Raw genomic sequence first — 55074 nt, 5'->3', positions numbered from 1 at the left:
CAGTTCCGCGAGCGCCAGAGCGGCGGCGTTGCGCAGGCGGTGCGAACCGGTCCGATCGAGAAGGCGCGCGATCTCCGCTGCCGTCAGGGCCGGCGGCAGGCTCCCGACGTCGCGCAGCCACGCGATCATCTGCTCCTCGTCGACGGAGCCCGGAGATTCCCAATCCTGTAGCGCGACGGCCATGCTCAAGACCCTACACGATTCCGGCCCGATTTGATCCACGCCTCGTATTCCGCAAGCGCCTGCTCCCGGCTCTCCAGATCGCGTCCCCCGGACTCCTCCTTGCCGACGCGATGCCACCAGCGCCGAAAGGCTTCGAAGTCAGGCTGCTGGTCGAGGCCGAACCAACGGTCGCGCCGGGTCTGCGATCCGCCCCGAAAGCGGCCGCTCGGCTCCTTCGACATCGCATCGCATCCCCCGACTCACCGGTTCACGACATAAAGGATCGGGAAGGCCAGGATCCACACGAGGTCGATGAAGTGCCAGTACAGGCCGTAGACCTCGATCCAGTTCTGGTGGCGGGACAGGAAGCCGGCCTTGGCGGCCATCCAGGTCATGCCGAGCAGGAGCGCGATACCGGTGAACAGGTGGGCCGCGTGCAGGATCGTGGCGACGTAGTAGAGGTTCACGAACAGCCGCGCCGGCGGCGTCTCGGCCAGGGCGAAGGGCCGGCTGCTCAGAAACGGCATCATGTGCTCGTCCCAGTCGGCGTAGTATTCATAGCCCTTGAGCACCAGGAACAGGCCGCCAAGCGCCGCGGTCGCGAGCATCGCCCGGACCATGGCGCGCTGCCAGCCGATCCGCGAGAATTCGATCGCCATCGACATGGTCAAGCTGGAGCAGATCAGCACCACGGTGTTGGTGGCGCCGATCCAGAACTTGAGGTGCTTGACCGCCGCGACCGTCGCCTCGGGGTGCAGGATCCGGGTGATCAGCGCCACCAGGAACAGGGCCGAGAACAGCAGCAGCTCGGTGATCAGCCAGGCCCAGATGCCCAGCGTCGCGGCGGCCCGCTGCTGGCCCACCGTCTCGAAATGCCCGGCGCGGGCAACACCGACGCCGTCTGCCAGCCCCTCGCTCATCCGTGCTGGTCCTGGGATTCCTGCGCCTGGATCGGGTAGTCGTAGGGGATGCGCGGCACTTCGGGCGGGCTGAGGAAATTGTGCTTGGGCGGCGGCGAGCCGGTCTCCCATTCGAGCCCCTTGGCGTTCCACGGGTTGGCGGGCGCCTTGCGGCCGAACCACAGGGAATAGACCAGGTAGAGCATCGGGAAGATGTAGCCCGCGGCCAGGATCGTGGCGCCGGCCGAGGACAGCACGTTCAGCAGTTGGAACTCGACCGGATAGGTCGCGTAGCGGCGAGGCATCCCGAGATAGCCGAGGATGAACTGCGGGAAGAAGGTCACGTTGAAGCCGAGGAAGATCAGCACCGCCGAGACCCGGCCCCAGGGTTCGCTGTACATCCGGCCGGTGAATTTCGGCCACCAGAAGTGCAGGCCGCCCAGGAAGGCCAGCACCGTGCCGCCGACCATGATGTAGTGGAAATGCGCGACCACGAAGTAGGTCGCGTGGATATGCTGGTTGATCGCCAGCGTCGCCAGATAGAGGCCGGTGAGCCCGCCGAGCACGAACAGCCCGATATAGCCCATGGCGTAGAGCATCGGCGTGTCGAGCCGTAAGCTTCCCTTATGGATCGTGGCGGTCCAGTTGTAGACCTTGACCGCCGAGGGCACCGCCACCGCGAAGGACAGGGCCGAGAACACCAGGGAGGCCAGGTCGCTCTGGCCGTTGACGAACATGTGGTGGCCCCAGACGAAGAAGGTCACCGAGGCCAGCCCGATCGACGCGTAGGCGACGAACCGGTAGCCGAACAGCTTCTTCTGCGCGAAGGCCGGGACGATCTCCGAGATCACCCCCATGCCGGGCAGGACCATGATGTACACGGCTGGGTGCGAGTAGAACCAGAACAGGTGCTGGAACAGCACCGGGTCGCCGCCATAGGCCGGGTCGAACACGCCGATATGGAAGCCCCGCTCCATGATCAGCAGGATCAGCGCGGTGGTGATCACCGGCGTGGCGAGCAAGAAAATCAGGCTGGTGGCGTAGTGCGCCCAGACGAAGATCGGCAGCTTGAACCACGTCATGCCGGGCGCCCGCATGGTGTGGATCGTGACCACGAAGTTGAGGCCGGTGAGGATCGACGAGAAGCCCACGATGGTCACGCCGATCAGGGCCGGCAGGACCCAGGTGTTCGAGAAGGCGGTGGAGAGCGGCGCGTAGAAGGTCCAGCCGGTATCGACGCCGCCCAGCACCAGCGAGACCAGGGTGAAGAACGCCCCGGCCATGAACACGTACCAGCTCGTCAGGTTGAGCTTGGGGAAGGCCAGGTCCTTGGCCCCGATCATCAGGGGGATCAGGAAATTGCCGAAGGTCGCCGGGATCGACGGGATCAGGAAGAACCACACCATCACCACGCCGTGGATGGTGAAGGCCTTGTTGTAGGTGTCGTTGGTCATGATCGCGCCGTTCGGCACGATCAGCGCCAGCCGGACGACGCCGGCGGCCACCGCCCCGATCACGAAGAAACCGGTGATCGAGGTCAGGTACAGGATCGCGATGCGCTTGTGGTCTGTGGTGAGGAACCACGAGCGCAGGGTCGAATCCGCGTGGAGATAGTCCGCCTTGCGCCCGAGGGTGGCCTCCGGCGCGTGCGGCTCGCGGCGGGCCGTGCCGCCGACGCTGCCCGTTGCGCTCATGATGTCGCCTTCATGGAATGGCCTGCGCGGCCTTGCCGGAGGTCGGCGCCGTGTAGGATTTCAGAAAATCGATGAGGCGGCCGAGCTCGTCCTCCGGGATCCGCCCGGCGAAGCTCGGCATGACCTGCTTGTAGCCCTCGGCGAGCCGGTCGCCGTTGGGGTTCAGGATCTTTTCGCGCAGCCAGGTCTCGTCGGCCGTCACCGTGCGGCCGTCGGCGAGCTTCACCGGGCTGCCGTAGAGGCCAGCGAGGCTCGGGGCCTTCACGGCCGAGCCGGGATCGTGGCAGCCGGCGCAGCCATAGGCCTCGTAGAGGGTGCGGCCGGCCGCGACCTTGCTCTGCTGGGCGCCGGCATGGGTCAGCCAATCCTGGTAGTCGCCGGGGTTCATGAAGGTGACCTCGCCGCCCATCACGGAATGGTCGGTGCCGCAATATTCCGAGCAGTAGAGGTGATAGGTGCCGATCTTGTTGGCCTTGAACCACAGGTCGGTGTAGCGGTCGGGCAGGGCGGCGACCTGCAGGCGCACCGCCGGCAGGTAGAGGGCGTGGATCACATCCTGGCTGATGATGTGCAGGCGGATCGGCTGCCCGATCGGCAGGTGCAGGTCGTTGATCTCGGCCTGGCCGGTGGGATGCTGGAACTTCCACATCCATTGCCGGCCGATCGCCTCGATCACCATCGCGTCGGGCGGCGCGTTGCGCGAGGCCACGTACAGCCGCGCCCCCCAGACGAAGAAGATCAGCGTCAGCAGGAACGGGATCAGCATCCAGCTGATCTCGATCAGGTTGGAGCGGATGCCGGACGGGTGCCGATCCGCCTCCGAGCCCTCCCGGTAACGCAGGGCGAAATAGGTGATCGCCACGAAGACCGGCACGGTCAGCAGCAGGGTCAGGACCGTGAAGGCCAGGATCAGCAGGTCCGTCTCGGACGCGGTGGCCGAGACCGCGGCGGGCCAGAGTTCGAGGGCAGCGTGGTTCGGCGTCATCCTGCTACCGGTCCGGCGCGTCGAGGGGGCGGCCGACGATCAGGTCCATGGCCCGGTCGATCGGGATGCGGGCCCGGGTGCGGGCCGGGTCGCTGTAGCCGTAGCCGGCGAGCCGGGCCGCGGCCTCGGCCCGCTGGCGGTCGAGGTCGGCATAGGGGTCCGCCTGAAGGTTCGGGGGCGGCGGCGTCAGCGGCGCGGTCTGCTGGCGGGTCAGGGTCGGCAGGGTCCGGCGCTGGCTGGCGCTGAAGGCGCCCATCAGCCAGACCATGGTGCCGATGACCGTCAGGACCGCGAGCGCGAGGCCGGCCATCACCAGCGCGGTGTTGCGGACGCCGACATCGCGCGTCTCGTAGCCGGGACCGTCGGGATCGCGCGGGGCATTGGCCGGCGTGCCGCGGGGCGGGCGGCCGTTCAGCAGGCCGCTGCCGCGCAGGGTCAGCCCGGCCAGGATCGCCGGGATCAGGCCGGGACCGGGGGTGCCGCCGACGCTCATGCGACCCTCCCGGCGCGTCGGACAGCCGGCGCCGCGCGCCCGCGCAGCAGGAGATGGAGCGCGGCGGCGAGACACGCCACGGCCAGGGCCGCAAGCGCATCGGCCGGACGGATCACGAACCGGTCGCGCAGGGCCGGGGTGACCAGCCAGAACATCTCGAGGGCGTGCACCGCGAGCGCCGCGCCGGCCAGGATCCGGGTGGTCGGGCGGCCCGGCCGCAGGGTCGCAAGACCGGCCAGCACCACGACGATCCCGGCCGCGATCGACAGGCCGCGCCCGAGTCCGCCGCCGCGGGCGAAGTACCAGGCGACCTCCGGGGGGAGATTGGCCGACCAGACGATCAGGAACTGCACGAAGTGCAGGAACGCCCAGAGCCCGAGGAGCACCACCAGGGGAACCAGCCGGCCGCGCCCGGGCGCTGTGCGCCCGCGGCCCACCGGCTCCGGCTCCTCCCAGGCGAGCAGGATCGCGGCCGCGAAGGCCAGCCCGCTCCAGGCGGTCATCACCAGCAGGCCGAGCAGCGTGGAATCCAGCCGCGGATCGAGGGAGGCGATCACGTCGGTGGTGAACAGGGTGCCGACCACCGCGTGGAGCCCCACCGCCGGCACGGTGCGGCCCTCGCCCGGCTCGTCGAAGGGCCGCGCGAAGCGGAAGGCCAGCCAGATCCAGGCCGCGAGATACACGATCACCCGGGCCATGAAGAACGGCGTGGTGAACCAGAGCGCGGCCAGCGGCGTGCGCGGCACCGCCCCGACCCAGGGGTAGAGCACCGGCACCGCGGCGAGCAGCGGCAGCCCCAGCATCGCGGCCACCGGCATCAGCGCCATCAGCCGGCGCAGGCCCGCCAGCATCTCGACGCCGCCGCGCTCGCGCACGCGCTTGCCGAAACGCTCGGCCACGATCGTCACCGGCAGGGCGCCGACAGGCAGCGCCAGGAGGACGAGCCAGGCCGCGAGATACGCGCACGCCGCCCCGCGCCAGCCGCCCGCGAGAAAGCAGCAGGCCAGCAGGCCGAGCCCGAGGAGGCCGAGGAGGAGAGGGCGGCTCACTGGGTCGCCTCCAGGCGGGTCCGGTCGTCCGGCGACAGGCTCGCGACGGGCGCGTCCTGGCTGAGCTGGAGCGCCCGGACATAGGCGACGATCGCCCAGCGGTCGGCGGACGGGATCATCTGCGCCATGCCGAACATGGCGCGCCGGCCGTTGCCGATGGCGTCGTAGATCTCGGCGGCCGGGGCCTTGCGCAGGGGCTCGGCGGTGAGGTCGCCGGCATGCGGGAAGCCGCGCTGCACGACGATGCCCCGGCCGCGCCCGTCCTGGCCGTGGCAGGGGGTGCAGAACACCGCGTAGCGCTGCCGGCCGCGCTCGACCAGGTCCTGGCTGATCGTCTGCGGCTGGGGCGCCTCCCGGGCCGGGTCGGTCCGCGGCACGGTCCCGGAGACCGGCTGGCGCATGGTGATCTGGCGGGGGAAGAACGGGTTCCGGTCCCAGGTCTTGGCCCGGGCCTGGTCGTCCATGTTGGCCTCGCCGCAGGCCGAGAGGGCCGGCAGCGCCGCGAGCAGGATGAGGCCGGCGGTGCGCCTCATCGCGGGATCCTGCGGATCTCGAGGGGACGCCCGGCCTCGACCGGCAGGCTGGTGAGCCGGCGCTCGAACCGCGCCGCGTCGAAGCGGTCGCTGCGCGCCTCCGCGGAGAGGAAGAACCGGTCGTCCGAGGCGCGCAGGAAGCCCGGGATGTTGAAGGCCGGGTGGTTCAGCCGCGGCAGGCGGTTGAGCACGAGCAGCGCGAGGTGGATCGCGATGCAGCCGGTCATCATCGCGAAGGAGATGCTCGGCACCACGAAGGACGGCCAGGACAGGCGCGGACGCCCACCGATCAGGAACACGTAATCGTAGGCCGTGGCGTAGACGCACATGGCGTAGAAGCCCGCGCCGCCGAGCAACGCGCCGACCAGCGCGTAGGGCAGGATCGAGCGGCCCTCCAGGCCGAGCGCCCGCAGGGTCCGGGGCATCGGCACCGGCCCGTGCCCGTCGAGATGGACATGGTCCGGCGGGCTGATCCCCGACACCGCCTGCAGGGCGGCGGCGAGGTCGGACTGGCTGGCGAAGGTGGCGGACACGCCCCAGAGCGGCGCCGGCCCGGGATTCTCCTCCGGGCGCAGGGTGGCGCGGGACGCGGCCTCCCGGGCGGCGGCCTCGGTGCCCGGCGCCCGGGCCAGGGCCAAGCGGCGGCTCTCGATGATCGAGACCGCCGGCAGGTAGCGCAGGAACAAGAGCAGCAGGGTCAGGAACAGCCCGAGCGAGCCCGCGAAGGTGGCGATGCCCCAGGGATCCGGCCCGTAGGGCAGCCGCGAGGAGGGCAGGAAATCCTGGGTCAGGGTGACGACCAGCACCATGACGTGGTCCGCATAGGCGCCGGCCGCGACCAGGAGCCCGACCACGGCGATCGCGAGGGGCGCCGTCCGGGCGCGGGCCGACCACAGCACCTGCGCCGGCAGGACCAGGCCGAGGATCGCCGTCCACGAGACCAGGGCGTGGTCGCCGGTCATGCGCCGCACCAGCACGGCCCGCGCTTGCGCGTCGCCGTTGAGGAACGTGTCGAAATACTCGGCGGCATAGCAATAGGCGCTGGCGCAGCCGAGGCCGAGCAGCAGGCGGCCGAGCAGGTCGAGGTGGCGCGCGGTGACCAGGCTGTCGAGGCCGTAGACGACGCGGATCAGCACGACGATCGCCGCGGTGATGCCGACGCCGGAATAGACCGCGTTCACCAGGAAGCTCACCGGCAGCAGGGTGCTGTGCCAGCCCGGCATCAGCGAGCCGGCCAGCATCACCGAGGCGCCGGTCTGGACCGAGACCACCAGCAGCACGCCGAGCAGGGCCACCGTCCGGTAGGCCTGGACCCAGATCTGCCAATGGGCCGCCGAGCCGCGCCAGCCCGAGGCGACGATGCCGTAGACCTGCGCGCGCAGCAGCGCGCGCTTGCGGGTGCGGGCCTTGGCGTCGATCTGGCGCATCGCCTCCACGAAGGCGCGGTCGCGCAGGGTCGCCAGATCCGGCAGCAGGCCGATGAACCAGAGGCTCACGCAGATCACCAGGAAGGCGACGATGTCGATCGCGTCCCACAGGAGCGGCGAGCGGAATTGCGGCCAGAGGTCGTAGGTGTTGGGGTAGGGCAGGTTCCAGAAGAAGAACCACGGCCGCCCGAGATGGATGATCGGGTAGAGCCCGGCGGATGCGGTGGCGAGCAGCGCCAGGGTCTCGGCGATGCGGTTCACCGCCCCGCGCCACTCCGCCCCAAGCAGCAGCAGCACCGCCGAGACCAGCAGGCTGCCCGACGCGACGCCGATCCACCAATCGTAGCTCGCGATGTCGAGGGCCCAGACAACGGCGTTGTTGTTCGCCCAGACCCCCGGCCCCGCATAGAGCAGGGTGCCCAGGGTGAAGCCGAAGACGCCGAGCAGCGCCACCGCCCCCGCGAAGGCGATCCACCAGCGGCGGTTGCGCGGATGCGTCAACGGGATCGCGGTGACCGTGCCGCCGATGCCCTGAAGGGTTTCGTCCGGCCGGATCAGAGGACCGCCTGCGAGAGCGCCGGACATGCTCAGCCCTCCCGTCCGGTGGGATCGGCGGCGGGCGCGAGCCCGGCGAGATAGGTGGTGCGCGGGCGCGTGTTCAAGTGGCCGAGCAGCGCGTATTCCCGCGGATCCTTGCGGGCGGCCGAGACCCGGCTCGTCGGGTCGGCGACGTTGCCGAAGGTGATCGCCCGGGTCGGGCAGGCGCCCTGGCAGGCGGTCTCGACGGCGCCGTCCTGGATCGGGGCGTGCGCGTCCTTGGCCGAGGTGACCCGGGCCGCCGCGATGCGCTGGATGCAGTAGGTGCACTTCTCCATCACGCCGCGGGCGCGGACCGTGACCTCGGGATTGCGCTGCTGCTGCTGCACCGGGGTCATGCCACCGGTATAATCCAGATAGTTGAAGCGGCGGACCTTGTAGGGGCAGTAGCTCTGGCAGGTCCGGGTGCCGACGCAGCGATTGTAGACCTGCAGGTTCAGGCCCTCGCTGTCGTGCAGGGTCGCCTCCACGGGGCAGCCGACCTCGCAGGGCGCCTGCTCGCAATGCATGCACGGCACCGGCTGGAAATGCGTCGTCGGCGCGTCGAGTCCGCCCGCGTAGTAGCGGTCCACCCGCAGCCAGCCCATCCAGCGCCCGAGCGCGACCTCCTCGCGCCCGACCACCGGGATGTTGTTCTCCGCCTGGCAGGCGGTGATGCAGGCGTTGCAGCCGGTGCAGGCATCGAGGTCGATCGCCATGCCCCATTGCGCCGCCGCGCCGGTCAATTGGGTTTCCGGGGCCGGGTAGAACGAGGCCGGGGGCGGCGCGCCCTTGGGATTGCCCACCGGGGCGGCGCCCAGAGCCTGGACGCGGACGATGTCCTCGCCCTCCATCGTGCCGAGGTTCTGGGTGGTCGCCGGCATCCGGCGGCGGCCGGTCTTGGTCAGCCGCGCCCCGGTGAGCCGCCAGGGCGTCGCGACGGGGCGCAGGGTGGCGGCGTCGTAGCCGAGGCCGTTCGAGAGGTGGTCCGGCACGGTGCGGCCGTAGCCGAGGCTCAGGGTCACGGTCTCGGCGGCCTGGCCGGGCAGGATCCAGGCGGCGCCCTCGACGGCGCGCCCCGCCGCCTCGACCCGCACGATGTCGCCGGTGGCGACGCCCTCGCGCTCGGCGAGATGGGGGCTGAGGGCGATGACGTTCTCCCAGACGATCTTGGTCAGGGGCTTCGGCAGTTCCTGCAGCCAGGCGAGGTCGGCATGGGTGCCGTCCCAGATCGTGGAATCGGGTCGGAACACCACCTCGATCCCGTCCGCGGCCGGCGCCGGAGGGGAGGGCGGCGCCTCCTGGGTGAGGGCGACATCCTCGGTCGCGCCCGCGCTGTCGGGCCAGAAACCCCGGCGCAGGGCGTCGGCGAAGCGGGCCTCGAACGCCGTCGCATCCTCGCCATCGGTGCGCCAGCGCGCCTTGAGCAGGCCGAGCGCGTCCTCGCCGCCCTCGCTCCCGCGCCCGTCGGTCAGGAAGGCCAGCATGTCCGGGAGGGTGCGGCCGTTGTAGAGCGGCGCCACCGTCGGCTGGATCAGCCCGACCGTGCCGTCGAGGGAGCGCACGTCGCCCCAGGATTCCAGCGGATGCGCGATGGGCAGGTGCCAGTCGGCATGGGCGCCGGTCTCGTCGTCATAGAGCCCGGCATGGATCTTGAGCGGCACACGCTCCATCCGGGCAGCGAAGTCGAGGGCGGCCGGCGCGTCGTAGACCGGGTTGGCGCCGAGCACGATCAGCACCTTGACCGCGCCGCGCTCCATCGCCTCGGCCAGCTCTGCCAGGGTGCCCGCGCCTGTCTCGACCGCGGGCGCCGTGTGCCGCAGGGTCACCCCGGTATTGCCCAGCGCGCCGTTGAGGCGGTGGACCAGTTCGTGCAGGTCCGGGCTCGCGGCGAGGCCGGTGGTGACGAGGCCGGCGCCCCGCGCCTCGATCAGGGCCTCGGCGGCGCGTCTCGTCCAGCGCGACACCGGATCGTCGCCGGACGGCGCTGCACCGCCTGCGGCCAACGCCAAGAAATCCCGGGCTACGGCTTCGAGTCGGGCTGAGGCGAGGGGGGTCGAGAAGTCCGCCTTGGCGCTGGTCAGCGTCGGGGTCGGGGCCGCGGCGTGCAGGGTGAGCAAGCGTCCCTCGGCATAGGCCGCCCGGCGGGCCGCGCTCCAACGACCCGACAGGCCGACCTGGCCGGGGCCGAGATCGAGGAAGTCGCCGTCCAGGGACACGATGGTGCGCGCCCGGCCGAAATCGGGCAGCGTTTCCAGTGGCTTCCCATAGGCGCGGCGGGCGCCCTCGTAGATCGCCTCGCGGCCGACGCCGGCGCCGGCGAACCAGCGCGCGGCCGGATAGGCCGCCCGCATCCGGGCGATCTGCGCCGCCACGGTGGGCGAGGTCACCGGCCCGGTCACCAGCGCCACGCCCTCGCCCCCGGCTTCGTGCCAGGCCGGCATCTGCGCCTGGAGGGCCGCCCGGAACGCCGCCCAGGAACTCGGGCGGCCGAGATGCTGCACCGCCTGGGAGCGGAACGGGTCGTAGAGGCCGAGCACGGAGGCCTGGGCCAGCACGTCGGTGCCGCCGCAGCTCCAGGGATGCTCAGGATTGCCCTCGATCTTCAGCGGCCGGCCGTTGCGGGTGGTGACCAGGATGCCGTTGCCGAACCCGTCGAACACAGCCGAGGAGGCGTAGGACAGGTCCGTGCCCGGCACGATCCGCTCGGGCTGGTTGACGTAGGGCACCTCATAATCCCGGCTCCCGCCACCGCAGGCGGTGAGGCCGCCGAGCGCGAAGGAGGCGGCCATCAGCTTGAGGAAGCCGCGCCGCTCCGGGGACGCGGCGAGCCGGGCCGCGGAGGGGAACTCGGCCGCGAGGTAGTCGCGGAATTCCGGGCTGTCGGCGACGGCGTCGAGGCTGCGCCAGAAGCGCGGGCCGTCGCCGCCGGCGAGTTTTTGGCGCAGGGCCGCGATGTCGGATCCGCTGGTCATCGGTGGCAGATCCCGCACTCGGTCAGCCGCGAGCCGCCGCGGATATGGTACTCGGCCACGAGCTTCGGCCCGAGCGTCGCCTGGTCGGCCGGCGGCTTCCAGGTCATGTTCCAGACCTCGTCGGGCGTGCGGACGTATTTCTCAGGCGCCCGGTGGCAATCGAGGCAGAACTGCATCTCGAAGGCGTTGGCCCGGTAGGTCATCTGCATCGCAGTGACCTCGCCGTGGCAGGTCGAGCAGCCGATGCCCTTCGTCACATGCACCGAGTGGTTGTAGTAGACGTATTGCGGCAACTTGTTCAGCCGCACCCATTCCAGGGGCTTGTCCTGGGCGTAGCTGTCGCGCACCGGCTTGAGCATGTCCGAGCCGGTCCAGATCTGCGAGTGGCAGGTCATGCAGGTATGCGTCGGCGGGATCCCGGCCGAGGCGACCTTGTCGACGGTCGTGTGGCAGTAGCGGCAATCGATGCCGAGCTCGCCCGAATGGTGCTTGTGGCTGAACGGCACCGGCTGGGCCGGGGCGATGCCGACCCCGGTGACGTAGTTCGAGCGCACGATCCCGGCCGCCAGCACCGGCAGGCCGACCAGGCAGGCCACGCCGGTCATCAGGGCGAGCCGGTAGATCGCGTCCGCGCCAGGCGTGAACAGCTGCGCCATCAGGCACGCCCGCGGGGCGGCACGATCCGGTCTTCGGGTTCGATCTGCTCAGCCTCGCGCCGCAAGCGTCGCCCCACCGTTGGTCCCGGGTTGGACAGTGCAGCGCAGCGGAACGCCGATGCAATGCGACCAAAACGGCCGGGCGCCTGGGCGGCCCGCCGCGACCGTCCGAGTGTGGAACCTAGAGCTTTTCCAGACGAGAGCTAGAACATGGATCATCAAACCGGCCGCTTCCGGCATCGAGCGCTCGACACTTCCCGCCGGCGGCGCAAGACCTCCCGCCAGCAGCGCAAAATCTCCCGCCAGCGGCGCAAGACTTCCCGCCGGCGGCGCGAGGGCCTATGCGCTGCCTGACCGGGGCATGGCGGCCCGATCCCGCCGCCGCCCCATCCCGGACTCGCCTCGGACCCCTATGGATTCCGATCCCATCGTCCTGACCTGGCGCGCCGCCCGGCGCCTGCACGTCACCGCCGTCGCCCTCGTGGTCGGGCTCGGCGCCCCGCTCTGCGCGCTGGCCCTGCTGTGCCTGCGCGATCTGGTCGCGGTGCTGCCCCGCGACGAGGCGCCGGCCCTGCCGTTCCTGCGGGTCGCCCTGTCGCTGCCCGGCCGCGAGATCGTGCTGGCGCACGGATTCCCGATGCGTCCCGCCGAGCTGGAGCTCGCCGCCTTCCTGTGCATCGCCGGCTGCGCGCTGGCCCTGGCGGGAATCGGCTGGGTCGTGGCGCGCCTGTGCTTCAAGGCCCAGAACCAGGCAGCGGACGCCGTCCGGGAAAGCGTCCTGCGGGCGATCCTCGACGCGCCGGCCGGGGGCCGGGACGAGGCGCGCAGCCTCGCCCGCCTGGTCGGCGAGGTGCTGGGGCGGGGCGACCGGCTGCTCGCCGCCGGCATCGTCGTGCCGGCCATGACCCTGGCGGCGCTGCTCTTCGCCCTCGGCTTCGCGGGGCTTGCCGCCCCCCGCCTGATCCCGACCGCGGCGATCGGGCTGGCGGCGATCGGGCTGGCCTACGGGCTGGTCCTGGAACGCGCCCGGGACCGGCAGGACCTGCGCCTGCGCTCGAGCACCCGGGCCGAGACCAACCTGAACGACCTCGTGCGGCGGCTGCCGGCGGTGCGGGTCCACGGCGCCGCAGCCCTGGAGCGCAAGCGCATCGCGGCCCGGGTCGCGGCGATGCGCACCAAGGTCGCCCGGGCCGAGGCGCGGCTGGCCTATGCGCGGGCGCCGGCGCTCGCCCTGGCGGTGATCCTCCCGGCCATCGCCATCGGCACGGCCCTGTGGCGCTCCACGGCGCCGGGCGCACCGCCGGCACCGCCGGTCGATCCGGCCGCGCTGCTCGCCGCCACCGGGGCCTTCGGCCTCGCCGGCTGGCTCGCCGCGACCTGCGCCCGGCTCTGGACGGTGCGGAGATCCGTCCGCCCGCGCTTCCGCGACCTGGCGCGGCTCATCGCGATGCTCCAGGGGCGGCAGGCGAAGGCCACCCGGACCGGGCTCGCCCCGCCGCTCCCCCGGTCCGGCATCCTGGCGACGCAGGGGGTCGGCGCCTTCGACCCGGCCAGCGGCGAGCGGCTGACCGGCGTCGACGTCACCGTCACGATGCCGAGCCATGTCGCGATCACCGGCAGCCGGGGCAGCGGCGCCCGGGTGCTGGCGGCCGTGCTCGCCGGCCAGATCGAGCCGACCGCCGGGGCCGTCACCTATGCGGGCTCGGACCTGCGCGGCTTCGACGCCGCGGAGCGCGCCCGCCGCATCGCCTTCGCGGCCGGGGAGGCGATCCTGATGGAGGGCTCGCTCCGGCAGAACCTGCTCTACGGCACCGAGCCGGCCAACGCCCCCGACGACATCGCGCTGATCGGGATCAGTCGGCTCACCGGCCTCGACGGCTTCGTCTACGCCCGCGGCCTGACCGGTCGCCTGGACCCGGCGACCCAGCCCCGGCTGGCGGCGGCGATCGTCGCGGCCCGCCGGACCATGCGGGCGGCGCTCGCCGCCAAGGGGGCCGAGCGCCTGGTCGAGCCGTTCGACCCGGAGCGCTACAACCATCAGGCGAGCATCGGCGAGAACATCCTGTTCGGCGAGCCGGTGGGCGGCGCCTTCGCGCCCCTGCGGTTCGCCCGCCACCCCTACCTGCGGGCGGTGCTGGAGGCCGAGGAGCTGGTGCGCCCGCTCACCGAGATCGGCCTGTCGGTCGCCCGCAGCACGGTGGAGATCTTCGCCGACCTGCCCAACGACCATCCGCTCTTCGACAATTATTCGCTGTTCCAGGCCTCGGAGCGGGGATATTTCGAAGACCTCGTGGTCCGCCTGCCCAATGCCGCGAGTTTGCGCCGGGGACCGGCCGGCCAGCGCGACCGGACCCGGCTGATCGGCCTCGCCCTGCGCTACAGCGAGTCCCGGCACCGCTTCGGGCTGATCGATGCCGCCTTCGAGCAGCGGCTGGTCCAGGCGCGCCGCTCCTTCGCCCGGATGCTGCCGCCCCACCTCGCCGGCGCGGTGGAGTTCCATGATCCCGGCCGGGTCAATCCGGCGGCCAGCCTCGAGGAGAACCTGCTGTTCGGCCGGATCAGCCTCGGCGAGGCCAATGCCGAGCCGCGGGTGCGGGCGCTGGTGCAGCGGATCCTGGCCGACGAGGGGCTCGAAGCCTCGGTCTACAGCCTCGGCCTCGACAGCAAGGTCGAGATCCAGCCCAGCACCGGCGCGCTGGCGGACGGCGCCATCAACGCCCGGGAGCGCGTGGCGATCGAGCTGGCCCGCTGCCTCGCCCGGGAGCCCGACATCCTGGTGGTCGCGGTGGCGCTCGAAGACCGCACGGTCGAGGGCGTGCGCGATCGCCTCGCCCGGCTCCGCCAGGCCCGGGCCGGACGCGGCGTCATCGTCTGCCTGCCCGAATCGGGCGTGCCCGACGGGATCGAGCCGTTCGACGCGGTGATCGCCGTGGAGAACAGCGCGGTGGTCGCGCCGCAGGCTGCCGAGGTCCCGGAGCCGGAGCCGGCCCTCGCCTGAGGGCTACGGCCTCACGACGGCCGCAATGGCCGGTCAGGTCGGGACGCCGTGCCTGCCCGGCCTCAATTCCCCCTCGCCCGGCCGATCCAGCGCGGACGGTTCATGCCTCTCCCGATACCGAGATCCCTCGCCGCCGGCCTCGTGCTCCTGACCGTCTGCGGTCCGAGCGGGGCGCAGGCCGGAAAGGCCGACGCGCCGATCCCGGCCGCGACGCTTGCCGTCATGGCGCAGAAGGGCACCACGGCCGCCGCCCCGGTGCTGTTCCGGGCTTATAAGAAAGAATCCGAGATCGAGGTCTGGAAGAAGGGCCCGGCCGGGTACGTCCACATCAAGACCTTCCCGATCTGCCGCTGGTCCGGCCAGCTCGGCCCCAAGCGCATGAGCGGCGACCGGCAGACCCCGGAGGGGTTCTACACGGTGCCCCGGCGCCAGATGAACCCGAACTCGCACTATTACCTGTCCTTCGACGTCGGCTATCCCAACGCCTACGACCGCGCCCATGGCGGCACCGGCTCGGCCGTGATGGTCCACGGCATCTGCTCGTCGATGGGCTGCTTCGCCATGACCGACGGCACGGTCGGCGAGATCTACGCCATCGCCCGGGAGGCCCTGAACGGCGGCCAGGCGGCCTTCCAGTTCCAGTCCTATCCGTTCCGGATGAGTGCCGAGAACATGGCCCGCCACCGGACCGACCCTAACATCGCGTTCTGGCGCGAGCTCAAGGCCGGGTCCGACCGGTTCGAGGCGAGCCGGGAGGAGCTTCAGGTCTCGGTGGTCGCCGGCCGCTACGCCTTCGCGCCGTCCCGGGACCCCGCCCGGGAGGCTGCGGTGGCGACCTACCGCGCCATCGAGGAGGCGCGGATGGCAACGCTCGCCGAATCCGGCGAGCCCGCCGTGCGCACCACCTATTCCGACGGCGGCCAGCACGCGTTCTGGGCGGCCTATACCGCCCGGGGCGGCGCGGTCGGCGACATCAGCCGGCCGGAGGCCTTGGCCTTCGCCGGCCAGGAGGTGGTGGTCGTGCCAGGCCACCGAGCGCCGCGGCCGGTGCCGGAATCCGTCTGGGCCGCCTGGGGCGGGCCCGGGTCCGGGCTCGCGCTGCGGCAGATGGCCGGCTTCGTACCGGTCTACGAGCGGGCCCCCGATCCGTTCGGGGCGCTGGCGGGCCGCCTCCCGGCGCGCTACGGCGACGGCCTGCCATCCCTGCTGGCGGCGGCGCTCGTCGAATCCTCCGGCTCGGCCGCCGGACACCCGATTCGGGCGGGCTCGGGCGCCGGCCTGATCGCCTCCGCCGAGCGCCTCTAGGCATGCACCGGACCCCGAAAGCGGCCCATCCGTGTGCGCGGCCGCACATCACGACGGCGTGCGGACCCCCAATTCATTGTACGGCAGGGGATGAGCGGTACTCCTGTCCCGTCGGCCTGCCGTATTCAGCGCTACCTTCCCGGAACGGCGACGGGGTTTCGATCGTAACGGATCGGGACCGACTGTCCGCAGATTCGTGATCGCCATGTCCAAGTATCCCGAGCCGACCATCTGCGCGGCCGATCAGGGCCTCGTCCTCCGATTCTGGGGCGTGCGCGGCTCGACGCCGGTCAGCGGCCCGCAATATGCCGAATTCGGCGGCAGCACGCCCTGCATCGAGGTGCGCTGCGGCGAGCGGATGTTCGTGGTCGACGCCGGCTCAGGGATCTACAACCTCGGCCAGGGCCACCGCACCGATCTCCCGCGGGATGTCGACCTGCTGTTCACCCACCTGCATCTCGACCACACCGCGGGACTTCCCTTCTTCAAGCCGGCGGTCCTCGACGCCGATCGGGTGATCAACACCTATTGCGGCAATCTCGGCGGCGAATCAGCCGGCCCGACCCTCGATCGCCTGTTCGCGCCGCCGCTCTTCCCGGTTACCCTCGACAGGCTGTGCTGCACCTTCAACCACCACGGGTTCGAGGCCGGCCAGACCCTGACCTTCCCGGACGGCTCGCGGGTCGACACGATCCTGCTGAACCACCCGCAGGGCTCGGTGGGCTACCGGTTCGAGCATGGCGGCCGGCGCCTATGCCTGATCAGCGACATCGAGCACAGCGACCCGTGGCCGGATCCCGAGCTGGCCAAGTTCGTCGCGGGGGCCGACCTGATGGTCTATGACGGCATGTTCACCGACGGCGAGTATCCAACCTGCCGGGGCTGGGGGCACTCGACCTGGCAGAAGGGCGTCGAGCTGGCGCGGATGGCCGGCGTCAAGGCCCTGGCGATCATCCACCTGCATCCGGCCCATTCCGACACGGCGCTGCGCGACATGGAGGCCGACCTCCAGGCGGAGATGCCCACCGCCTTCATCGCCCGGGAGAGCCAGAGCATCACGGTCGGCGCCCCGCGCTCGGTGAGCGGCCGGGCCGGCAACCGCCCCACGGTGGCGCGCGAGGTCCGGCGCCGGATCAAGGTCGCCTGATCGTCTCGGTCAGAAGGGGCGCCCGCTCCGGGGCCGGCTGAACCGGCGATAGGCGAACAGCACGAACAGCGCGACGCCGATGGTCAGGATGCTCCAGCCGTAGTTGCTGATGAGCTGCGCATCGATCGGGTGGCCGATCAGGCCCAGCGCGACGAGCAGTCCGAAGACGGCGATCACCGCCGAGACGAGCATCCCTAGAATCATCGTGGTCCCCGGCGGCCCCGGCCGGCGCAGCCGCCCGGCGAATTCGTCCGTGGAAATGCATGGGGGCGGTGCCCGTTCCCGGTCGCGTCCGGCGCCGCGAGGCGCTAATCGCGCCCTGGCGCGCATGGGCGGCTCCCAAGGCGCCGAACTTAGGCTAAGTAGGCGCGCACGACGGCGCCCCGGGGCGCGCGAGGAGCCCGAGACCACGGCGATGACCGGCCCACAGAACACGCCTCAGGACAGCATGCCCGCATCCACCGCCGCCACGGGCCCGCTGCGCCCGCAATCCCAGCTCGTGACGATCTTCGGCGGCTCCGGCTTCCTGGGGCGCCACGTGGTGCGGGCCCTCGCCAAGCGCGGCTACCGGATCCGCGTCGCGGTACGCCGGCCGGACCTGGCGCTGTTCCTGCAGCCGCTGGGCAAGGTCAACCAGATCGTGGCCGTCCAGGCCAACCTGCGCTACCCCGAATCGGTGGCCCGCGCGGCCGAGCGCTCGGACGTGGTGATCAACCTCGTCGGCATCCTGCAGGAGACCGGCTCGCAGAGCTTCGCGCGCCTGCAGGTCGACGGAGCCGCCGAGATCGCCCGCGCCGCCGCCCGGCAGGGCGCCCGGATGATCCACGTCTCCGCGATCGGGGCGGATCCGGCCTCGCCGTCGCGCTATGCCCGCACCAAGGCCGAGGGCGAGGCCCGGGTCTTCGCCGCCTGCCCGGACGCGGTGGTGTTCCGGCCGTCGCTGGTCTTCGGGCCGGGCGACAGCTTCTTCAACCGCTTCGCCGGTCTCGCCCGGGCGCTGCCGGTGCTGCCCCTGGCGGGCGGCCAGTCACGCTTCCAGCCGGTCTTCGTCGGCGACGTCGCCGAGGCGATCGCCCGGGCGGTCGACGGCGCCGTGCAGGGCGGCAAGGTCTACGAGCTCGGCGGACCGGAGGTCGCCACCCTCGAGCACCTCGTGCGCTACATGCTGAAGACGATCCAGCGTAAGCGCGCCGTGGTCGACCTGCCGCTGCCGGTGGCTAAGCTCCAGGCCCGGCTCCTGGAGGTCGCCGACACCCTGACCTTCGGCGTGCTGCCCGACAGCCTGAAGCTCACCCGCGACCAGGTGATCCTGCTCCAGAACGACAATGTCGTGTCCGAGGCCGCGAAGGCCGAGGGCCGCACCATCGAGGCGCTCGGGATCACCCCGACCGCCGCCGAGGCGGTGGTGCCGGGCTATCTCTGGCCGTTCCGCAAGGCCGGCCAGTTCGCCACCGACCGGGACGAGGAATACCTGGCGGAGGTGCCCGACTCGATCGCACCGACGCCCATGGGTCCCGGCTCCCAGCACAGGCCGCAGACCGCGTCCGGGCCGGCGATCGGCGCCGACGCCGGCAGTTCCCCGGGAAGCGCCCAAAGCCGCATGGGCACCCGCTGGGGCACCCGGACGATGAGCTGAAGGGTCAGGGCTCCGCCCCGATACCCCGCCAAAGGGCCTCGGGCCCTTTGGAAACCCATTTCCTTGCCGATGCGCGGGTTTATATCCCCGCGTTCTCCTCGAAGGAGGCAGTGCCTGACCTCGTCCGGGACCACACGATGATCGCTACCCCGTGGAACGGATCGGCAGGCTTGGCGTGAGACGCATCCTCGTCACCGGCGCGGCGGGCTTCGTCGGCGGCCACGTCCTGCCGCTCCTGGCCGCGTCGGGCGCCCGCGTGGTCGGGATCGGCCGCGGGGCGCCCCGGGACCTGCCTGCGGGCGTCGATTACGAGCGCATCGACCTCCTCGACGAGGCCGCCTTGAGCGGCTTCATGGCGCGCTTCCGGCCGACCGAGATCCTCCACCTCGCCGGCCTCGCCTCAGTGGGTGAGTCGGCCACCGGGCCGGGCCAGACCTGGCGGGTGAACGTCAACGGCCTGATGAACCTCGTGGCGGCGGTCGAAGCGGTGCCGGGCTGCACGCTGTTCTTCGTCAGCTCGGGCGAGGTCTACGGCGGCGCGTTCCTGGCGGGCCACGCCCTCTCCGAGGAGGCCGAGCCCCTGCCGCGCAACACCTACGCCCGCTCGAAATGGGTCGGCGAGCAGCTGCTGCGCGACCTGCTGCCCCGGATCGGCGTGAAGCTCGTGGTGCTGCGGCCGTTCAACCATATCGGCCCCGGCCAGGACGAACGCTTCGTCGTCGCCTCCTTCGCCGGGCAGATCGCCCGGATCGAGGCCGGCCGCGCGCCGCCGCTCCTCGAAGTCGGCAACCTCTCCTCGTACCGCGACTTCCTCGACGTCGCCGACGTGGCGGGCGCCTATGTCGACCTGATCGGCCGGGCGGAATCCCTGGCGGACGGGAGCGTGTTCAACATCAGCTCCGGTGTGCCCCGCACCATCGCCAGCGTCCTCGACGGCCTGCGCGCCCGCGCCCGGGTGCCGTTCGAGATCCGCGTCGCCCCCGAGCGGGTGCGTCCGAGCGAGATCCCGCTGGCCGCGGGCGACGCGACCCGCCTGCGCGAAGCCACCGGCTGGCAGCCCCGGGTCGCCTGGGACGACGCCCTGGCCCGGGTGCTGGACGATGCCCGCGCCCGGCTCGCGCCGGAAGAGGGCTGAGCGCGCCCTACCGGACCACGCCCTTCGCCACCAGCGCGTCCCGCGCCTCCGCCGAGACATCCAGCCGCTCGGCCAGGATCTCCTGGCTCGACTCCCCGAGGCCCGGCGGCATGCGGCGTACGGGCAAGCGGCGCCCATCGAGGCGGTAGGGCGGGGCGATGACGTGGGCGTTGCCGGCGCCCTCGACCACGAGCCCGGCCTCCTGCGCGCGGTCGCAGGTCAGCGCCTCGCGCAGGCCCATCACCTCGCCGCAGGGAATGCCCGCCCCGCGCAGGCGCGCGATCAGGGGCGCCCGCTCCCACTTGGAGAGCTCGGCCTCCAGGATCGGGATGAACACGGCGCGGTTCTTCGAGCGGTCGAGATTGGTGGCGAAGCGCGGGTCTGCGCACAGGTCCGGGCGCTCCAGCACCTGCTCGCAGAAGCGGCGGTACTGGGCGTTGTTGCCCACCGTGATCACGACCGGCCCGTCGCCGGCCTCGAACACCCCGTAGGGCACGATCGAGGGGTGGGCGTTGCCGTAGCGCGGCGGGTCGATACCCCGGGCCAGCGCCTCCAGCCCGTAATAGGAGGTCAGCGCCACGCCGCAATCGAACAGGGCGAGGTCGATGGTCCGGCCGCGCCCGGTGCGCGCGCGCTGGAACAGGGCCGCCAGCACGGCCTGGGCGGCGTATTGCCCGGTGAACAGGTCCACCGCCGCGACCCCGAACTTCAGGGGCGGCCCACCGGCCTCGCCGTTGAGCGCCATCACGCCGGACTCGCCCTGCACCACGAGGTCGTAGCCGGGCCGGGTCGCCTCCGAGCCGTCCGAACTGTAGCCGGCAATCGAGCAGTAGATCAGCCCCGGGTTCTCGGCCGAGAGCGCCGCGTAGCCCAGGCCGAGCTTGTCGGCGCCGCCGGTCTTGAAGTTCTGGACCAGCACGTCGCTCTCGCGGGCCAGCGCCTTGACGATCGCCAGCCCCTCCGGCGTGGCGAGGTCGACCCCGATCGAGCGCTTGTTGCGGTTCACGCTGTCGAAATACGAGGTGTTGCCGGGGGTGGTGGAGACGCCCCAGTCCCGGGTGTCGTCGCCGCGCTCCGGGTGCTCGACTTTGATCACATCGGCGCCGAGATCACCCAGCACCTGCGCACACCACGGCCCCGCCAGGACCCGGGACAGGTCGAGGACGCGGATCCCGGCGAGGGGGAGGTCCGATGACGGGTCAGAGTCCATCGCAAAGATCCTCAGAGCGCGCATCACACCGTGAAAAGTCCTGGTTCATCAGGGCTCCGCCCTGACAACCCGCCAAAGGGCTCGCCCTTTGGAAACCCGATCCCATGGGTCCTCAAGCGCCCATCACGCCGTCGAGGCTGCGCACGGCCGCGACGAGTTTCGGGCGGACCACGTCCATCAGGAACCGGGCATCGGTGATGACGGTCGGGCCGCCGCAATTGACCGACATGGGCGGCAGGCCGCCGCCGGGGTGGAATCCCACCGCGATGGCGCAGACCGTCTCCTGCCAGTCGCCGAACGAGGTGCAGCAGCCGATCTCGCGATGCTCGGCCACCGCCCGGTCGAGGCCGGCGCGCAGGGCGGGCCAGGCCACCGGGTCGAGCGCCTTCAGGTCCTCGTAGATGCTCTCACGCTCGCGCTCGGGGCAGACCGCCACGTAGGCGCGGCCCATGGCGCTGCGGGCGAGCGAGATCCGCGAGCCGGTATCGAGGTTCAGCGAGATCGCGGCCGGGCCGCGCTGGCAATCGACGTAGCGCATGCTGAGCCGGTCGCGCACGCCCAGACCCACCGAGGCATTGGCCGCCTCGGCCACCGCCCGCAGGGCCGGCCGGGCGATGCCGCGCACGTCGAGCCCGCCGAGCGCCGCCGCGCTGAGGGCGATGGTCGCCGTGCCGAGCCGGTAGCGGCCGGTCTCGGCGGCGTGGTGCAGGTAGCCGAGCTTGGTCAGCGTGTAGGTCAGCCGCGACACGGTGGAGCGCGGCAGGCCGCAGGCGGCCGCGAGGTCGTGGTTGGCGAGGCTGGTCCGGCCCGGGCCGAAGCAGGCGAGCACCGCGAGGCCCCGGGCCAGCGCCGTGACGAAGTGGCGATCCTCCTTGGCGCCGTCCTCCTTGGCGCCGTCGCCCGGCGCGGCATCGCGATCGGCCAGCAGGTCCTGATCGGCGGTCCTCATCGGCGCAGGAACGCCGCGAAGGCCGCCTGCGCCTCCGGGCCCCGACGAAGCGCGTGAAACACCTCCGCCTCCTCGGCCAGGGTGCGGGCGACGGTCTCGTCCTGGCCTCGGCGCAGGGCCCGCTTGGTCGCCGCGATCGAGGCCGGGGGCAGGGCGGCCAGGGCGCGGGCCCGGGCGAGGGCGGTCTCTAGGGCCGTGCCCTCCGGGACGGCGGCGTTGACGAGGCCGGCCGCCACCGCCTCCGCGGCGCCGAAGGGCTCGCCGAGCATCAGCAACTCGGCCGCCCGCTTGGTGCCGGCGATGAGCGGCAGCAGGTAGCTCGACCCGCCCTCCGGGCTGAGGCCGAGCGCCGTGAACGGCAGGCGGAAGCGGGCGCCGTCCCCGGCATAGGCGAGGTCGCAATGCAGCAGCAGCGTCGTGCCGATGCCGACCGCGTGCCCCTCCACCGCCGCGACGACGGGCTTCGGGCAGCCGCGCAGGGCCTTCAGGAAGGTCAGGCCCGGGCTGTCGCCCGCGCCCTCGACATCCTGGAAATCCTTGAGATCGTTGCCGGCGGTGAAGCAGCCGCCCGCACCGGTGAGCACCACGACGCGCACGGTCTCGTCGGCGCCGGCCCCGGCAAAGGCGGCGGCGAGGCCCGCATAGGTCGCCCGGTCGAGGGCGTTGCGCCGCTCCGGCCGGTCGATGGTGATCAACCGGATCCCGGGCTCCGGATCGAAGAGGCGGACACTCAAGAGACAGCCTCGCCGGCATAATCCGCGGCAACGCCCGCGAGCCCGGCCCGGGCGGCGGCGTATTCCCGGGTGAGCCGGGCCACGAGGTCGGCGGTGGCCGGGGCGTCCGCGATGGTGCCGACCCCCTGGCCGGCGCCCCAGACGTCCCGCCACGCCTTCGCGCTGGCGCTGCCGAAGTTCATCGCGGTCTTGTCGCGGACTGGCAGCGCCTCGGGGTCGAGCCCGGCGGCGCGGATGCTGGGCGTCAGGTAGTTGCCCGGCACGCCGGTGAAGTAGGGGGTGTACAGGATGTCGGCGGCGGCGCTGCCGGCGATCATGTCCTTGTAGCCCGACGCCGCGTTGGCCTCCCGGGTGGCGATGAACCGGGTGCCCATATAGGCGAGGTCGGCGCCCATGGCCTGGGCCGCCAGGATTGCCGAGCCGGTGGTGATCGCCCCCGACAGGATCAGCGGCCCGTCGTAGAAGCGCCGGATCTCGCCGATGAGGGCGAAGGGGCTCAGCGTGCCGGCATGGCCCCCGGCGCCGGCGCAGACCAGGATCAGCCCGTCGACCCCGGCCTCCAGGGCCTTCTCGGCGTGGCGGACATTGGTAACGTCGTGGAACACCACGCCGCCATAGGCATGGACCGGGCGGATCACCGCGTCCGGGGCCCGCAGCGAGGTGATGATGATCGGCACCCGATGCCGGACGCAGGCCTCGACATCCTGCGCCAGGCGGTCGTTCGAGGCGTGGACGATCTGATTGACGGCGAAGGGTGCGATTTTTCGGGCCGGATCCTTCGCGCGCTCTTCAGCCAGAGTCCGCGTGATCGTCGAAAGCCATTCGTCGAGCAATTCGGCCGGCCGTGCGTTGAGCGCCGGGAACGCGCCGACCACGCCAGCCAGGCATTGCGCGATCACCAGCTCCGGTCCCGAGACGATGAACATCGGCGCGCAGATCACCGGCAGGGCGAGCCGGCCGCGCAGGACGTCCGGGAGGCGGCTAGCCGGAAGCTGTTCGGGGCCGTCGCTCATCGGAGGCTGCCGGGCTGTTGGCCGATACCGCGCAAAGCGACCTCCCTGATCGGTCGGGCGGCCCGGCCCTTGGAACCCGCCGGTGCGGGTTCGAGCCTGAATCGCGCCCGGGGCGGGTCTGAATGGCATGGCGTCCGGCACCGGTCAAACCGCTCCGCTCGGCGGCGTCCGCGATGCGGAACAGAATGACGGGACCGGTCTTTGAAACCAGCGTCTCCTTGACGTCCCGGTCCTCACGGACCAACATCCTCGCCAATTGCGAACGATAATTCTGCACTGCAGAACAAGGGAGAGCGCCGCTTTGGTTCGTTACGAGGTCGATGGCGGCGTGGCCGTGCTCACGCTCGCCAACCCGCCGGTCAACGCGCTGGGCGCCGCGCTGCGGGCTGCCCTCGACGATGCCCTGGCGCGGGCGGAAGCCGACGCATCGGTCCGGGCGATCGTGCTGGCGGCCGAGGGCAAGGTGTTCGTCGGCGGCGCCGACATCTCGGAATTCGGCAAGCCGCCCCAGGCCCCGAGCCTGCCGGACGTGCTGGAGCGGCTCGATGGCTGCCCGAAGCCCGTCGTCGCGGCGATCGGCGGCGTGGCGCTCGGCGGCGGGCTGGAGCTGGCGATGGCCTGCCATGGCCGGGTCGCGGCGCCTGCGGCCAAGCTCGGCCTGCCGGAGATCAAGCTCGGGATCATCCCGGGGGCCGGGGGCACGCAGCGCCTGCCGCGCCTGGTCGGGCCGGACGCCGCCTTCACGATGATGCTCACCGGCGAGCCGGTCTCGGCCGAGACGGCCGCCAAGCTCGGGATCGTCGATGCCGTAGTGCTGGGCGATCTCGTCCCAGCCGCCCGCACCCGGGCCCTGGAACTCGCCGATTCCGGCGCCCTGCCGCGGGTGCGCGACCGGGCGGACCGGCTGACCCCGGAGGCCCGCCAAGCCTTCGAGGCGAAGGCCGCGGAGGCGGTCAAGCGCGATTCCGAAGCGACCAACGTCCACGCCCTGGCCCGGGCCGTGCGCGCCGGCCTGGACCCGAGCGCGTTCGACGCGGCGGTCGCCGTCGAGCGGGCCGAGTTCCGCAAGCTGGTGGAGGATCCGCGCTCCAAGGCCCTGCGCTACGCCTTCTTCGCCGAGCGCGAAGCCGCCCGGGTGCCCGGCCTGTCGAAGGACACGCCCCGCCGCCCCATCGAGACCGCCGCGGTGATCGGCGCCGGCACCATGGGCGGCGGCATCGCGATGTGCTTCGCCAATGCCGGCATCCCGGTCACCGTGATCGAGACCGAGGCCGGCGCCCTGGAGCGCGGCCTGGACCGGGTGAAGGGCCTCTATGCCGGCTCGGCCAAGCGCGGCTCGATCACCGAGGCCCAGCGCGACGCGCGGATCGGCCGGATCACCGGGGCGATCGGCCTGGAGAACGCCGGGCAGGCCGACATCGTCATCGAGGCGGCCTTCGAGGACATGGCGGTCAAGCGCGAGATTTTTTCCAAGCTCGACGGCATCGCTAAGGAAGGCGCGATCCTGGCGAGCAACACCTCCTATCTCGATGTCGACGCCATCGCGGCGGTGACCGGCCGGCCGCAGGACGTGCTCGGCCTGCATTTCTTCAGCCCGGCCAACGTCATGCGGCTCGTCGAGGTGGTCCGGGCCGGGAAGACCGCGCCCGACGTGCTCGCCACCGCGCTGGATCTGGCTAAGCGCCTCAACAAGCTGCCGGTGACGGTGGGCGTCTGCTTCGGCTTCGTCGGCAACCGCATCCTGGAGCGCCGCAGCCGGGCCGCCGAGCGCCTGCTGCTCGAAGGCGCGCTGCCGCACGAGGTCGACGCCGCCGTCACCGCCTTCGGCTTCCGGATGGGTCCCTTCGCCATGAGCGACCTCGCCGGCCTCGATATTGGCTGGCGCTCCCGCAAGGATTTCGGCGGCCGGGCCCCGGTCGCCGACGCGCTGGCCGAGATGGGCCGGTTCGGCCAGAAGACCGGCCGCGGTTTTTTTGTTTATTCGGACGGCGCTCGGACTGGGACCCGCGATCCCGAAGTGGACGCGCTCATCGAGAAGACCGCCGCCGAGCATGGCATCGCACGCCGCACGTTCAGCCCCGATGAGATCGTGGCGCGGCTGATGTACCCGATGGTCAACGAAGGCGCGCGGATCCTTGAAGAGGGGATCGCGGCGCGGCCCGGCGACATCGATACGATCTGGATCAACGGCTACAACTGGCCGGCCTGGCGCGGCGGCCCGATGCACTGGGCCGACACGGTCGGGCTCAAGAGTGTCGCCGAGGCGCTGACGCGCTTCGCCCGGGAGACCGGCGACGACAGCCAGGAACCGGCGCCGCTGCTGCGCAAGCTGGCGGATGAAGGTGGACGCTTCGCCACTTGGAAGGCGACGGCCTGATGGCCTGCCGGCCCGAACGGGCTTCGTCCCGGTTTCGAGAGGTCCGCTGCGTCGGGGCGTTGCCCCGACACCCCATCAAAGGGCGTGACGCCCTTTGGGATCCCCAACCCGCCTGCATCAGGCGCCGTCGCTCCTGCAGCCCGCGCCGCGCCCCCTCTCCCGTGCGGGAGAGGGTTGGGGTGAGGGACCAGGGTCTTCCGGACAGGTCGCACCCCTCACCCTGTCCCTCTCCCGCACGGGAGAGGGGACCCGCACCACATCCGGCCGATGCTGCGCCAGCATCCGACCTGCACATCCGTTCGGAACCCCAGAGGAGCCCGGCATGACCGACGCGGTGATCGTCTCGACCGCCCGCACGCCGATCGGGAAGGCCCATCGCGGCGCGCTGAACCTCACCCGCGGCGCCGACCTCGCGGCCCACGCGATCCGGGGGGCCCTGGACCGGGCCCGCCTGGAGCCGGACTCGGTGGAGGAGGTGGTGCTGGGCTGCGGCTATCCCGAGAACGCCACCGGCGGCAACGTCGCCCGCCACGCCGCCCTGGTGGCGGGAAACCCGGTAGAGTCTGCGGGCGTCACGGTCTCGCGCTTCTGTGCCTCGGGGCTCGAGGCGATCGCCAGCGCCGCCCGGCGGATCATCCTCGACGGCGTTCCGGTGGCGGTCGCGGGCGGGGTCGAGTCGATCAGCCTGGTCCAGCCGAAGGTGCAGCGGGAGCTGACCCGCAACGCCTGGCTGGAGGCGCACCTGCCGGCGATCTACATGCCGATGATCGAGACCGCCGATATCGTCGCCGAGCGCTATGGCATCTCCCGGGAGGCGCAGGACGCGTTCGCGCTGGAGAGCCAGCGCCGCACCGCCACCGCGCAGGCGCAAGGCCTGTTCGACGACGAGATCGTCCCGATGAGCGCCGTGATGGCGGTGACCGACAAGGCCACCGGCGAGACCCTGGAGGTCGAGACAAGGCTCGCCAAGGACGAGGGCAACCGGCCCGACACGACGCTCGAAGGCTTGGCGAAGCTCAAGCCCGTGCGCGGGGAGGGCGCCTTCATCACGGCGGGCAATGCCAGCCAGCTCTCGGACGGCGCCGCCGCCAGCGTGCTGATGTCGGCTACCGAGGCCGCCCGGCGCGGCCTGACGCCGCTCGGCACCTTCCGGGGCTTCGCCTCGGCCGGCTGCGGGCCGGACGAGATGGGCATCGGCCCGGTCTTCGCGGTGCCGCGCCTGCTGAAGCGGCAGGGACTCACGGTCGCCGACATCGACCTCTGGGAGCTGAACGAGGCCTTCGCCTCCCAGTCGGTCTATTGCCGGGACAGGCTCGGGATCGATCCGGACAAGGTCAACGTCAACGGCGGCGCCATCGCGGTCGGCCATCCGTTCGGCATGTCGGGGGCGCGGCTTGTGGGCCACGCCCTTCTGGAAGGCCGCCGCCGCGGGGCGCGCTACGCCGTGGTGACGATGTGCGTGGCCGGCGGCCAGGGCTGTGCCGGCCTGTTCGAGATCGGGGGCTGACCATGGATCTGCGCTTTACGCCGGACGAGATCGCGTTCCGCGACGAGGTCCGCAGCTTCTGCCGGACGGAGATCCCGGCTGACATACGAAAGAAGGTGTCGGAGGGGCGCAGCCTCGCCAAGGACGACATCGTCGCCAGCCAGCGGATCCTCAACGCCAAGGGCTGGGCGGTGCCGCACTGGCCGGCCGAATGGGGCGGCCGGGATTGGACCCCGATCCAGCGCTACATCTACACCGAGGAGTTGTTCCAGGCGGCGGTGCCGCTGCCGCAGCAATTCAACTGCTACATGTTCGGCCCCGTGCTCGCGACCTTCGGCCGGCAGGACCAGAAGGCGCGCTTCCTGCCGCGTGCGGCCAATCTCGACGATTGGTGGTGCCAGGGCTTCTCCGAGCCCGGCGCCGGCTCGGACCTCGCCTCCCTGAAGACCAAGGCTGTGCGCGACGGCGACCACTACATCGTGGACGGCCAGAAAACCTGGACGACGCTGGGCCAGCACGCCGACTGGATCTTTTGTCTCGTCCGCACCGACTTCGATGCCAAGAAGCAGCGCGGCATCTCCTTCCTGCTGATCGACATGAAGACGCCCGGCATCACCGTGCGGCCGATCCTGACCCTGGAGGGCCGGCACGAGGTCAACGAGGTTTTTTTTGATTCCGTCCGCGTTCCGGTCGAGAACCTCGTCGGCGAAGAGAACCGGGGCTGGGACTACGCAAAATTCCTGCTCGCCAACGAGCGCACCGGCATCGCCCGGATCGGCCTGACCAAGGAACGCATTCAGCGGATCAAGCGCCTCGCCAAGGAGATGCCGGCGGGCTCCGGGACCATGTGGGACGACCGCGACTTCCGCGGCCGGGTCGCGGAGGTGGAGGTCGAGCTGAAGGCGCTGGAAATCACCCAGATGCGGGTGGCGGCCAAGCAGGGCAGGGCGGATTCGGTCGAGCCCGACCCCGCCTCCTCGCTCCTCAAGATCCGCGGCTCGCAGCTCCAGCAGGCGGCGACCGAATTGCTGGTCGAGCTCGCCGGCCCGTTCGCCCTGGCGGCGCCGTCACGCGGAGCCGGGGCCAACAACCTGCCCGGCGGCTTCGACTGGGTCGATGCGGCGGCGCCGAGCTACTTCAACAACCGCAAGGTCTCGATCTACGGCGGCTCCAACGAGATCCAGCACAACGTCATCGCCAAGGGGATCTTGGGGTTGTGAGGACAGGCGGGCCGCCACCGCCGATCCCACCCAACCCCCTCATCCTGAGGTGCGGCGAAGCCGCCTCGAAGGAGGGCTCCAGGGATCGCGGGGCCGGCTGGAGGGCTCCTTCGAGGCCTCCGCTGCGCTCCGGCACCTCAGGATGAGGGCGCGGGCGGGAAGGATCAGGTGACGGGGCGATGCGAGTCAGCGAGGCAAGGAACGCGACATGGATTTCGACCTGAACGAGGACCAGTCGCTCCTGCGCGACAGCGTCGAGCGGCTGGCGGCGGACCTATACCCGTCGCTGGAGAGCCGGCAGGCGCGGCTGAAGGCGCCGCTCGGCTTCCCCGAGGAAGGCTGGACGGCCTTTGCCGAACTCGGCGTCACCGGCCTGCCCTTCTCGGAAGCCGAGGGCGGGCTCGCAGGCGGACCGGTGGAGACCATGCTGGTCATGGAGGCGGTGGGGCGCAACCTCGTGGTCGAGCCGCTGTTCGCGAGCCTGGTGCTCGGCGCGACGGCGCTCCGGCTCGGCGGCAGCCCGGCACAGACGGAGACGATCCTGCCCGGCGTGATCGACGGCAGCCTGCGGCTCACCCTGGCCCATACCGAGCGCCAGTCCCGCTACGACCTCTACGACGTGGCGACCACGGCCCGGCGCTCGGGCGACGGGTTCGTGCTGAGCGGGGCCAAGAGCGTCGTGCCCAATGCCGACGCGGCCGGGCTGATGGTGATCTCAGCGCGGGTCTCCGGGGAGCGGCGCGACCCGCACGGGATCGGGCTGTTCCTGGTGCCGGCGGACGCCCCGGGGGTGGCGATCGAGGCCTACCCGACCCAGGATGGCGGGCGCGCCGCCGAGGTGTCGTTCTCTGACGTTACGCTGCCGGCCGACGCGGTGCTGGGCGATCCCGAGGCCGGGCTGCCGCTCTTGGAACGGGTGGTGGAGCACGGCATCGCGGCCCTCGCCGCCGAGGCGGTCGGCTCGATGGACGCGCTCCACAAGCTGACGGTGGCGTATCTCAAGACCCGCACGCAGTTCGGGGTCAGCGTCGGCTCGTTTCAGGCCCTGCAGCACCGGGCGGTGGACATGCTGATCCAGCTGGAGCAGGCGCGCTCGATGGCGCTCTACGCCGCCATGATGGTGGAGGCGGAGGATCCGGCGGCGCGGGCGGCGGCACTGGCGGCCGTGAAGGTGCAGATCAACAAGGCCTGCCGGTTCGTCGGCCAGGAGGCGGTGCAGCTCCACGGCGGCATCGGCATGACGCTGGAATATATCGGCGCCCACCACTTCAAGCGGCTCGCCATGATCGAGTACCAGCTCGGCGACACCGCCCACCACCTGCGCCGGATCACGCAAGGGGAGAACGGGCTGCTGGCGGCGTAAGGGCCTTTTTTGGCCTCACCCTATCCCGCCCAAACCCCCTCATCCTGAGGTGCGGCGCAGCCGCCTCGAAGGAGCCCTCCAGGGATCGCGCGGCTGGCTGGAGGCCTCCTTCGAGGCCTCCGCTTCGCTCCGTCGCCTCAGGATGAGGGGGATGGGTGGGATGAACCAGGCAGAAAAAATCAGTTGAACAGCGAACCCACGCCGCCCTGCACGCGGCCGAGGCCGGCGCGGGCGACGGCGTTGTTGGGTTCGATCACGGCGGCGCGCTGGTAGTTCTCGAGCGCCTCCTTGCGCTGGCCCGACTTCTCGTAGGCCAGGCCCCGATAGGCCCAGGAGGTGGCGTCCTTGTTGTTGACGTTGAGCGCCGCGTTGTAGTCCTCGATCGCCTTCGGGTACTGGTTGGTGGCGATCAGGCTCTGGCCTCGGGCCGCGTAGGGCGCGGACACGAACGGGTTGCGGTCGATCGCGGCGTCGAAGTCGGCGATCGCCTGGGTATCCTGACCCTGCTTCTGCTTCACCAGACCGCGGGCATGGTAGGCCTCGGCCGATTCGGGCATCAGCCGGATCGCGACGTTGAGGTCGGCGAGCGCCTGGTCGACGTTGCCCTGGGCGCGCTCGACATTGGCGCGGCCGATATAGGCCGGGCCGTAATTCGGGTCGATGCCGATCGCCTTGGTGAAGTCCTGCAGCGCGGCGGCGTCGCGGCCGACCTGGCGCTCGGCCAGCGCGCGGTTGTTGTAGGCCGAGCCGGAATTCGGATCGATCTGGATCGCCTTGGTGAAGTCCGCGATGGCGTCGTTGAACTGGCCGGCGCGGGCATAGGCGGCGCCGCGGGTGTTGTAGGCGGCGGCGTCGTTCGGGTTGCGCTGGATCACCTCGGTCAGCGAGGCGATGTTGACGTTGGTGGCGCCCGTGGTGTCGGTCTCCACCACCGCGTATTGCCGCGGGCCGGCGGCGCTTCCGACGGTCTCGCAGCCCGCAAGCGCCGCGGCCGAGAGCGTGGCCGCGCCGATCAGCGCGATCTTGTGTGCCAGCCCGTTGCGTACGATCATCGCCCCACTCTCCCCGGGGCACGGCCCGCCCCGCGTGCCCACCCCGCCCCCGAATCTTGTCTGTCGCCCGGCTTACGCCGCGTCCCGCATCTCCGGGGCACCGTCGCGCATCGCGGTGAATGCCGGCTTAAGGATACGCGGTCCCGCGACCGGTCACGCCGTGGTGGAAGCTTTGGGATGTGGCGAAGGTATGGCTCGCGGACGCGCGCAGGCCGTGTCGCGGCCTCCGGCGCGCGCGCGGCCGGTCCGGTGTGTTCCCGAAGCCGCAGAACCGGGCCCGGTCAGGCTTCCGGGATGCGCCCGAGCCGGGTGACGTGGCCCATCTTGCGGCCGGGCCGGGCCTCGCCCTTGCCGTAGAGGTGCAGGTGGGCGCCGGGCTCGGCGAGCAGGGCGGACCAGTCGTCCGCCTGGGCGCCGATCAGGTTGCGCATCTCCACCGGCAGCCCGCCGACCCGGGCTGAATCGCCGAGCGGCCAGCCGGACACCGCCCGGACGTGCTGGGCGAATTGCGAGGTCGTCGCCCCCTCGATGGTCCAGTGCCCGGAATTGTGCACCCGCGGCGCGATCTCGTTGACCACGAGCCGCTCCACCCCGTCCTCGCGCACCAGAAACATCTCGACGGCGAGCACGCCGACATAGTCCAGGGCGTCGGCGATGCGCTTGGCGATGTCGAGGGCGGCGCGGGCGGTCTCGGGGGTGAGGCCCGGGGCCGGCACCCGGGTCAGCGCCAGGATGTGGTCGCGGTGCTCGTTCTCGCACAGGTCGAAGGCCGCAAAGCCGCCGTCGCGGCCGCGGGCGGCCACCACCGAGACCTCGCGCTCGAACGGCACGAACCCTTCCAGGATCAGCGGCGCGCCGCCGAACTCGGCAAACAGCGCGTTGCGGTCGCCCTCGGCGCGCTCGCGCAGGATGCGCTGGCCCTTGCCGTCGTAGCCGAACCGGCGGGTCTTGAGCACCGCCGGCAGGCCGAGCGCCGCGATCGCCCGGTCGAGGTCGTCGGGCGTGTCCACCGCCTGGAACGGCGCGGTCGGGATGCCGAGCCGGTTAATGAAGTCTTTCTCGGTGAGGCGGTCCTGGGTGGTCGACAACGCCTCCGCGTTCGGATGCAAGGCGGCGTGCCGGGCCAGGATGTCGGCGGTGGCGCGCGGGATGTTCTCGAACTCGTAGGTCACCGCGTCCACGCTCCGCGCGAAGGCGGCGAGCGCCTCGGCATCGTCGTAGGCCGCGCAGGTGGTGAGGGCGCAGACGTCGAAGGCGGGGCTGTCCCGGTCGGGCGCGTAGACATGCACCTTCAGCCCGTAATTGGCCGCCGCGAGCGCGATCATGCGCCCGAGCTGTCCGCCGCCGACGATGCCGAGGGTGGAGCCGGGCTTCAAAGCTGTGTCGGTCACGAAAGCGTTTCCGTCTCCGGCCGTTCGGCCACCGACGCGGTCTGGGCCGCGCGCCACGCATCGAGGCGTTCCGCCAGGGCAGGATCGGTGAGCGCCAGAACCGCGGCGGCGAGCAGCGCCGCGTTGACAGCCCCGGCCCGGCCGATCGCCAAGGTCCCCACCGGGATGCCGGCCGGCATCTGCACGATCGAGAGCAGGCTGTCCTGGCCGGACAGGGCCTTGGATTCCACCGGCACGCCGAAGACCGGCAGGCGGGTCATCGCGGCGGCCATGCCGGGCAGATGGGCGGCCCCGCCGGCGCCCGCGATCACCACCTTGAACCCGGCCGCGACGGCGCCCTTGGCGAAGGCCACGAGCCGGTCGGGGGTACGGTGGGCCGAGACGATGCGCGCGTCGTACGGCACCCCGAGCGCGTCGAGCGTCTCGGCGGCGTGCCGCATGGTCGCCCAATCGGACTGACTGCCCATGATGATCGCGACCGGAGGCGACGCCATCGTTTGTCCCGGCAAAAGAGGGCGCTTACAGGCGGGGCGGCCCGGCGGCAAGGCGCCGCGCCGGCGCGTCCACTGACATCAGGCGATGATGTCCGGGGTGAGGGCGTCCTCGATATGGTAGATCCGGTCGCGCAGGGTCAGCTTGCGCTTCTTCAGGCGCTGGATCTGTAGCTGATCCCCGGCGACGCTGCGCTCCAGGGCCTCGATGGCGCCGTCGAGCCCCCGGTGTTCCTCGCGCAGCCGATTCAGCTCGGCTTCGAGATCCGCCGGCTGCACGTTTTCGTTCGACTCGTCCGCCATCGTCACCCGCGGTATCGAAGACCGTTCCGTGTCGAAGAGCATGCGTTACACCCCGCCGCGGGACAAGCCGGCCCGGCAAGCATTCGTCAGGCTTGACCGGAGAAAAGGCTTCGACAGGTGCGGCATCCTGTGCCAGTCTCCATGTGTCGGAACAATGACAGGAGATTCGACTCATGTCGCTGCAGACGCATTTGAGCCAACTCGCCCGGAAGCACGAAGCCCTCGAGCGTGAGATTCACGAGGCGATCCACAGGCCTTCTGCGAACGACCTCCATATTGCCGAACTGAAGCGACGGAAACTTCTTCTCAAGGACGAGATCAACAGGCTGCAAGCCGGCAACGATACGCTGCACTGAGCCGCGCCTGACTGTCCCACGGTTAGACATCCAAGACGAGAACCGCCGCATCGGTCCGCCCGGTGCGGCGGCTTCTTTTGGGGGTGATGACCGCGTTCACCCGGCCACGGTCCTCAGCTTGGGGAGCCCGCCAGACGCCACTGCGATCCCTGGAGGGCTCCTTCGAGGCCGGTGCGCGGCGCCTCAGGATGAGGGAGAGGGTAGGGGAAGCGGCATGATGCGCTAGGCTCGGCATCCCGCCGCGGGATGAGTCGGATCGTGAGCGCGTTCGTGTACATGCTGCGATGCTCGGACGGCAGCTACTATGTCGGCTCCGCGCGTGGGTCGTCCCTCGACAAGCGTCTCAGCGAGCATGAGGCCGGCACCTACCCCGGCTATACGAGCCGGAGGCGGCCGGTCACACTGGTCTACGCGGAGCAGTTCGAGCGCATTGCGGACGCGGTTGCGGCCGAGCGGCGCATCAAGGGCTGGAGCCAGGCCAAGAAAGAGGCGCTGATCCGCGACGATTGGGATGAGGTGCACATGCTGGCCAAGCGCCCGGCTGCGCAACGCTCATCCAAACCATCCCCCTCATCCTGAGGTGCCGAAGCGCAGCGGAGGCCTCGAAGGAGCCCTCCAGAAGGCGCACGATCCCTGGAGCCCTCCTTCGAGGCCGCTGCGCAGCACCTCAGGATGAGGGGGTTGGATGGGAGAAGCGGATTCTTCGTCAGGCCGTGTCTCCAAACGATCCGTCTGCTCACATCATCCTCACCGCCCGCCATCGCGCGCAAAAAACAAGAATCAGCTACGCTGCCCGTGATGCCGCCGGAGAGCGGCCCCCGAGGACACGCCGCGCCGATGACCACCGCCAGCCTGCCGGGCCGCTATCCCGAGATCTACGACGCGGCGCGCCGCGACCCGGAGACGTTCTGGCTGGAAGCGGCCGGGGCGCTCGACTGGGCGCAGAAGCCGGCGCGGTCCTTCGCGCCGGAATCCGGCCCCTACGGCCGCTGGTTCCCGGACGGGACGCTCAACGCCTGCCACAACGCGGTGGACCGCCACGCCGACGGGGCGCGGGCCGAGCAGGCGGCGATCCTGTACGATTCGCCCGTCACCGGGACCAAGCGCAGCATCAGCTATCGGGAGCTGCGCGATTCGGTGGCGGCGCTCGCCGCGGTGCTGGCCGAGCTCGGCGTCGGCAAGGGCGACCGGGTCGTGCTGTACATGCCGATGGTGCCCGAGGCCCTGTTCGGCATGCTGGCCTGCGCCCGGCTCGGGGCCGTGCACTCGGTGGTGTTCGGCGGCTTCGCGGCGAACGAATTGGCCGTGCGGATCGAGGATGCCACCCCGAAGGTGGTGCTGGCCGCCTCCTGCGGACTCGAGCCGAACCGGGTGGTCGCCTACAAGCCGCTGCTGGACCTCGCGATCGCCACCTCCCGGCACAAGCCGGAGGCCTGCCTGATCCTGCAGCGTCCCCAATGCGCCGCGACCCTCGTCGCGGGGCGCGACCGCGACTGGGCCGAGACCGTCGCGGCCGCCCGGGCGGCGGGCAAGCACGCCGCCTGCGTGCCGGTGGCCGCCACCGACCCGCTCTACGTCCTCTACACCTCCGGCACGACCGGCAAGCCGAAGGGCGTGGTCCGGGATACCGGCGGCTACCTCGTGGCGCTCGCCTGGTCGATGCCAAACCTCTACGGCGTCCAGCCCGGCGAGACCTATTTCTGCGCCTCCGATATCGGCTGGGTGGTCGGCCATTCCTACATCGTCTACGCGCCGCTCCTGCACGGCTGCACCACGGTGCTGTACGAGGGCAAGCCGGTGGGCACGCCGGATGCCGGGGCGTTCTGGCGGGTGGTCGCCGAGCACGGCGTCGTCTGCCTGTTCACGGCGCCGACGGCCCTGCGCGCCATCAAGAAGGAGGATCCGGCCGGGTCCCTGATCGGCGCCTACGACCTGTCCGCCTTCCGCAGCCTGTTCCTGGCCGGGGAGCGGGCCGACCCGGATTCGGTTGCCTGGGCCGAGCGGGTGCTGGGCCGCCCGGTGATCGACCATTGGTGGCAGACCGAGACCGGCTGGCCGATCGCCGGCAATCCGCTGGGCCTCGGCTTCCTGCCGGTGAAGCACGGCAGCACCTGCGTGCCGATGCCGGGCTACCGGGTCGAGGTCCTGGACGAGGGCGGTAAGCCGGTCCCGCCCGGCACGATGGGCACCATCGCGATCCGCCTGCCCCTGCCGCCCGGCTGCCTGCCGACCCTGTGGGGCTCGGACGCGCGGATGCGGTCGAGCTACCTTGCCACCTTCCCGGGTTATTACGACACCTCGGATGCCGGGGTGATCGACGCCGACGGCTACATCACCGTGCTGGGGCGGACCGACGACATCATCAACGTCGCGGGCCATCGCCTGTCCACGGGCGGCATGGAGGCGGTGCTGGCCGGCCATCCGGATGTCGCCGAGTGCGCGGTGATCGGCATCCGCGACGCGCTCAAGGGCGAGGTGCCCTGCGGCTTCGTGGTGCTCAAAGCCCGGGTCGACCGCGCCCCCGAGGACATCGAGCGCGAGCTCGTCGCCAAGGTCCGCGACGAGATCGGCCCGGTGGCGGCGTTCAAGCTCGCGCTCACCGTGCCGCGGCTGCCGAAAACCCGCTCCGGCAAGATCCTGCGCGCCACCATGAAGCGCATCGCCGACCACGAGCCCTGGACCATGCCGGCGACCATCGACGACGCCACTGCGCTCGATGAGATCGATGCGAGCCTGAAGGGGCGGGGGATCGGCGCGGACTGATCACGCGTCGCGACATCAGGGCTCGCCCTCCAAAGTGTTTGTAGCGGCGGGCATGGGCGTTCCCGCCTGCTCGACGACGTGTGCCCTTGCCGAGGCCGTTCTGAAATCAGCCTCGTCATCCCGGGGCCGCGCAGCGGAGCCCGGGATCCAGAAACGCTGTCGGATCATGGACATGCGCCGTCGGCGGATCTGGATCCCGGGCTCGCCTGCGGCGCCCCGGGATGACGGGGTGGATGTGTAAGCGTCCGTGGAATTCAGGGATCCCTACAGGGAGGATCCCCCTGCGACCCATCTCACGCTTCCAGGCTTTCTTCTCGGCTGTCGCCCCGACACAAGGAGGCGCGCCATCGGACTTGGCTGCCACGGTCCGAGGCAATTGATCCCGCTGGCCCAGACCTTCTGAAACCGCGATCTTATCGAAACGCGCCGCAGTCGCCCCTTGCGCCCCGAGATCCGCCAACCATCTCTAGACCATCCAACCGGATGGTCTGGGGAGGGCGAGGTGATGGCGAGCATTGTGCAGGAACTCCGGCCCAAGGTGCCGGACAGCGAGAAGATCACGATCAACCTCGGCTTCGTCGATCTCGGCCGGGTCGACCTGATGGTTCGTGACGGGTTCTACGCCAACCGGGCCGACTTCATCCGCACCGCGGTGCGCAACCAGCTGGACCGGCAGGAGGAGGCGGTGCGCCAATCCGTAGCCCGGCGCCAGCTGCGCCTGGGCGTCTCGCACTATTCGCGCGCCGCCCTGGAGGCCGCCCGCGACGCCGGCGTGCCCCTGCATATCCAGGTCCTCGGCCTCGCCACCGTGGCGCTGGACGTCACCCCCGAACTGGCGCGCGCCGCGATCGCCTCCGTGGAGGTCCTGGGCGCGTTCCAGGCCAGCCCCGCGGTCAAGGCCGCCCTGGCCGACCGGATCGCCTGAGCAGCCCACCCGAATACCCCGACCGCACAGTCAGGCGCAGCAGCCGGCCGTGTCCGAACCTCACCCGCAAGGAACGGCCCGATGAAACACTTTCCCAAGATGGATTTTCTGAACTTCGACCTGTCGAAGATGAAGCTCGGCGGCTTCGGCGCCTCCGGCTCGGCCGAAGCCGAGGGCAAGCGCGCCGCCCGGGCGGCCCGGATGACCGCCGCGATGGGCCGGTTCCAGCGCCGGCAGGCCGACGCCTTCGCCCGCTGGGCCGAGGCGCGCGACCGTCCGGCCGAGGCCGCCGGATCCACCACCATCGACATGGAGGCGCCGAAATCCCCGGACGGCGCCTGGACCGCGCCCAACCCGGCCGCAGCCCCGGAGCACGCCGCCCCCGGAGGGGCCGACATCGCTTCGGCGGTGATGCGCACCGTGCGCGACAGCCTCGCCAAAGGCGGCATTCCCATCGGCGGCTTCGCGGAGGGGTTCGCCGGCGGCTCCGTCCAGCCGGGCAAGGCCGCCGCCCCCGTGCCGGAGGGCGCCCGGTTCGAGGACCGGGTCTTCACCGGCGCCGCGGGCAGCCGCCGCTACAAGGTGTTCGTGCCGAGCGGCTACACGGGCCAGGCCCTGCCGGTGCTCCTGATGCTGCACGGCTGCACCCAGAACCCGGACGACTTCGCCGCCGGCACGCGGATGAACCACCTCGCCGAGGAACAGACCTTCCTGGTCGCCTACCCGGAGCAGCCCCAGTCGGCGAACATGCAGCGCTGCTGGAACTGGTACGCCGCCGGCGATCAGGCCCGCGACGGCGGCGAGCCGGCCCTGCTCGCCGGCATCGCCCGGGCGCTGGTGGACGAGTTCTCCGCCGATCCGGACCGGGTCTACGCCGCCGGGCTCTCGGCCGGGGGCGCCGCTGCGGCGATCCTGGCGGCGACCTATCCGGACCTGTTCGCGGCGGTGGGGGTCCATTCCGGCCTGGCCTGCGGCTCGGCCCGCGACGTCGCCTCGGCCTTCGCCGCCATGAAGGGGCAGGGGGGTGCGCCGGGGCGCAACCGGCAGGCGGTCCCGACCATCGTGTTCCACGGCGACGTCGACCGCACCGTCCACCCGGCCAACGGCGACCAGGTGGTGGCCCAGGCCATGGCGGTCACCGGCCTCGCCGAGACGGTCGAACGCGGCACGAGCCCGGGGGGCGTCGCCTATACGAGGACCGTCCGCAATGACGCCGCCGGCCGGACCCAGCTGGAATACTGGGTCCTGCACGGCGCCGGGCATGCCTGGTCGGGCGGCAGCCCGGATGGGTCGTTCACCGAGCCGAGCGGCCCGGATGCGAGCCGCGCGATGGTCCGGTTCTTCCTCGGGCATGCGCGGAAGGCGGGGGCCCGGGCCTGAGCGGTCGAACGGAGCCGGGGCTAAGCACCCCGGCTGGAGCGCTCGCCGCCGAAGCGGATACCGGTTCGACGCAAGCAAGCTAGTCGAATCAACGACTTAGAGCCGCCCCCGATCGCGTTGCGATCGGGGGCGGCTCTAGGCATCACTCCGCGTCGTCCGGCTCCTCGTCCGGGACAACGGCCGACGGGGCCGGCAGCGACAGGCTCGGTGCGTAGGTCCCCGGCATCGTGCCGGTCGTGACCGAAGCGGGCAAGCGCTGCGGGCCGGGCTCGGCCGGGATCAGCGTCGCGCTCGCCGCGACAAAGCCGGCCAGGGCCCGCAGGTCCTGGGGCTGGCGCGGATCACGCGAGATGAGCGCCGCGTCGTGCTGGAGGCGCAGGTTGCAGGCCTGGGACGGCAGGCCGCCGTTCGGCGTGCAGGCATCGTGGCGGGCGCAGGCCGCGTCGAGGGCATCGATCGGCGGCAGCGGGGCGTTGTTGCCCGGGCCGCAGTAATTGCCGTGGATCAGGATCTTCGGGCCGCCGAACGCGGCGGGCTGGGCCGTCGCCGGAAGGGCGAGGAACACCGCCAGGGCGAGCGGGGCTGCGGCCATAGCGGCAAGTCGGGCGGAACGGTTCGGGCGCATCATGGGGGACCTCGAGCGATCTCGCCCCCTCAGGCGGTTCGCATCGCCGGCATCAGGCCGTCGTCCTGCCAAAAGTTAACGAACGGGCGGTCGGTTCCCGACGGGTCCTGCGCCGCCTGCATGGCGTGTGGGCTTCCGCACATGCGGGCGCTGGCCTCGGTTGCGGCGCTGCACCACATAGGCTCGGCCCGCACCGGAGCCGCCCATGACCGCCCGCCTGTTCGAACCGCTCGCCCTCGATGGTCTCACCCTGGAGAACCGCATCCTGATCGCGCCGATGTGCCAGTATTCGGCCCGGGACGGCGAGGCCACCGACTGGCACATGATCCATCTCGGCCAGCTCGCCCAGTCGGGCGCCGGCCTGCTGACCCTGGAGGCCACGGCGGTCTCCCCCGAGGCGCGGATCACCGCCTGGGATCTCGGACTGTACTCGGACGGAAGCGAGCGGGCGCTCGGCCGGGTGCTGGAGGCGGTGCGCGAATACGCGCCGATCCCGATCTGCATCCAGATCGCCCATGCCGGCCGCAAGGCGTCGAGCCAGGTGCCCTGGGAGGGCGGCCAGCAGATCCCGCCGGAGCATCCCTATGGCTGGCGCACGGAGGCGCCCTCCGCGGTCCCCCACGGCGAGGCCGAGGTGCCCCCCCACGCCCTCGACGCCGCCGACCTGAAGCGCGTCCGCGACCAGTTCGTCGCCACGGCCAAGCGCGCCGTGCGGCTCGGGATCGAGGCCGTGGAGTTGCACGGCGCCCACGGCTACCTGCTGCACCAGTTCCTGTCGCCGATCGCCAACAAGCGCACCGACCAATATGGCGGCAGCCTCGAGAACCGGATGCGTTTCCCGCTGGAAGTCTACGACGCCGTGCGCGCGGTCGTGCCGGCGGGCAGCCCGGTCTGGCTGCGGGTCTCGGCCACCGACTGGGTCGAGGACGGCTGGGATCTCGACGAGACCGTAGCCCTGGGCCAGGCGCTCAAGCGGGCCGGCTCGCCCGCGCTCCATGTCTCCACGGGCGGCGTCTCGCCCAAGCAGGCGATCAAGCTCGGGCCGGGCTACCAGGTGCCCTATGCCGAGCGGATCAAGGCCGAGACCGGGCTGACCACCATCGCGGTCGGCCTGATCACCGAGGCGCAGCAGGCGGAGACGATCCTGGCCGAGGGCAAGGCCGACGCGATCTCGCTCGCCCGGGCCATGCTGTACGATCCCCGCTGGCCCTGGCACGCGGCGGCCGAACTCGGCGCCCAGGTGCGGGCGCCCAAGCAGTACTGGCGCTCGCAGCCGCGGGAGTACAAGGACCTGTTCAAGGACACGGCGTTCGGGCAGCGGTGAGATTTGCGAGGTCTGCAACGTCTCACAATCCACCCTGTCATTCCGGGGCGCCGCAGGCGAGCCCGGAATCCAGAACCGCTGTCAGTTCCAGATATTGCACCGTCGGCGGTTCTGGATTGCCGCCTCTGGCGGCCCCTTCGGGTCCGGGCTCCGCTTCGCGGCCCCGGAATGACGGGGGGTTTACGCCTACCGCGCCATCGCCCCGACCAGCGGCCCCAGCGGGCGGCTGATGTCCGAGCGACCGAGATTCGGCGCGTAGAGGCTCGACACCGTGCCGTCGAGGAACAGGGCGTCGCGGCAGCCGAGGTCGTCCCGGAACAGCCGGGCGAAGGCCCCGAAGGTCACCGGGCGCTCGGAGATGGCGAACACCGCCACGCGCCCGTCCTCCTGCACCCCGACGCCGTTGCGGATCTTCTGGCTCGGCCCGTCCGTCGAGATTTTGGGGTGGATCTGGCCGTCGATCACCAGCATCGGGCCGGATTGCGTGGCGAAGTCCGGCCGGATCTTCGCCCGCAGGTAATGGCCGGTGTCGAGCACGCCGGCCTTGTCGCCCTTCATCCAGAACACGCCGTTGGGCTTGAGGTGAAAGTTGCCCGGCCCGTCCGCGGTGGAGACGCGCTTCATCTCGCGCCCGTCCTCGACATAGAGGCCCACCGGCGCCTGGTCCTTGTCGTACATGCCGGCATTCATCGCGAAGCCGAGCCGACCGCCCTGCTTCTCGGCCAGGGTCCCCAGTCCGCCGTAGGGCCGGCCGTCCTCCTGCAGCCAGAACAGCCGCAGCCGCTGCCGCCGCAGGTCGATGGTGCAGACCGTGAAGCTCTCGCCCTGCGCCTGGACGGCACGGCAGAGATCGGGCGCGGCCGGCGCCGCCACGGTGCCCCGGGCGAGGACGGTCAGCGCCAGGAGCGCGATCAACAGAGCGTGAACCGGGCGCTTCGTCATCGGTGGTTCCGTGAGGCCCGCAGGCGGGGACGCGGGCGGACGCGGCGCCTCTCGCCCGGGAAAACGGCGATTTTGGTGTCCGGAACCCCACCTTCGGCGCCCAGGATGGTGCCAGGCTTGCACGCCAAGGCAGCGGCGGCGCGCCGCGGGCGGGAGCTGAACTGTTTTCCATATTCGGACGTTTCTGGACCACGAGGGCGGTATTTTCGACGGAGAGATACGATGAAGGGTGCAGTGCTCGGCTCGGCCATGCTGGCGGCGGGTGCCCTGGTGCTGATGCCGGCCAGCGCGGATGCGCGCGGCTTCGGCGGTGGCGGATTCCATGGCGGCGGGTTCCACGGTGGTGGCTTCGGCGGCGGCGGGTTCCGGGGCGGCGGGTTCGGCGGTTTCCGGGGCGGTGGCTTCGGCGGCGGCTTCCGGGGCGCCGGCTTCCGGGGCGGCTACGGACGCGGCTTCTACGGCCGCGGCTACGGCTACCGCGGCGGCTACGGCTACGGCCTCGGCGGCCTGGGTCTCGGCGTCGGGCTCGGCTTGGCGGCCGGCGGCCTCTATGGCGGCTACGGTGGCTACGGCTATCCGGGCTACGGTTACGGCTATGGCGGCGGCTACGCCCCGGTCGGCTACGGCTATGGTGGCGATTACGGCTACGGCGGCGGCGGTGGCTGCTACACGGTCCCGCGGACCCGCTGGACGCCCTACGGTTACCGTCGGGTTCTGGTCGAGCGCTGCTACTGAGCGGCATCGACCGAACTGCCATAGTCGGAAAGGCCGCCTCTGGGCGGCCTTTTCCTTGCGTGACGCCTCCTTACGGTTGCAAAGCTCGGCCATGGGCGCCGATACTGGCCCCCGCGAGTGGGAGCGTGTCATGCGTACGGAAGCCGGGGCGGTGAATACGGGCGTGGAGGCGGTGGAAATCCGCGACGCCAGCCTGACGGCTTTCTATCGATCCATGACGCCGCCGGAGCGGCACACCTTCTGGGCCTGCGCCGCCGGCTGGTGCCTCGACGGCATGGACTTCATGATCTACCCGCTGGTGATCGGGACGATCATGGCCCTGTGGCACGTCGATGCCGGCACGGCCGGGCTCGCCGCCACGGTGACGCTGCTGGCCTCGGCCCTGGGCGGCTGGCTCGCCGGCTTCGTCGCCGACCGGATCGGCCGGGTGCTCACCCTCCAGATCACCATCCTGTGGTTCTCGGTGTTCTCGCTGCTCTGCGCCTTCGTGCAGAATTTCGAGCAGCTGCTCGTCGCCCGGGCGATCCTGGGGCTGGGCTTCGGCGGCGAGTGGGCGGCCGGCGCCGTTCTGATCGGCGAGACCATCCGGGCCGAGTATCGCGGCCGCGCCGTCGGCTCGGTCCAGTCCGGCTGGGCGATCGGCTGGGGCATGGCCGTGCTCGCCCAGGCGGTGACCTTCTCGCTGCTGCCCCCCGAGATCGCCTGGCGCTGGATGTTCGCGATCGGCGCGCTGCCGGCCCTGCTGGTGTTCTACCTGCGCCGCTACGTCCAGGAGCCGCAGGTCGCCGCGGAGACCCGCGCCCGGGCCATCGCCACCGGCGACCGGCCGAAGATCTGGGAGATCTTTTCCGGGCAGATCCTCAAGACCACGCTGCTCGCCTCACTGGCGGCGGCGGGCTGCCAGGGCGGCTATTACGCGATCACCACCTGGGTGCCGCGCTTCCTCACCACCGAGCGCGGCCTGTCGGTGGTCTCCTCCACGGGCTACCTCGCGGCTTTGATCATCGGCTCGTTCACCGGCTACCTGGTCGGCGCCTGGGTGGCGGACCGGCTCGGCCGACGCCCGCTGTTCCTGATTTTTTCCCTGGGCGCGATCGCCGTGGTGATCGCCTACACGCAGATCCCGCTCTCGAACGGCGTGCTCTGGGTGCTGGGCTTCCCGCTCGGCTTCTTCGCCTCGGGCTACTTCTCCGGGATGGGCGCCTTCCTGACCGAGCTCTACCCGACGCGCCTGCGCGGCTCGGGGCAGGGGTTCTGCTACAATTTCGGCCGGGGCGTCGGCGCCCTGTTCCCGGCGCTGGTCGGCTTCCTGGCCGAGCGCGCCGGCCTCGCCTCGGCCATCGCGATCTTCGCGGCCATCGCCTACGGGATCTTCTTCCTGGCGGCCTTCGCGTTGCCCGAGACCCGCGGCCGGGTCCTGCACGCGGATACCTGACCATGGCCGAGATCCGAGACTGCCCCGCCCCGGATCCGCAGCCCGGCGGCCCGACCCGCTACCGGGTGCCGGCCGGCGCGGTCGACACCCACGCCCACGTGATCGGCCTGCCGCCGGCCTATCCGCTGGTGGCCGACCGCAGCTACACGCCCCCGGCCGCCCCGGCGGACCGGTATCTCGCGATGCTCGACGCCACCGGCATGGCCAACGGCGTGCTGGTCCAGGTCAGCGTCCACGGCACCGACAACCGGCTGATGGTGGAGACACTCCGGGCCAACCGGCAGCGCCTGCGCGGCATCGCGGTGATCCCGCTGGGCCTGCCCGACGCGGAACTCGCGGCCCTGAAGGAGGCCGGGGTGGTGGGCCTGCGCCTCAACGTGCTGTTCGGCGGCGGGATCGGCTTCGATGCGGTCGAGAGCTACGGCGCGCTCGCCCGCGAGATGGGCTGGCACCTCCAGTTCCTGCTCGACGCCCGCGACCTGCCGCCCATCGCCGGGCGCCTATCGCGGCTGCCGGTGCCCCTGGTGTTCGACCATATGGGCCACATGCCGGCCTCGGCCGGGGTGGAGCATCCGGGCTTCCAGGCCCTGCTCGGCCTCGTGCGCGACGGCCATTGGGTGAAGCTCTCGGGCGCCTTCCGGGATTCGGTCACTGGGCCGCCCTACGCCGACACGATCCCCTTCGCCCGCGCCCTCAACGACGCCGCTCCGGAGCGCTGCGTCTGGGGCTCGGACTGGCCGCACGTGGCCGCCTGGGACGGGCCGCCGCGTCTGGCCGACCTCCTCGACCTGATGGCGGACTGGGTGCCGGACGAGGACCGGCGCCGCCGGCTCTTCGTCGACAACCCGCGCCGCCTCTACGGCTTCGGCTAGGTTTTTTTAAACGCGTAGGTCGACGCGCCGGCCCTGGCCGGGAGGCGCCGGGGGACCGGAGGCGGCGGCCCCCTGGGTCGCGCTCTCCGCCACGAGCCCGGCGACAGCCTTCTCGGAGGCGATCTGCTGGCGCGCCGCGGCGATGCCGATCGACTGGTTCTGGGACGTGGCCAGCAGATGTGTGGCGGTGGCGGCAAGAGAGCTCATGCGCCCCTCCTAGCCGGCCTCCTCTGAACCCGACGTTAGCCGGATCCGCCGCTTTTGAAGGGAAACCGGCCGGCCCGGTCATGATCGAGGATTTCCGACCAATCCCCCCATCCTGAGGCCGAGGATGGGATAGCCGCATTCCGACGTCACCCGCCGCCCGCAAAAGCTCCGGTCGCCAGGAACCGCAAAGTCTGCGCGATCACGGTCGGATGATTCATCATCAGCGCGTGGCTCACCGGCAGGACCAGATGCCCCCGCAGACCCGGGATCCGGGTCGCGGCCACGCTGACCCGCCCGTCATTGGGCCGGGGCAGCATCAGCCAGCCGACCGGGTCGATCGTGCGGGTGCCGGCGATGACGCCGATCGCGTAATCCGGCTCGGGCCAGGTCGGGACGCTGCTTGTTCCGAGCATGAGCCCCGCCGGCCCGAAGACCCGGCGGTAGAGCCGGAGATGGCCCAGCCGGTCCGCGATCTCGCTGCCGCGATTGGGCGGCCCGAGCATGACCAGCCGGCCGAGCCGCTCCGGTCGCGCCTGCGCGATCAGCGCCCGGGCGAGGAGGCCGCCCATCGAGTGCCCGACGAAGTGCACCTCGCCCGGGGTCGCGCGCGCGATCGCGGCGACGTGGGGGCCGAGCGAGGCCGCGAGGTCCGGCAGGGCCTGGCGGGTCGAGGGATAGTCGAGCGCTACCGCCCGGTAGCCCGACGCCGTCAGCGCCGCCCGCATCCGCGCGAGCGAGGCGCCTGTCCGGCCGAGGCCGTGCAGGAGGATGACGCTGTCGCCCGGCATCGGGGCTCTAAAAACTCGGCGGCGTGCAGGCGCTCACCACCTCGCACGGGTTGGGTCCGACGCAGCGGAACCGGTGCGGGCGGCGGCTGTCGAAGCTGTAGGCGTCGCCGGGGCCGAGGATGCGCCGCTCCTCGCCGACCGTGACCTCCAGGCGCCCGGACAGCACGATGCCGCCCTCCTCGCCCTCGTGGGAGAGCGGCACCCGGCCGGTATCGGCGCCGGGCTCGTAGCGCTCCTTCAGGAGCTGGAGCGCGCGCCCGAACAGGCTGTCGCCGACCTGGGCGTAGGAGATCGCCCCCTTGGTCGCCTTGCGGCCGATCTCGGTGAGTTCGTGGGCGGCGAAGAACGCCTTGCGCTCGGGCTCCGGTTCGAGGGCGAAGAATTCGGCCATGCCGATCGGCACCCCATCGAGGATGCGCTTCAGCGCGCCCACCGAGGGGTTCACCCGGTTGGCCTCGATCAGCGAGATCGCCGAGTTGGTCACTCCGGCGCGCTTCGCCAACGCCCGCTGCGACAGGCCGTGGCGGGCGCGCACGAAGCGCAGGCGCTCGCCGACATCGATGCTCATCCGCCGAAGACCCGTTTCAGGTGTTGAGGATCCTGCAACGGTGGCCCCCGCGGCCCCGATTCTGCAAGGGCTTGGCGGCGATCAGAAAAGGACTTGTTGCCCGATCCGCCAGGGTGTCCCCTGGACCGATCGCCGCCCCGGAGCGCCCTCCATGACCGATCATCCCTTACGCAACACGCCGTCCCTCGACGCCTTCTGGATGCCGTTCACGGCCAACCGCCAGTTCAAGGCGGCGCCGCGCATGCTCGTGGCCGCCGAGGGCATGCACTACACGGCCGATGACGGCCGCACGGTGCTGGACGGCACGGCCGGGCTCTGGTGCGTCAATGCCGGCCACGGGCGCCGGGGGATCAGCGCGGCGGTGGAGCGCCAGCTCGCCACCCTCGACTTCGCCCCGACCTTCCAGATGGGCCACCCGATCGCCTTCGAGTTCGCCGAGCGGCTGGCCGAGATCGCCCCGGGCGGCCCGGACAACCGCCTCGACCGGGTGTTCTTCACCAATTCCGGCTCCGAATCGGTCGACACCGCCCTCAAGATCGCGCTCGCCTACCAGCGGGCGATCGGACAGGGGACCCGGACCCGGCTGATCGGCCGGGAGCGCGGCTATCACGGGGTCGGCTTCGGCGGCCTGTCGGTGGGCGGCATCGTGTCGAACCGCCGGGTCTTCCCGCAGCTCAACGGCACCGACCACCTGCGCCACACCCACGACCCCGCCCGCAACGCCTTCGTGAAGGGCCAGCCCGAGCACGGGGCGGAGCTCGCCGACGATCTGGAGCAGCTGGTGGCGCTCCATGGGGCCGAGACCATCGCGGCCTGCATCGTCGAGCCGGTGGCCGGCTCCACCGGCGTGCTGATCCCGCCGAAGGGCTACCTGGAGCGCCTGCGCGCGCTCTGCACCAAGCACGGCATCCTGCTGATCTTCGACGAGGTCATCTCCGGCTTCGGCCGCCTCGGCGCGCCCTTCGCCACCGACTATTTCGGCGTGGTGCCGGACCTCGTGACCAGCGCCAAGGGCCTGACCAACGGCACGGTGCCGATGGGTGCGGTGTTCGCCAGCCGCCCGGTGCACGACGCGCTGATGAACGGCCCGGACGGGATCGAGCTGTTCCACGGCTACACCTATTCCGGCCACCCGGTGGCCTGCGCGGCCGGCCTCGCCACGCTGGACATCTACCGGGAGGAGGGGCTGCTCACCCGCGCCGCCGACCTCGCCGACGATTGGGCGGCGGCGATGCACGACCTGCGCGGGCGCAAGAACGTCATCGACATCCGCACCATCGGGCTGATCGCCGGCATCGAGCTTGCGCCCCGGCCCGACGCCCCCGGCAAGCGCGCCTACGACCTGTTCGTGGATTGCTTCGCGCGCGGCCTGCTCACCCGCGTCACCGGCGACATCATCGCCCTGTCGCCGCCGCTGATCCTGGAGCGCGGCCAGATCGGCGAGATCGTCGAGGTGCTGGGCGCGGCGATCGACCGGGTGGCGTGAGGGTTGGGGGTTGGCGGACGCGCATCATGACACCGATCGATGATGATGCTCTGGCGGCACAATAAACTGCTTTGTCATTCCGGGGCGCCGAAGGCGAACCCGGAATCCAGATCCGCCGACGATGAAAGTGCTTGCGCTGTCGGCGGTTATGGATCCCGGGTTCCGCTTCGCGGCCCCGGGATGACAAGGAGGATGTTCGGACAGCGGTACAATGCCCGTATCCTTCAAAGAAGAAATAGCTCTCTGCGCCCGAGTCCTCCACGAGCACGATCGGTCCAATCCTAAAAGCGGCCAGCGACGAGAACGCTTCTCTACCAATCGCCTCCGCCAATACCCGCGGCGCGGGGGAGGGCGGCGCTGTGCGGCCTTGAAGCCTGTGGGTGCCGGCCGCATCTGCCGCTCAACCGGGATGTGAGCCGGGTCGAGAGGATGTGCATGTCGAACACCGCCCTGATCGTCGGCGCCAGCGGGATCGTCGGGAGCGCCACCGGGGCGCTGCTCGTCGAGGAAGGCTGGCGGGTCGCGGGGCTCGCCCGCAAGCCGGTGGATCTGGCCGGGGTCGAGCCGGTGGTGGCCGACCTGCAGGATCCGGCCTCCCTGGAGACGGCGCTGGCCGGCCTCGCCCCGAGCCACGTCTTTTTGGCGACCTGGCAGCGGCGCCCGACCGAGGCCGAGATGATCCGGGTCAACCGGGCCATGATCGAGAACCTGCTCGACGCCCTGCGGCCGCAGAAGAGCGTCCGCCACGTCGCCCTGGTGACCGGGCTGAAGCATTATCTCGGCCCGTTCGAGGCCTATGGCAAAGGCACCCTGCCGCAGACGCCGTTCCGCGAGGACCAGGGCCGGCTCGACATCGAGAACTTTTACTATGCCCAGGAGGACGCGGTGTTCGATGCCAGCGCCCGGGACGGCTTCACCTGGAGCGTGCACCGCCCGCACACGATCATCGGCAAGGCGGTCGGCAACGCCATGAACATGGGCACGACACTGGCCTGCTACGCCACCCTGTGCCGCGAGCTGGGGCGCCCCTTCACCTTCCCGGGCTCGGCCGCCCAGTGGAACGGGCTCACCGACATGACCGACGCAAGGCTGCTCGCCCGCCAGCTGCTCTGGGCCTCTACCGAGCCGAAGGCCGCCAACGAAGCGTTCAACGTCGTCAACGGCGACGTCTTCCGTTGGAGCTGGATGTGGGGCCGGATCGCCGACTGGTTCGGGATCGAGGCGGTGCCGTTCGACGGCACGGTCCGGCCGCTGGAGGAGCGGATGGCGCAGGACGGTCCGGCCTGGGCCGAGATCGCCAAGCGCCATAACCTAGCCGAGCCGGACCTCGAAAAACTGGCCTCGCCCTGGCACACCGACGCCGATCTCGGCCGGCCGATCGAGGTCGTCACCGACATGAGCAAGAGCCGCCGCCTGGGCTTTACGGCCTACCAGCCCACCGACGACGCGTTCTACGACCTGTTCACCCGGCTCCGGGCGGATCGGCTGGTTCCCTGATCTGAGGCACCCATCGCCGGTCGAGGCGTGGGTCCCTCTCCCGCACGGGCTAAGATAGTCTCACATCAGCTTGTGCGAGCCGCGACGCGCCCCATACGGAAGACCGAACCCAGGTCCCTCAAAAAACAACGTCCAAAAACTTCAGCCCGGCCGCCGCTCGGTCCCGCACCACTCAGCCACGAACAACGCCATCGCGGTGGTGCAGCGCTTCACTGAAGCGAGGCTCACGCGCTCGTCGAAGCCGTGGATGTTCTGGGCGCTCGGCCCGTAGCACAGGGCCGGCACCCGGTCGTAGAGGGCGTGCACTCGCGCATCGAGGTAGCTCGGCGACATGAAGCTCTGCAGCTTGGTGCCCATCGCCCGTTCGTGGGCGCGGCCGAGCACGGCTTCCGCCTCGGAGCCCTCCTCCAGCACGTAGCCCTCGGCGAAGAAGCCGTTGAAGGCCACGCGCGGCGGGCTGTTGCCGAGGAACGGGTCGGTGCGGGCGAAGTTCGCGACCGCGGCCTCGATCTCGGCGGCGGCCCGGGCCGCCGGGACGCCCGGATAGAGCGCGACCCGGCAGTCGATCCGGCACCAGGCCGGAACCGAGGAGGCCCAGTCGCCGCCCTCGATCCGGCCGATATTGAGATTGATCGGGTGGTCCTCCGCCTCGAAGTGGCGGTGCTCGGATTTCTCGGCGTTCCAGCGCGCCTCGAGGTCCCGCAGGGCGCCGATCACCCGGTAGGTGGCGTCGATGGCGTTGGCGCCGGCGCCCATCTCGCGGACATGCACCGGCACGCCCCGCACCTCGACGGTGAACCACAGCACGCCGGTATTGGCGCGCACCAGCTTCTCGTCCTCGGGCTCCGGGATCAGCACGGCGTCGGCCCGGTAGCCGCGCAGATGGGTGGCCAACGCACCGTTGCCGGTGGATTCCTCCTCGACCACCGACTGGATCGTCACCGCGGCGGCGGGCTGGAGGCCGAGGCGGGCGAGCGCGTCGAGGGCGAACAGGTTGGCGGCGTGGCCGGCCTTCATGTCGCCGCCGCCGCGGCCGTAGAGCCAGTCGCCCGCGATCACCGGGTCGAAGGGCGGATGCGTCCACAGGTCGAGGGGACCCACCGGCACCACGTCGACATGGGCCTGCAGGATCAGCGAGCGCCCGGTCTCGGTCTGGGGGCGGTGGTGGCAGACGACGATCGGGGCGTCCGAGTGGCGTTCGTCGATCTTCGAGCCGCCCGGATGGGCCGCGATGGCGGCGCGGTCCATGGCGAAGCGCTCGGTGGCGTAGCCCCGGGCCCGGAACGCGCCGAACACGTAATCCTGGCAGGCATGCTCGGCCCCGCGCAGCGAAGCGAACCGGACCAGGTCCTGCGTGTGCGCCACCTGGTCGGCGAAGCCTTCGGCCACGGAGGCTTCGATCTCGGCGGCGAGGGCGGGGTCGAGAGCCATGGGATCTCCGGGTCAGGGATGGGTTAGGAGGCGCCCGGCCTGGGGCGCCTGTCAACGGCCGCATCTTCCGTGCCGAAGGCCGTGCGCGCCACCCTTGCGAACGCCGATCCGCCTACGCAGTCGAACCCTGCGTCCGCAGGTTTACGCCCAGGAACCTTGGCGTTGCCAATAGCTTAGCCTATCTGAAATCCGTCTTTGCTCATCCATCGAGGTCGTGCATGCGTATCGGTCTGGTCTCGGTCCTGTCCGGATTGCTCCTGTGGGGCGCCGCGTCGCCGGCGGCACGGGCGGATGTGCTCATCAGCGTCGACAAATCCGCCCAGCGGATGGAGGTCTCGGTCGACGGGCAGCGGCGCTATACCTGGCCGGTCTCCACGGGCGTCGAGGCCTACGACACCCCGTCCGGCTCCTATCGGCCGTTCCGGATGGAGCGCACCCACTTCTCGAAGGAGTGGGACGACGCGCCCATGCCGTTCGCGATGTTCTTCACCAATCAGGGCCACGCGATCCACGGCACCAACCACGTCCGCAGCCTCGGCCGCGCGGCCTCGCATGGCTGCGTGCGCCTGTCGGTGCGCAACGCCGCGACCCTGTTCAACCTCGTGAAGGTCCAGGGGATGAACCGGACCCGCGTCCAGATCGAGGGCGCCGACGCCCTGGTGGCCGAGCGCAGCACGCGCAGCCGCCGGGTCGCCCGGAGCCGCGATCTCGACGCGCCGGATGACAGCTTCGCCGATCTCGACCAGATGGGCCGCCGCCCGCTCCCGGCCTCCTACGCTCGCACCGCCGTGCGCCCGGCCTACGCGCCGGTGCCGGGCTATGGCTATCCGGTCGAGGTGGATGTCGGGGAGGGGTGGTAGGGCAGCGGCCTGGTCGGTCCTTCCCACCCACGCCCTCATCCTGAGGCGGCGGCGCGTAGCGGCGCCCTCGAAGGAGCCCTCCAGACGTCACTGCGATCCCTGGAGCGCTCCTTCGAGGCCAAGCGATCTTCGATCGCCCGGCACCTCAGGATGAGGGGAGCGTTCGGGATCCGCGTTGCCGGCTCCCCCACCCACCGCGTCGTCTGAGCGCGGCCGCCCACCCCTGTCCGCCCGGCCCATTGCCCCGGCGGGCATCCCGGCCTAGCTCCTGCGCGGCCCCTAGAGCCTGCGCGGCGCCCGCCGCGATCGATATGGATGGAGACCCCCCGATGCCCTTCGCTTTCAGCCGGCCCCTGCCCCTCGCTGCCCTGGCGCTGGCCGCCTCCACCGGGGCGGGCCATGCCCTGGAGGTGACACGCTCGGCCGACATCGCCGCGCCGCCGGCCAAGGTCTGGCAGACGATCGGCGAGTTCTGCGGCATCGGCGACTGGCACCCGGCCATCGAAAAGTGCGTCCTGTCCGACAAGGACGGCCTGAAGGTCCGCACGCTCAGCCTGAAGGGCGGCGGCACCCTCAAGGAGGAGCAGGTCTCCCGCGACGACAAGGTGATGAGCTACACCTACACGATCCTGGACGGCCCGCTGCCGGTCGCCGACTACAAGTCGACGCTGGCGGTCGCCCCCGAGGGCGCGGGCTCCAAGGTGACCTGGAGCGGCACCTTCAACGCCAAGGGCGCCCCCGACACCGTGGCGGTCGACGCCATCCAGGGCATCTACGACTCGGGCCTGAAGGCGCTGGCGGACAAGGCCAAGTAGAGCGCTCAAGCGCCCGCGCCGGTGCAGGGCTCGACGCGCCCCCTCTCCCGTGCGGGAGAGGGTTGGGGTGAGGGGTACGCCGCTTCCGGAAAGTCCTGATCCCTCACCCTGTCCCTCTCCCGCACGGGAGAGGGGACCCGCGTCCTCCGGTGAGAGGGCGGGCGCGTCTCAGGTCTGGACCGGGCCTCTCATCGGGCCACAGATGATTCTGAACGCGATCTGCGATCATCGCAGCGCGCAGGCATGCCGCCGGGGTGATTGACCCACTGCCAAGCTCGGCTCAAAACCCCGGCGGCGCAGCCGGTGCGCCGCAACAGGATGATCGCCGTGCCCGCGTCCCGTCTCCCGATGCGCCTCAGTCTCGTCGTTCTTGCCGCCGCGACGCTGGGCGCCTGTCAGCAGCGTTCCGCGCCCAAGGTCTCCGAGCCCTCGCCGATCGTTCCGGCGCCCCTGACTCTCCCCACGGGCAGCGGCTGCGGTCCGGAGATCGCGCGCACGAAGGCCATCGTCGACAGCGACGTGGCGACCGGCAACCTCAACAAGCCGGTGGGCGACACCTTCAACGCCGACCTCAGCCAGGCCGCCGCGGCATGCGCCGCCGGCAAGTCCGGCGAGGCGCTTCACCTCCTGGCCTCCGCCAAGAGCCGGTACGGGTATCGTTGAGACTTCGCAGGGCTCCGCCCTGCACCCGCACACGATCCCGGATTTTGTGGATCCGGGACTGAGAGCCTGTTTGACGTCGCGACCTCGGTCGGACAACGGTTGTCCTGATCCCTCCCCTCATCCTGAGGTGCTGCGTAGCAGCCTCGAAGGAGCCCTCCAGCCAGCCGCGCGATTCCTGGAGGGCTCCTTCGAGGCCTCCGCTTCGCTCCGTCGCCTCAGGATGAGGGTGAGGATGGGAAAGACCGGTCGAATCGGCTCTCAGACGATGAACAGCAAGTTCAAGCCCGCACGGCGAAAACCGTCCTCGGCGATCTTCAGGTCGAGGCCGTAGGAGGCGATGTCGTCCGCCACCGGGTCGAGCGCCGGCGCCCGGTGCTGGTGCAGGTGCTTGATGTAGCTGTGGCAGGTCGTGCAGGTCTCGACCTGGACGTCCTTGGACACCTCGTCGAGTCCGTAATAGCTGATGCCCTCGCCGGAGCCGCAGGCGGTGCAGCGGATCCGGACGTGGTTCCACAGGGTGCCGCAGACCGAGCAGCTCAGGTACCGGGCCTTGTCGGCGGGGGTCCAGCTCACCACCACGCTCGCCACCGGCGCGCCGCAGCAGCACGGGCAGACGCCGTCGGCCACGGGCTTCAGGACCGATGCATCGAGGCGCGCCGCGTCCTGGGCGAACCGGACCTGCAGGGCCGCGGCCACGAACACGCATTCGGCGATCCGCTCCATCGGCAGCCCGCCTTCCACGACCTGCACCGCCAGATCGAGTCGGTCCGCCGGGGAGGCCGCCAGCAGGCTCGCCCGCGCCGCCTGGGATGCCTCCGGGGACACGGACAGGTCGAGCTGTTGCAGCAGGGCGGTGAGGCAGGCGTCGAAGCCCGGATCCGCCTCCAGCCGGTGCCGCGACAGGGGTGGCATGCCGTGCTCGGCACGCAGGGCCATGTCGGACACGGCCGGCGCCTCGGCGGGCGGGAAGGCCGTCTGCACGGACGCCTGCGCCCGGGCCACCTCTGCGACGAACCGGAGATAGGCCTCCAGCGGATGCCCGGGGGCGGCGGCCGTCAGGCGTGCGGCCCGGTCGGCGAACAGCGTTGCGGGATCGGGCAACCGCACGAACGGCACAGAGCCGGAGATCCCGATCTTGTCGGGATCGGGCTTCAGCTCGCTGAAATCCCGCCGCCGGGGTTTTGGCTCGGAAGCGGGGGGCGTCGTCTCGGCCGGAGCCGCGGGCTTCCGCCTAAAGAAATTGGCCACGCCTCAGGATCCGCGCTTGTCCACCGAGCCCCGGCGCACCTTGGCGCCGGCGATCTGCCGGAACCACTTGCGGTGATGCCGGTAGGCCCAGCCGCCCGTGACCGTGCCGCGGACCATCGCCCGGCCGGTGCCGCGCACCCAGATGCCGGCGTAGATGTGGACCACGATGATCGCGATGGCGATCGCGGCGGCGAGCGAGTGGGCGAGCAGCGCCCAGCGCTGGGTCTCGATCGTGGTGAGGCCGCCGAAATAGGTGTTCCAGATCACCAGGCCGGTGACGAACATCACCCCGATCAGCGCGGTCTGGCCCCAGAACACGCCCTTCTGGCCGGCATTGTACTTGCCGAGCTCGGGCAGGCGGTCCTCCCGGTTGGTGACCACGTCGCCGATCTTCATCGACCACGCGACATCGTCCTTGTTGGGGATGTTGAGCCGCCAGAAGCGCACGAACAGGAAGAAGAAGCTCACCGCCAGGGCGACGCCGAACCACGGATGGATCGCCCGCGTCGCCTGCCCGCCGCCGAACAGGCCGGTCAGCGAGAACAGGTAGGGCGTGAACATCGCCAGGCCGGAGAGGGTCAGCAGGGTGAACAGGATCGCGGTGATCCAGTGGTTCACGCGCTGAACGCCGGTGTAGCGCGGGACGTACATCACCTCCGGCGTTTCGCCCTTGGCGTGATGCAGGGGGCGGGAATCCCCGTCCCGGATATCGTTCTGGCTCGTCATCGGCCTTCTCGCGCCTGACGTGGCGCCGGCCCTGCGCCGCAGCAAGGGACCGGCTTGGAATTATAGTAGGGCGGTCCGGCCATGCCGGTTCCACCGTGTCGGCCACAGGGTCGGAGTCCCCCGATCGGGATCTGCCACCCGCTCTCCCTCCCCCCTCTGCGGGGGAGGG

51 protein-coding genes (1 of these 51 only partly in view) are annotated in these 55074 nt (G+C 71.2%); 23 read left to right on the top strand and 28 right to left on the bottom strand.

The features are described from left to right. The 11 genes in view from MKK67_RS16375 to MKK67_RS16325 are tightly spaced (at most 18 nt apart) and all read right to left on the bottom strand, a layout consistent with a single transcriptional unit that may run on beyond the window. Nucleotides 1-183: the start of a hypothetical protein gene (locus MKK67_RS16375; protein ID WP_243966195.1), read on the bottom strand. The gene continues 351 nt to the left of window position 1, outside the view; only the first 183 of its 534 coding nucleotides appear in the window; its start codon is at nt 181-183; its stop codon lies off the left edge, out of view. A 2-nt stretch (nt 184-185) separates the two neighbouring features. Further along, nucleotides 186-404, bottom strand: a complete 219-nt coding sequence (locus MKK67_RS16370; RefSeq protein ID WP_243966194.1) for a hypothetical protein — start codon at nt 402-404, stop codon at nt 186-188. An 18-nt stretch (nt 405-422) separates the two neighbouring features. Then, on the bottom strand, nt 423-1082 hold the full coding sequence (locus tag MKK67_RS16365; RefSeq protein ID WP_243966193.1) for a cytochrome c oxidase subunit 3: 660 nt from the start codon (nt 1080-1082) through the stop codon (nt 423-425). Next, nucleotides 1079-2755: a cbb3-type cytochrome c oxidase subunit I gene (locus MKK67_RS16360; protein WP_243966191.1), complete on the bottom strand. Its 1677-nt coding sequence runs from the start codon at nt 2753-2755 to the stop codon at nt 1079-1081. The genes MKK67_RS16365 and MKK67_RS16360 overlap by 4 nt, the downstream gene beginning before the upstream one ends. 10 nt (nt 2756-2765) lie before the next feature. Next, nucleotides 2766-3740: a cytochrome c oxidase subunit II gene (coxB, locus tag MKK67_RS16355; protein WP_243966189.1), complete on the bottom strand. Its 975-nt coding sequence runs from the start codon at nt 3738-3740 to the stop codon at nt 2766-2768. A 4-nt stretch (nt 3741-3744) separates the two neighbouring features. Further along, nucleotides 3745-4233, bottom strand: a complete 489-nt coding sequence (locus tag MKK67_RS16350) for a hypothetical protein (RefSeq protein ID WP_243966187.1) — start codon at nt 4231-4233, stop codon at nt 3745-3747. After that, on the bottom strand, nt 4230-5282 hold the full coding sequence (locus MKK67_RS16345) for a hypothetical protein (protein ID WP_243966186.1): 1053 nt from the start codon (nt 5280-5282) through the stop codon (nt 4230-4232). Before MKK67_RS16345 ends, MKK67_RS16350 begins: the two co-directional genes overlap by 4 nt. Further along, nucleotides 5279-5815 carry a c-type cytochrome gene (locus MKK67_RS16340; protein ID WP_243966185.1) on the bottom strand — a complete coding sequence of 179 codons (537 nt, stop codon included), beginning with the start codon at nt 5813-5815 and terminating at the stop codon, nt 5279-5281. Before MKK67_RS16340 ends, MKK67_RS16345 begins: the two co-directional genes overlap by 4 nt. Next, nucleotides 5812-7827 (bottom strand): quinol:electron acceptor oxidoreductase subunit ActD, encoded by a 2016-nt coding sequence (locus MKK67_RS16335; protein ID WP_243966184.1) that lies wholly within the window; start codon nt 7825-7827, stop codon nt 5812-5814. The genes MKK67_RS16340 and MKK67_RS16335 overlap by 4 nt, the downstream gene beginning before the upstream one ends. A 2-nt stretch (nt 7828-7829) precedes the next feature. Further along, the gene (locus MKK67_RS16330; protein WP_243966183.1) at nt 7830-10793 is read right to left on the bottom strand and encodes a TAT-variant-translocated molybdopterin oxidoreductase; all 2964 of its coding nucleotides are present in this window, start codon (nt 10791-10793) and stop codon (nt 7830-7832) included. Continuing rightward, the gene (locus tag MKK67_RS16325; protein WP_243966182.1) at nt 10790-11449 is read right to left on the bottom strand and encodes a cytochrome c3 family protein; all 660 of its coding nucleotides are present in this window, start codon (nt 11447-11449) and stop codon (nt 10790-10792) included. Before MKK67_RS16325 ends, MKK67_RS16330 begins: the two co-directional genes overlap by 4 nt. A gap of 412 nt (nt 11450-11861) precedes the next feature. Between MKK67_RS16325 and MKK67_RS16320 the strand changes: the two genes are divergently transcribed. The 3 genes from MKK67_RS16320 to MKK67_RS16310 all read left to right on the top strand — a co-directional run bounded on the left by MKK67_RS16320 (nt 11862) and on the right by MKK67_RS16310 (nt 16899). Beyond that, complete coding sequence (locus MKK67_RS16320; RefSeq protein ID WP_243966181.1) at nt 11862-14447, top strand: ATP-binding cassette domain-containing protein; 2586 nt, start codon at nt 11862-11864, stop codon at nt 14445-14447. Nucleotides 14448-14549: 102 nt separating this feature from the next. Continuing rightward, nucleotides 14550-15752 carry a murein L,D-transpeptidase family protein gene (locus tag MKK67_RS16315; protein WP_243966179.1) on the top strand — a complete coding sequence of 401 codons (1203 nt, stop codon included), beginning with the start codon at nt 14550-14552 and terminating at the stop codon, nt 15750-15752. Nucleotides 15753-15957: 205 nt separating this feature from the next. Next, nucleotides 15958-16899 carry an MBL fold metallo-hydrolase gene (locus MKK67_RS16310; RefSeq protein WP_243966177.1) on the top strand — a complete coding sequence of 314 codons (942 nt, stop codon included), beginning with the start codon at nt 15958-15960 and terminating at the stop codon, nt 16897-16899. A gap of 9 nt (nt 16900-16908) precedes the next feature. Here the strand turns inward: MKK67_RS16310 and MKK67_RS16305 are convergent, their stop codons facing one another. Beyond that, on the bottom strand, nt 16909-17091 hold the full coding sequence (locus MKK67_RS16305) for a hypothetical protein (RefSeq protein ID WP_243966175.1): 183 nt from the start codon (nt 17089-17091) through the stop codon (nt 16909-16911). Nucleotides 17092-17347: 256 nt separating this feature from the next. Here MKK67_RS16305 and MKK67_RS16300 point away from each other — a divergent pair, with 256 nt between their 5' ends. Both MKK67_RS16300 and MKK67_RS16295 read left to right on the top strand, forming a co-directional pair. Further along, nucleotides 17348-18535, top strand: coding sequence for a complex I NDUFA9 subunit family protein (locus MKK67_RS16300; protein ID WP_243966214.1), 1188 nt, complete (start codon nt 17348-17350; stop codon nt 18533-18535). A gap of 175 nt (nt 18536-18710) precedes the next feature. Beyond that, the gene (locus MKK67_RS16295; RefSeq protein WP_243966174.1) at nt 18711-19670 is read left to right on the top strand and encodes an NAD-dependent epimerase/dehydratase family protein; all 960 of its coding nucleotides are present in this window, start codon (nt 18711-18713) and stop codon (nt 19668-19670) included. A 7-nt stretch (nt 19671-19677) separates the two neighbouring features. On the opposite strand, the gene MKK67_RS16290 is transcribed toward MKK67_RS16295, so the two are convergent. The 4 genes from MKK67_RS16290 to MKK67_RS16275 form a co-directional block, all read right to left on the bottom strand. After that, nucleotides 19678-20880 carry a CaiB/BaiF CoA transferase family protein gene (locus MKK67_RS16290; protein ID WP_243966172.1) on the bottom strand — a complete coding sequence of 401 codons (1203 nt, stop codon included), beginning with the start codon at nt 20878-20880 and terminating at the stop codon, nt 19678-19680. A 112-nt stretch (nt 20881-20992) separates the two neighbouring features. After that, nucleotides 20993-21829, bottom strand: a complete 837-nt coding sequence (locus tag MKK67_RS16285; RefSeq protein WP_243966170.1) for an IclR family transcriptional regulator — start codon at nt 21827-21829, stop codon at nt 20993-20995. Further along, nucleotides 21826-22563 (bottom strand): enoyl-CoA hydratase-related protein, encoded by a 738-nt coding sequence (locus MKK67_RS16280; RefSeq protein WP_243966169.1) that lies wholly within the window; start codon nt 22561-22563, stop codon nt 21826-21828. The genes MKK67_RS16285 and MKK67_RS16280 overlap by 4 nt, the downstream gene beginning before the upstream one ends. Beyond that, nucleotides 22560-23576, bottom strand: a complete 1017-nt coding sequence (locus MKK67_RS16275) for an NAD(P)H-dependent flavin oxidoreductase (RefSeq protein ID WP_243966168.1) — start codon at nt 23574-23576, stop codon at nt 22560-22562. The genes MKK67_RS16280 and MKK67_RS16275 overlap by 4 nt, the downstream gene beginning before the upstream one ends. Before the next feature lie 301 nt (nt 23577-23877). On the opposite strand from MKK67_RS16275, the gene MKK67_RS16270 reads away from it, so the two are divergent. The 4 genes from MKK67_RS16270 (at nt 23878) to MKK67_RS16255 (ending at nt 30022) form a co-directional block, all read left to right on the top strand. Beyond that, a complete protein-coding gene (locus MKK67_RS16270; RefSeq protein WP_243966167.1) occupies nt 23878-25953 on the top strand; it encodes a 3-hydroxyacyl-CoA dehydrogenase NAD-binding domain-containing protein in 2076 nt (691 codons plus the stop codon). Between the two features lie 322 nt (nt 25954-26275). Continuing rightward, entirely contained in the window at nt 26276-27460 is a 1185-nt protein-coding gene (locus MKK67_RS16265; protein ID WP_243966166.1) for an acetyl-CoA C-acyltransferase, read from the top strand. 2 nt (nt 27461-27462) lie between these two features. Then, entirely contained in the window at nt 27463-28659 is a 1197-nt protein-coding gene (locus MKK67_RS16260; RefSeq protein WP_243966165.1) for an acyl-CoA dehydrogenase family protein, read from the top strand. Nucleotides 28660-28867: 208 nt separating this feature from the next. After that, nucleotides 28868-30022, top strand: coding sequence for an acyl-CoA dehydrogenase family protein (locus MKK67_RS16255; RefSeq protein WP_243966164.1), 1155 nt, complete (start codon nt 28868-28870; stop codon nt 30020-30022). A 179-nt stretch (nt 30023-30201) separates the two neighbouring features. On the opposite strand, the gene MKK67_RS16250 is transcribed toward MKK67_RS16255, so the two are convergent. The 4 genes from MKK67_RS16250 to MKK67_RS16235 form a co-directional block, all read right to left on the bottom strand. Continuing rightward, complete coding sequence (locus MKK67_RS16250) at nt 30202-31074, bottom strand: tetratricopeptide repeat protein (protein WP_243966163.1); 873 nt, start codon at nt 31072-31074, stop codon at nt 30202-30204. Nucleotides 31075-31355: 281 nt separating this feature from the next. Then, nucleotides 31356-32465, bottom strand: a complete 1110-nt coding sequence (locus MKK67_RS16245; protein WP_243966162.1) for a 5-(carboxyamino)imidazole ribonucleotide synthase — start codon at nt 32463-32465, stop codon at nt 31356-31358. After that, on the bottom strand, nt 32462-32959 hold the full coding sequence (gene purE / locus MKK67_RS16240) for a 5-(carboxyamino)imidazole ribonucleotide mutase (protein ID WP_243966161.1): 498 nt from the start codon (nt 32957-32959) through the stop codon (nt 32462-32464). Before purE ends, MKK67_RS16245 begins: the two co-directional genes overlap by 4 nt. A 78-nt stretch (nt 32960-33037) precedes the next feature. Continuing rightward, nucleotides 33038-33301 (bottom strand): YdcH family protein, encoded by a 264-nt coding sequence (locus MKK67_RS16235; protein ID WP_152997395.1) that lies wholly within the window; start codon nt 33299-33301, stop codon nt 33038-33040. Nucleotides 33302-33432: 131 nt separating this feature from the next. Between MKK67_RS16235 and MKK67_RS16230 the strand changes: the two genes are divergently transcribed. The 5 genes from MKK67_RS16230 to MKK67_RS16210 all read left to right on the top strand — a co-directional run bounded on the left by MKK67_RS16230 (nt 33433) and on the right by MKK67_RS16210 (nt 38683). Beyond that, nucleotides 33433-33615 (top strand): YdcH family protein, encoded by a 183-nt coding sequence (locus MKK67_RS16230; protein WP_243947087.1) that lies wholly within the window; start codon nt 33433-33435, stop codon nt 33613-33615. Between the two features lie 258 nt (nt 33616-33873). Next, nucleotides 33874-34194: a GIY-YIG nuclease family protein gene (locus MKK67_RS16225; protein WP_243966160.1), complete on the top strand. Its 321-nt coding sequence runs from the start codon at nt 33874-33876 to the stop codon at nt 34192-34194. A 258-nt stretch (nt 34195-34452) separates the two neighbouring features. Beyond that, nucleotides 34453-36378: a propionyl-CoA synthetase gene (locus tag MKK67_RS16220; protein ID WP_243966158.1), complete on the top strand. Its 1926-nt coding sequence runs from the start codon at nt 34453-34455 to the stop codon at nt 36376-36378. A 505-nt stretch (nt 36379-36883) separates the two neighbouring features. Continuing rightward, a complete protein-coding gene (locus MKK67_RS16215) occupies nt 36884-37303 on the top strand; it encodes a CopG family transcriptional regulator (RefSeq protein WP_243966156.1) in 420 nt (139 codons plus the stop codon). A gap of 129 nt (nt 37304-37432) precedes the next feature. After that, nucleotides 37433-38683 (top strand): alpha/beta hydrolase family esterase, encoded by a 1251-nt coding sequence (locus MKK67_RS16210; protein WP_409568406.1) that lies wholly within the window; start codon nt 37433-37435, stop codon nt 38681-38683. A 142-nt stretch (nt 38684-38825) separates the two neighbouring features. Here MKK67_RS16210 and MKK67_RS16205 read toward each other — a convergent pair whose 3' ends face one another. After that, on the bottom strand, nt 38826-39275 hold the full coding sequence (locus MKK67_RS16205; protein WP_243966153.1) for a hypothetical protein: 450 nt from the start codon (nt 39273-39275) through the stop codon (nt 38826-38828). A 238-nt stretch (nt 39276-39513) separates the two neighbouring features. Between MKK67_RS16205 and MKK67_RS16200 the strand changes: the two genes are divergently transcribed. Then, nucleotides 39514-40632: an NADH:flavin oxidoreductase/NADH oxidase gene (locus MKK67_RS16200; protein WP_243966151.1), complete on the top strand. Its 1119-nt coding sequence runs from the start codon at nt 39514-39516 to the stop codon at nt 40630-40632. 186 nt (nt 40633-40818) lie between these two features. Here MKK67_RS16200 and MKK67_RS16195 read toward each other — a convergent pair whose 3' ends face one another. After that, entirely contained in the window at nt 40819-41574 is a 756-nt protein-coding gene (locus tag MKK67_RS16195; protein WP_243966149.1) for a phosphodiester glycosidase family protein, read from the bottom strand. A gap of 222 nt (nt 41575-41796) precedes the next feature. Between MKK67_RS16195 and MKK67_RS16190 the strand changes: the two genes are divergently transcribed. The 3 genes from MKK67_RS16190 to MKK67_RS16180 all read left to right on the top strand — a co-directional run bounded on the left by MKK67_RS16190 (nt 41797) and on the right by MKK67_RS16180 (nt 44616). Next, the gene (locus MKK67_RS16190; protein WP_243966148.1) at nt 41797-42309 is read left to right on the top strand and encodes a hypothetical protein; all 513 of its coding nucleotides are present in this window, start codon (nt 41797-41799) and stop codon (nt 42307-42309) included. 130 nt (nt 42310-42439) lie between these two features. Continuing rightward, nucleotides 42440-43744, top strand: coding sequence for an MFS transporter (locus MKK67_RS16185; protein ID WP_243966147.1), 1305 nt, complete (start codon nt 42440-42442; stop codon nt 43742-43744). 2 nt (nt 43745-43746) lie between these two features. After that, a complete protein-coding gene (locus MKK67_RS16180) occupies nt 43747-44616 on the top strand; it encodes an amidohydrolase family protein (protein ID WP_243966146.1) in 870 nt (289 codons plus the stop codon). 6 nt (nt 44617-44622) lie between these two features. On the opposite strand, the gene MKK67_RS16175 is transcribed toward MKK67_RS16180, so the two are convergent. From MKK67_RS16175 to MKK67_RS16165, 3 genes are all read right to left on the bottom strand, one after another. Then, nucleotides 44623-44823, bottom strand: a complete 201-nt coding sequence (locus tag MKK67_RS16175) for a hypothetical protein (RefSeq protein ID WP_243966145.1) — start codon at nt 44821-44823, stop codon at nt 44623-44625. A gap of 146 nt (nt 44824-44969) precedes the next feature. Continuing rightward, the gene (locus MKK67_RS16170) at nt 44970-45611 is read right to left on the bottom strand and encodes an alpha/beta fold hydrolase (protein WP_243966144.1); all 642 of its coding nucleotides are present in this window, start codon (nt 45609-45611) and stop codon (nt 44970-44972) included. Nucleotides 45612-45618: 7 nt separating this feature from the next. Next, nucleotides 45619-46179 (bottom strand): cupin domain-containing protein, encoded by a 561-nt coding sequence (locus MKK67_RS16165; RefSeq protein ID WP_243966143.1) that lies wholly within the window; start codon nt 46177-46179, stop codon nt 45619-45621. Between the two features lie 151 nt (nt 46180-46330). Here MKK67_RS16165 and MKK67_RS16160 point away from each other — a divergent pair, with 151 nt between their 5' ends. Both MKK67_RS16160 and MKK67_RS16155 read left to right on the top strand, forming a co-directional pair. Next, entirely contained in the window at nt 46331-47665 is a 1335-nt protein-coding gene (locus MKK67_RS16160) for an aspartate aminotransferase family protein (RefSeq protein ID WP_243966141.1), read from the top strand. 435 nt (nt 47666-48100) lie between these two features. After that, nucleotides 48101-49162 carry an SDR family oxidoreductase gene (locus MKK67_RS16155; RefSeq protein ID WP_243966140.1) on the top strand — a complete coding sequence of 354 codons (1062 nt, stop codon included), beginning with the start codon at nt 48101-48103 and terminating at the stop codon, nt 49160-49162. 141 nt (nt 49163-49303) lie between these two features. Here the strand turns inward: MKK67_RS16155 and MKK67_RS16150 are convergent, their stop codons facing one another. Next, nucleotides 49304-50593: an ArgE/DapE family deacylase gene (locus MKK67_RS16150; RefSeq protein WP_243966139.1), complete on the bottom strand. Its 1290-nt coding sequence runs from the start codon at nt 50591-50593 to the stop codon at nt 49304-49306. A gap of 218 nt (nt 50594-50811) precedes the next feature. Between MKK67_RS16150 and MKK67_RS16145 the strand changes: the two genes are divergently transcribed. From MKK67_RS16145 to MKK67_RS16135, 3 genes are all read left to right on the top strand, one after another. Continuing rightward, the gene (locus MKK67_RS16145; RefSeq protein ID WP_243966138.1) at nt 50812-51453 is read left to right on the top strand and encodes a L,D-transpeptidase; all 642 of its coding nucleotides are present in this window, start codon (nt 50812-50814) and stop codon (nt 51451-51453) included. Between the two features lie 329 nt (nt 51454-51782). Beyond that, nucleotides 51783-52268, top strand: a complete 486-nt coding sequence (locus tag MKK67_RS16140; RefSeq protein WP_243966137.1) for an SRPBCC family protein — start codon at nt 51783-51785, stop codon at nt 52266-52268. Nucleotides 52269-52586: 318 nt separating this feature from the next. After that, the gene (locus tag MKK67_RS16135; RefSeq protein ID WP_243966136.1) at nt 52587-52931 is read left to right on the top strand and encodes a hypothetical protein; all 345 of its coding nucleotides are present in this window, start codon (nt 52587-52589) and stop codon (nt 52929-52931) included. A 258-nt stretch (nt 52932-53189) separates the two neighbouring features. Here the strand turns inward: MKK67_RS16135 and fdhE are convergent, their stop codons facing one another. Both fdhE and MKK67_RS16125 read right to left on the bottom strand, forming a co-directional pair. Then, the gene (fdhE, locus tag MKK67_RS16130; RefSeq protein ID WP_243966135.1) at nt 53190-54179 is read right to left on the bottom strand and encodes a formate dehydrogenase accessory protein FdhE; all 990 of its coding nucleotides are present in this window, start codon (nt 54177-54179) and stop codon (nt 53190-53192) included. Nucleotides 54180-54182: 3 nt separating this feature from the next. Then, the gene (locus tag MKK67_RS16125; protein WP_243966132.1) at nt 54183-54905 is read right to left on the bottom strand and encodes a formate dehydrogenase subunit gamma; all 723 of its coding nucleotides are present in this window, start codon (nt 54903-54905) and stop codon (nt 54183-54185) included. Nucleotides 54906-55074: the final 169 nt, after the last annotated feature.

This window comes from Methylobacterium sp. J-072 (assembly GCF_022829425.1).
Lineage (GTDB): Bacteria > Pseudomonadota > Alphaproteobacteria > Rhizobiales > Beijerinckiaceae > Methylobacterium.
This window is presented reverse-complemented; position numbering and strand designations above follow the sequence as displayed.

What these genes read in the sequence shown, in the direction of transcription:
- MKK67_RS16285 (WP_243966170.1), bottom strand. Translation starts at nt 21,829, where the DNA reads ATGAGGACCGCCGATCAGGACCTGCTGGCCGATCGCGATGCCGCGCCG.
- MKK67_RS16340 (WP_243966185.1), bottom strand. Translation starts at nt 5,815, where the DNA reads ATGAGGCGCACCGCCGGCCTCATCCTGCTCGCGGCGCTGCCGGCCCTC.
- MKK67_RS16290 (WP_243966172.1), bottom strand. Translation starts at nt 20,880, where the DNA reads ATGGACTCTGACCCGTCATCGGACCTCCCCCTCGCCGGGATCCGCGTC.
- MKK67_RS16235 (WP_152997395.1), bottom strand. Translation starts at nt 33,301, where the DNA reads ATGCTCTTCGACACGGAACGGTCTTCGATACCGCGGGTGACGATGGCG.
- MKK67_RS16255 (WP_243966164.1), top strand. Translation starts at nt 28,868, where the DNA reads ATGGATTTCGACCTGAACGAGGACCAGTCGCTCCTGCGCGACAGCGTC.
- MKK67_RS16265 (WP_243966166.1), top strand. Translation starts at nt 26,276, where the DNA reads ATGACCGACGCGGTGATCGTCTCGACCGCCCGCACGCCGATCGGGAAG.
- coxB (WP_243966189.1), bottom strand. Translation starts at nt 3,740, where the DNA reads ATGACGCCGAACCACGCTGCCCTCGAACTCTGGCCCGCCGCGGTCTCG.
- MKK67_RS16140 (WP_243966137.1), top strand. Translation starts at nt 51,783, where the DNA reads ATGCCCTTCGCTTTCAGCCGGCCCCTGCCCCTCGCTGCCCTGGCGCTG.
- MKK67_RS16365 (WP_243966193.1), bottom strand. Translation starts at nt 1,082, where the DNA reads ATGAGCGAGGGGCTGGCAGACGGCGTCGGTGTTGCCCGCGCCGGGCAT.
- MKK67_RS16300 (WP_243966214.1), top strand. Translation starts at nt 17,348, where the DNA reads ATGCCCGCATCCACCGCCGCCACGGGCCCGCTGCGCCCGCAATCCCAG.
- MKK67_RS16175 (WP_243966145.1), bottom strand. Translation starts at nt 44,823, where the DNA reads ATGAGCTCTCTTGCCGCCACCGCCACACATCTGCTGGCCACGTCCCAG.
- MKK67_RS16170 (WP_243966144.1), bottom strand. Translation starts at nt 45,611, where the DNA reads ATGCCGGGCGACAGCGTCATCCTCCTGCACGGCCTCGGCCGGACAGGC.
- MKK67_RS16320 (WP_243966181.1), top strand. Translation starts at nt 11,862, where the DNA reads ATGGATTCCGATCCCATCGTCCTGACCTGGCGCGCCGCCCGGCGCCTG.
- MKK67_RS16190 (WP_243966148.1), top strand. Translation starts at nt 41,797, where the DNA reads ATGAAGGGTGCAGTGCTCGGCTCGGCCATGCTGGCGGCGGGTGCCCTG.
- MKK67_RS16215 (WP_243966156.1), top strand. Translation starts at nt 36,884, where the DNA reads ATGGCGAGCATTGTGCAGGAACTCCGGCCCAAGGTGCCGGACAGCGAG.
- MKK67_RS16160 (WP_243966141.1), top strand. Translation starts at nt 46,331, where the DNA reads ATGACCGATCATCCCTTACGCAACACGCCGTCCCTCGACGCCTTCTGG.
- MKK67_RS16200 (WP_243966151.1), top strand. Translation starts at nt 39,514, where the DNA reads ATGACCGCCCGCCTGTTCGAACCGCTCGCCCTCGATGGTCTCACCCTG.
- MKK67_RS16275 (WP_243966168.1), bottom strand. Translation starts at nt 23,576, where the DNA reads ATGAGCGACGGCCCCGAACAGCTTCCGGCTAGCCGCCTCCCGGACGTC.
- MKK67_RS16325 (WP_243966182.1), bottom strand. Translation starts at nt 11,449, where the DNA reads ATGGCGCAGCTGTTCACGCCTGGCGCGGACGCGATCTACCGGCTCGCC.
- MKK67_RS16125 (WP_243966132.1), bottom strand. Translation starts at nt 54,905, where the DNA reads ATGACGAGCCAGAACGATATCCGGGACGGGGATTCCCGCCCCCTGCAT.
- MKK67_RS16135 (WP_243966136.1), top strand. Translation starts at nt 52,587, where the DNA reads ATGATCGCCGTGCCCGCGTCCCGTCTCCCGATGCGCCTCAGTCTCGTC.
- MKK67_RS16180 (WP_243966146.1), top strand. Translation starts at nt 43,747, where the DNA reads ATGGCCGAGATCCGAGACTGCCCCGCCCCGGATCCGCAGCCCGGCGGC.
- MKK67_RS16185 (WP_243966147.1), top strand. Translation starts at nt 42,440, where the DNA reads ATGCGTACGGAAGCCGGGGCGGTGAATACGGGCGTGGAGGCGGTGGAA.
- MKK67_RS16315 (WP_243966179.1), top strand. Translation starts at nt 14,550, where the DNA reads ATGCCTCTCCCGATACCGAGATCCCTCGCCGCCGGCCTCGTGCTCCTG.
- MKK67_RS16210 (WP_409568406.1), top strand. Translation starts at nt 37,433, where the DNA reads ATGAAGCTCGGCGGCTTCGGCGCCTCCGGCTCGGCCGAAGCCGAGGGC.
- MKK67_RS16310 (WP_243966177.1), top strand. Translation starts at nt 15,958, where the DNA reads ATGTCCAAGTATCCCGAGCCGACCATCTGCGCGGCCGATCAGGGCCTC.
- MKK67_RS16230 (WP_243947087.1), top strand. Translation starts at nt 33,433, where the DNA reads ATGTCGCTGCAGACGCATTTGAGCCAACTCGCCCGGAAGCACGAAGCC.
- MKK67_RS16360 (WP_243966191.1), bottom strand. Translation starts at nt 2,755, where the DNA reads ATGAGCGCAACGGGCAGCGTCGGCGGCACGGCCCGCCGCGAGCCGCAC.
- MKK67_RS16305 (WP_243966175.1), bottom strand. Translation starts at nt 17,091, where the DNA reads ATGCTCGTCTCGGCGGTGATCGCCGTCTTCGGACTGCTCGTCGCGCTG.
- purE (WP_243966161.1), bottom strand. Translation starts at nt 32,959, where the DNA reads ATGGCGTCGCCTCCGGTCGCGATCATCATGGGCAGTCAGTCCGATTGG.
- MKK67_RS16330 (WP_243966183.1), bottom strand. Translation starts at nt 10,793, where the DNA reads ATGACCAGCGGATCCGACATCGCGGCCCTGCGCCAAAAACTCGCCGGC.
- MKK67_RS16260 (WP_243966165.1), top strand. Translation starts at nt 27,463, where the DNA reads ATGGATCTGCGCTTTACGCCGGACGAGATCGCGTTCCGCGACGAGGTC.
- MKK67_RS16155 (WP_243966140.1), top strand. Translation starts at nt 48,101, where the DNA reads ATGTCGAACACCGCCCTGATCGTCGGCGCCAGCGGGATCGTCGGGAGC.
- MKK67_RS16350 (WP_243966187.1), bottom strand. Translation starts at nt 4,233, where the DNA reads ATGAGCGTCGGCGGCACCCCCGGTCCCGGCCTGATCCCGGCGATCCTG.
- MKK67_RS16145 (WP_243966138.1), top strand. Translation starts at nt 50,812, where the DNA reads ATGCGTATCGGTCTGGTCTCGGTCCTGTCCGGATTGCTCCTGTGGGGC.
- MKK67_RS16150 (WP_243966139.1), bottom strand. Translation starts at nt 50,593, where the DNA reads ATGGCTCTCGACCCCGCCCTCGCCGCCGAGATCGAAGCCTCCGTGGCC.
- MKK67_RS16250 (WP_243966163.1), bottom strand. Translation starts at nt 31,074, where the DNA reads ATGATCGTACGCAACGGGCTGGCACACAAGATCGCGCTGATCGGCGCG.
- MKK67_RS16205 (WP_243966153.1), bottom strand. Translation starts at nt 39,275, where the DNA reads ATGGCCGCAGCCCCGCTCGCCCTGGCGGTGTTCCTCGCCCTTCCGGCG.
- MKK67_RS16335 (WP_243966184.1), bottom strand. Translation starts at nt 7,827, where the DNA reads ATGTCCGGCGCTCTCGCAGGCGGTCCTCTGATCCGGCCGGACGAAACC.
- MKK67_RS16165 (WP_243966143.1), bottom strand. Translation starts at nt 46,179, where the DNA reads ATGAGCATCGATGTCGGCGAGCGCCTGCGCTTCGTGCGCGCCCGCCAC.
- MKK67_RS16195 (WP_243966149.1), bottom strand. Translation starts at nt 41,574, where the DNA reads ATGACGAAGCGCCCGGTTCACGCTCTGTTGATCGCGCTCCTGGCGCTG.
- MKK67_RS16220 (WP_243966158.1), top strand. Translation starts at nt 34,453, where the DNA reads ATGACCACCGCCAGCCTGCCGGGCCGCTATCCCGAGATCTACGACGCG.
- MKK67_RS16370 (WP_243966194.1), bottom strand. Translation starts at nt 404, where the DNA reads ATGTCGAAGGAGCCGAGCGGCCGCTTTCGGGGCGGATCGCAGACCCGG.